The sequence below is a fragment of the Burkholderia sp. IDO3 genome (assembly GCF_003366075.1).
Classification (GTDB): domain Bacteria; phylum Pseudomonadota; class Gammaproteobacteria; order Burkholderiales; family Burkholderiaceae; genus Burkholderia; species Burkholderia anthina.
Window position 1 is genome coordinate 285,333 of sequence record NZ_CP028962.1, and the last position, 57,671, is coordinate 343,003.

Sequence of the window (57,671 nt, forward strand, 5' to 3'; positions counted from 1 at the left end):
GCGGCCGGCGTTGTGCGAGAACAGGCCGACGTTCGACTGGCCCGGGTTGGAGATGCGCAGGCGCTCGATCGTGTTGCCGAGGCCGTCGAATACGCCGTAGAACGATTGGTTGCCGCCGATGCTGCGGAAGCTCGTATTCGCGCCGTCGATCGTGTTGCCGATCACGTAGCGGCCGCCGCGGTTTGCATCGACGTTACGCAGGTCGGCCACGGTATGGAGAACCTTGTAGTCCTCGCCGTTCGAGCGGAACGATGCGTTGTCGCCGGACAGCGTCACGGCAGCGTTGTTGTTCAGCGTATGGCCGTTCTTCGAATTGAGTTCGAGGTGCGCGTTGCGGCCGGTGAGCTTGACTGCATCGTTGATGCGGATCTTGTCGGCGGCGTTGACGTTCAGGCTGGCATTCGCGCCGGTGGCCGACAGCGTTTGCTGCAGGTCGACGTTGCCTTTCTGCGACGTGAGCGTGAGCGCGCGATCGCTGTTCCACGCGACCGGGCCGCCGACCGTCAGGTTGCCTTGCGTGTTGGTCAGCGCTACGTCGGTGGTGCCGAGGTTGCGCGACAGCGTGTCGGCGCCGATCGAACGATCGCCGTTGACGCCAGCGTTGGCGGCTTCGATGGTCCAGGTGCCGGCGGTGTTGCCCGCGCGTGTGTCGACGCGGGTGTCGGCCGCGACGTCGACGCGCTCGCCGCGCGTGAGGACCGAACCGCCCGATGCGTCGGCGTCGGCCGCGCTCGCGTCGAGCGTGCCGGCGACCTTGACGGTGCCGCCATCGAGCGTGATCTTGCCGGCGTGGTTGGCGAGGCCCTTTGCCTCGATGGTGCCGGTGTTGTTGACGACGGCGTTCAGCAGGTTGCCCGCTGCGCGCGCGGTCATCAGCACTTCGCCGCCGTCGGCCTTGAGCAGGCCGCCGTTGCTGGCCTGTGCATCGACCGCGCCGCCTTCGACCTGCAGGCTCAGCAGGTCGTTGCCGTCGAAGTTGACCTTGAACGTATTGCCTGCGCCGAGCGCGATGCGGCCCATCTTCGCCTGGATCACGCCGTTGTTGGACACGCGCGCGCCGAGCAGCGCGACGCTGCCGCCGTCGGCGGCAGCGATGTGGCCGTCGTTGACGATAGACGCGGTGGAGTTGCCCGAGAAGCGGTAGTTCCCTGCGAGGAAGTCCGCGTCAGCGATGTTCTGGGTGGACGCGACGAGGCCGCCGACGTTGATCTGCGCGCCGGAGCCGAACAGCACGCCGTTCGGGTTGACGAGGAAGACTTTGCCGTTGGCGTCGAGCTGGCCATGAATCTGGCTGCCGTTGTTGCCGACCACGCGGTTCAGCGCGATCGACGTGGTGCCGGGCTGATGGAACGACACGCGCTCGTTGCCGGCGATGTTGAAGTCGTTCCAGTTGGTGATGAGCTTGTCGGTGTGCTGGTTGACGAGCATCGACTTGCCGTCGTTCTCGCGGATGATGTCGGCCTTGCCGGCGGAGATGTTCTCGCCGGTGGGCAGCGCGAAGGCGGGCAGCGAGGTGAGGCCGAGCAGCGAGAGGGTGGCGGCGATGCGCTTGGCGCTGCCGGGCTTGGCACGCCGGCGCGCGGTTTCCCCGACGGCGCTCCAGCATCCCTGGGTCTGGTTCCAGATCAATGCGTAGGTCTTGTTCATGAAGTTATGTTCCTCTGGAAAAATACAGGGTGGCTGCTTCGTATTGATACGTATACCTAACAAAGCGGAGAAATCGGAAAGGTGTACCAGGTACGCATCCCGATGATGCGGGCGGCTAAGTCTCCCGCGTTACTTGCGGCCCCACCCTGTATGGCGGGCCGCATGTCGAGCGCCGCTCAGAAATACTGGGCGGCCTGAAACCAGACGCTCGGCGAGCGCGTGGCCGACGCGACCGGATCGGCGTAACCGATCGGCAGCGCGGCGGTGACGCTGACCTGATGACGCGTGCCGAACCAGTTCGCCCCGATGCCGAGCGACGACAATTGCGCGGTGTTGCGCTCGCGCGACCATCGCTGCTTGCTGAGCTGGATGCGTCCCGTGTCGGCGAATGCGCTCAGTTGCCAGCCGGGCGCGACGAGATAGCGCAGTTCGGCCGTGGCCTGCCAACCCTGATCGCCGCTGCCGGCGCCGAGCGCGAATGCCCGCACGCCGTACGGGCCGCCGAGGCTGAATTTTTCCGACGAGTCGAGATTGCGCGACGACAGTTGTGCGCTGAACTGTGTGTAGAGCTGGAATCGCGAGCCGAGCGCTTGGAGTCGCAGCGCACTGACATTCAGTTTCGCGAACCGGCCTTGGGTATGGACGTAGTAGTCCATGTCGAGCGGATCGTTGCCGCTCAGATGGCCGATGCCGAGCGTGGCGGAGAACCCGTTCCTGCCGCCTCCGCCGAAGGTGTCCTGCTGGTTGCCGCTCACGCCGAACGACCACAGATCGACGGTCTTGTCGTTGACCACGTCGAACGCGCCGTACACGTCGCGCAGGTGCTTGTTTTCGTAGACGATCTGCGCGTCGAGGCTCGTGCGCCTGCTGCGCAGCAGCGGCTGCGTGACGAATGCGGAGCGAACGTCGGCACCGCCGTGGTAGCGCAGATCCTTGAGGCTGCCGCCGATCCGGTAGTCCATGTCGGAATACGCGACACCGACGCGGGTCGACGCGGGGCCGACGGGCAGTTGATACGACGCGCGGTAATAGCGCTGATTCGTGTTGCTCGTCAGTCCGCGCAGCGAGAAGCGGTCGCCGACGCGCAGCGGTGCATTGACGTCGACGCTGCCGGTCGCGCGGTAGCGGCCCGTCAGCGGATCGCCGAAGTTGTCGAGTTCGATCGAGCCGGTGGCGAAGCGGCTGCGTCCGGCATCGATCACGAGATCGGTCGTGCCGGGTTCGGCGCCGGGCCGCAACATGCCCTTCGCATCGACGCCGGGCACCTCGTTCAACAGCATGAGGCTGCGCTCGAGACGGTTGCCGTGCGCGATCTCGCCGGGCTGCAGCGACGCAAGCGGCTGCCGCAGCGCGCGGTCCAGCACGCGCGTGCGGTTGTGCAATTCGATCTGTCCGTAGCGGCCTTCGACGACGGCGATACGCACGACACCGTGTTCGATGTCCTGGCGGGGAAGATACGCACGGGCAAGAACGTAGCCGTGTTCGCGGTAGTACGTCGTGATCCGGCTGGCGGCCTGTTGCAGATCGCCGAAGCTCAGTTCGCGGCCGACCAGATCGCCGAGCAGCGGGGCGAGCCGCGCGGCGGGAATGGCAGCATTGTCTTCGATGGAGAATGCGTTGACCGTGACGCGCGGGCCGGCTTCATCGTTCGCGGCGGGTTCGGGTTCGGGTTCGGCGGGCGCGAGATCGATCTTCGGCTCGGTGGCGGCAGGCAGCGACGGTCGCACGGTCTCGATGTCGCGCATCGATTGTCCGGCGCCGGGTATGGGCTGGGCATGGACCAGGCCGGGAAAGAGCAGCGCCGCGGCGAAGCGCCAGGGACGCCACGTGTGGGCGCCGGCGTGCGGGTCGCGACGCGTGCGCGACATGGCGAGGTTTGCCGGCTGACGCACTGCCGGCAAACCGCAGAGGGCGGTCGACATGCCGACCGCCGCCGGCGCTTGAGTGCGACGGATGAATTGAATATCCCACCCCGGATCGGAAAATGTGGACCGATCTCAAGCATCTGTGCCGGTCCGTTGATATAGGCGGGGATATTACGAAACGGTTGCGGGTGTGGATATTGAACAAGTACGAGCACGCACCCAGGAAACCTCTGTCTTGGATGATTTTTGTCCCGATGTGCGTTCAGCGCGTGCGTCGGCGCATCGGACGGGGATGCGAAGGCAACGATTGTCGTCAGAATATGAAATTCCGACCGGGATTGCGCGCGGTTTCGGATGCCGGCCGATGTTCGAAGCAGCGTGGCCGGCGCGATCCGCACTGCGGGGCTGGCGGCCCGGCGGCGGTGCGTTCAGGTCGCCGCGCGCTCGCGCCGCGGCTGCTTGCGGTGCCCGTTCAACATCGCCAGTATCGGTTTTTCGATCATGACGTGGCATGCGTATCCCGCCGCGCATACGGCGGTCAGGATGGTGATCGCCGTCATGATGCCGAGCGGCGTTCCGGGATCGGTGCGCACGCCTGCGATGCGCGTCGCGATGCCGATCACGTACGGATGCAGCAGATAGATCGAATAGCTGGCCGCGCCGAGCGCCGCTGCGAGCGCGTTCGTGACGGAGCGGCCGTTCAGGTCGAGTGCGACCAGCGCGACGATCAGCACGCACGCCGGTACGCCCCATTCCGCGACGCGCACGAAGCCGGCCGGCGTGCCACCGAGGCACTGAAACAGCGCGATCGCCGCCGCGCTCGCGGCAACGAGCCCGATCCACGCGCGCGGCGCGATGCGGCCGGCGATGCCCGCCGCGAGCGCGCGATGGGCGAGCACGCCGAGACCGAATTCGAGCACGAACGGTTGCCCAAGATGATCGGCAATGGCACTGCGCGTACCGCAGGCCGCGACGTAGATGCAGAACAGTGCAAGCAGCAACGCCGTGAAGACGGTCGCACGGCGGCCGCGTATCAGCAGGAGCGCAAGCGCAACGACGACATAGAACAGCATTTCGTACTCGAGCGTCCAGCCGTTCAGGTTCAGCGGACCCCAATGACCGTTCTCCTTCACGTACGGAACGAACAGCAGTGACTTGACGAGATAGTCGAAGCGTGCGGTCGTCGAATTGAGCCACTGCGGTTGCCATGTCGCGATCGCGTACACGCCGAGCGTCGTCAGCCAGTAAAGCGGCACGATCCGGATCAGCCGCTTGCGGAGGAACGCGCGGCCTTCGCGTGGTGCGACCTCCGACATGATGAAGCCGCTGATCACGAAGAACACGTCGACGCCAGCCTGCCCGGACGGCAGCACGTTCATGTGATAGCCGACGACCGCGAGCGCCGCGCAGGCGCGCGCGCACTGGATATTCGGAAAGAAGGCGCCGGGTCGGCCGAGCAGGGTCATGGGCGGTAACGGGACAGGGAGGAGGGGCGGGGCAGGCCGGTGACGGGAGCCGGCTCGCCGCCTGGACGCAAGCGGCGCGGCAGGCGCGCGTCGAACTGCATCGCGCAGAACAGCGCGACGCTCGACAGGTGACGCGTATAGCTGCCGAGATCGGGCTCGAACAGCATGGATACGGCGACGTGGCCGACGACGAGGCCCGCGAGCAGATCGGCGGGAGCCAGTGCGTTGCCGCGCCCGTGTCGCCATGCGGCGGCCAGCGCGATCCATACGAACGCCTGCATCGCGAGCTCTTTCGGCCCGGGCATGAAGAGTACCGGCAGATTAAGGCGCAGCACGCCGTACGCATAGTTCGCGCAGAACGCCAGGAACGAATCCGGTGGCAACGGGTTGCGGAAACTCGTGCGCGCGCCGAACGGCGAGCCGTATGCGAGATAGTCGGCCGCCATGTCGCGCGGATGTTGCAGCAGGTAGTACGCATCGTTCGGCAGCAGGAACAGCGCGACCGGCACGGCAAGCGCCAGTGCTGTCCTGCCGCGCCACGATGCGCGCCGAAACAGCAGCACGGCGAGCGCGAGCGCGAGGACCAGTGCGAAATAGCCGCGGACGAGCAGCGCGTAGCCGCCGTACAGCGCGACGGCCACGGCGAGCGTTGCAATTGTCGAGCGGCGTCGCGCGACGCCGCTCAGCACGATCGCCATCAGGACGACGATCGTGTCCTTGCTCGCGACGAACAGGTTGAAGAACACGCAGGGCGCGAGCAGGACGATGCACGCCGCGAGCGAGCCTGCGCGCCTGCCGTGGCCGAGCATGCGCCAGATGCATAGCGCGCCGACGGCGGCCACGAACAGGTGCGTGCCCGTTGTGCCGAGCGCGGCGTAGAACTTGGCCACCGCGTCGAACGACGTGCCTTCGTAGGTGTTCGCGCCGCCGATCTGGCTCTGGATTTTCTCGGCGTCCCGGAACACGAATTCCGGCAGGAGCGCGCCGGCCTTGGCATAGATGATCCAGTACGCGAGCACGGCCAGCGCGGCGATCGTGCGGGTGATCCCGGTACTGAGCCGCGGGCCGGCGCGCAGCAGTTTATCCAGCATGTGATGCCCCTTCCATCGCCCGATCGGCGCGTCGTGCGCCGGTGCGGCGCACGACGATCAGCGCGAGCGCGGCGGCGATGGCGATGCTTGCCACGAGGTGCGCGAGCGCCGCGCCTTCGGCGCCCGACATGTCGATCAGATGCCGGGCGACCGGCACGTAAAGCAGCGCGAGCCCCGCCATCGCAGCGAGCACGATGCCGCCGGCACGCAGCGCGATCGCGGCACTCCACAGAACGTCGGTGGCCGCACGCAGCACGAACGAGACCAGCAGCACCGCGAGCAGTGCGACCTGGTCCGATCCGCCCGGCTCGTGCGCGAGGGCGAACAGTTCGCGATGTACGGCGACGATGCCGGTCGACACGAGCAGCGTCACCGCGGCGCTGGCCGCTACCGCGTGCAGGGTGCGGCGCAGGAACGCGTCGGGCGCGTCGGCGAGCGTGCGCACGAGGCGCGGGCCGGCCGTGACCGCCACCGTCGCGAAGGCGATCGTCTGCACGGCATTCGCGAGCGACCACGCGAATACGTACTGACCGAGCGCATCGGCACCGATGCGGCTGCCGGCGATGAAGCGCTCTGCGTATTGAAGCAAAGACAGGATCACGGCAGCTGCATGGAACGGCAGGCCGTGCCGCCAGATGCTCCACATGCGCCGCGGATGTTGCACGGGAGCCGGCAACCCGATGCCGCGCGTGCGTTGCGCGAACGCACCGATCTGTCGCCATGCGACCGCGACGACGATCGCGTTGGTCGCGATCCACAACGCGAACACGGCCTCGATCGACTGCAGTACGCCGGTGAGCAGGCCGGCGCATGCGAGGCCCGACCACGCGCCGGTGCGCACGAACAGCAGGACCGCGCCGATGCGCGGCCGGTGCAGCGAGAACAGCCAGCCGTTGACTTCGAACGCGGCATGCTCGGACAGTGCGACGAGGAGCACGCACCACGCGAGCGGCGTCGACAGCGCGAACCGGTCGAGCAGCGCGACGACCGCGGTGTTCATGGTCGCGACGGCGAACGCCGCGGCGATCAGCAGGTACAGCGCAGCGTAGCCGATACCCAGTGCGCGTGCGTTGCCGATCGCGTCCAGCGGGTCGGCCTCGCTCAACCTGCGGTTGAGTTCGGGGCCGAAGCCGAGCCCGAGCGCTTTCGACGCGATGACCGACGCGGCGACCGCGAGCCCGTAGGCCGCGACCGCGTCGAAGCCGGCGGTGCGCGCGATGACGATCGTGAGCGCGAACTTCAGGCCGAGTGCCGAGAACCGGAGCACGAGGCGCGTCAGCATCGGGCCGCCCGGCCGGTGCGAAGGGCGACGCGCAGTGCGTCGATCACGCGGGTGCGCGCCGTGCGGATCGGTGCGAGGCCGGCGCTCGCGGCGGACCAGAATGCCGTCGTCGCACCGGGCGCGAACAGCGTCGCGGTCACGCACGAGGGATCGAAATCCGCGCCGTTGACGACCCAGTCGTCGAGCCGCAGGTCCGCATACGCGCCGAACCCCTTGCGTTCGTAGCTGACGTGGAAGGCCGGCACGCCATGCAGGATCGATTCGAGCGCGCCGTGCAGCCGGACCGATATCGTTGCATCGGGCCGGTCGTGCTCGAGCAGTGTCTTGAACGGAACGAGGGTGTCCCGGATGCCGAGGCCCTGGTAGTAGGCGAGATCGTCGTTGCCGCGCCCGGTGCTCTGGACCGCGAAGCTGACCCGGCACGATTCGCGAACCTGCTCGACGAGCCGGGCGATCGCCGCGTCGTAACGGTTTCGCCGCGCCGTGCTCCACGCGGGCGCACGGCGCAACACGAACGCAACATGGCGTATCGGGCCGTCGGCGTGCGTGGCGCGCTGCACGATCGTATCGTGACGATGCGCGAAATCGAGCACCGCCAGGTCGGGCGCACGCCGCACGTTCGGATGCGCGGCAAGGCACGCCGCGGAACGATCGTCGCGAACGAACACCGTGTCGAAGGACGCGAGCAGCGCCTGCAGGTGCGCGTCGACAGGGCGTGCCGACATCACCGGGCCGATGCTCTGCGGCAGGTAGACGGCCGGCTTGCCGGACGCACGGGCGACGCGCATCTGCAGCAGATGGCCCGCTTCCAGCTTGAGCGCTTCGAGGGCGTTGCGTGCACGCAGGTAGCCGCCGCCGACGCCGACGATCAGGTCGACCTCGTCGAGGAGTTCGCCCAGCGGGCGCAGCCGGCCGTTGGCGCGCACGTGCAGCACGGCGCCGGCCGCGGCGGTCAGCCGGCGCCAGCCGCGATCCGCGAGGACGGGCGCTGCGCGCACGTCGTCATAGGCGGGGAACGATGCGGGGTCGGCGGCGACGATCGACACGCGAGCCGTGTCGCCGAAGGCCTCGCGCAGCAGTCCGACGGACAGGTCGACGAGCAGGCCGTCGCCCGAGTTGCGCGTGCTGTACGCATGCAGCAATGCGATATGAGGCGATGACGTCATGCGGTTTTTCCTTGCGCGACGAGTGCGCGATAGAGATCGAGCGTGCGCCGGACCATCGTCGCGGCCGAGAACGGAGCGAGCGCCGCCGCGCAGTTGGCACGCATGCGATCGCGTTGCGCCGTTTCGTCGGCGAGTGCCACGACGGTGCGCGCGAACGACGTCGTGTCGTCCTCGTTCGGCACGACGATGCCGATGCCGTACGCATCGATCAGCTCGGCCGCACCGGCAACGCGCGACGCGACGATCGGCACGCGTGCGGCCATCGCTTCGAGGCATACGTACGGAAAGCCTTCGTAGCGACTCGGCAGCGCGAACAGGTTGAATGCGGAGAAGTAGCGGCTCGCGCGCTCGACAGCGCCCGCGACGTGAAGGTTCGGCGGCAGATACTCGGCCTCGGGGCCGGCCGCTGCATTGAAATCGCCAGGGCCGATCGCGACGAACTGCACGCTGCGCCCGCACCGGCGATAGACGCCGCGTGCGATCCGCACGAGCCGGTCGGCGCCCTTCTGATGGTCGAAGCGACCGACGAAGCCGACGACGATCGCGTCGTCGGGCAGGCCGAGCGCCTGCCGCGCGTCGCGTCGCGGCATCGTGTCCGGCGGCTTGACGCCGTTGACGATCGTCGTCACGCGGTGAGCGGGGATGCCGAGCACGTCGTGAAGATGCCGTGCCTCGTCACGCGATACCGCGATGATCCGGTGCGTGCACAGCCGGCCGAGCAACCGCTCGATCGTGCCGTAGAAGCGGCGCTGCGTATCGGTCAGTGACGGATTGAGCGTGTAGACGGCATGCGGCGTATAGACCTGCCGCCATGGCCCGACGCACAGGCGCGCGATCGCACCGGCCTTCGAGCTGTGGCTGTGCACGATATCCGGCCGGATATGCAGCAGGCAGCGATAGACGCGCGCGACGGCCAGCGCATCGCGCCAGCCCACGGCCCGCTGCATCGGGATGCGATGCACGCTCGCGCAACGGGACAGCACGCGTTCGTCGAGGATGCGCTCGTCGAAGCGTGCGCCGTCGGGCACGATCAGGTGCAATTCGACGCCGTCGGTCGCACCCAGCCCGTCGATCAGGTCGGCGAGATGGACGGCCACGCCGCCGCCGGCGGCTTCCACGACGAACGCGATGCGCAGTCGCGGCGAGCGTTGGGCGCGTGTGTCGGCGATGTGTGGAACCGCAGCATGACGGGTTGCGCCGGCGGCGGCGCGTTCGAGGCGACGGATTTCGCTCATCGTGCGCCTCCGCGATGGAAGCGGGAGAGGCAGGCCCGCAGCGCGCGCCGGACCGACGAGCCGGCGCGGTCGCCCGGCGGCCCGTAGCGGTACTGCGCATAGCGATACGCGCCGTAACGCGAACCGTAGCGGCCCGTGCGCGGGTCGACGCCGTTGAGCACCGCACCGCTCGCCGCGACGCCGTTGTGCGCGAGGCGGCGGCCGGCTTCGCCGAGTTCGGCGATGCGGGTCGATGCCGCGCGCGCGACGAGCAGGATGGTGCCCGCATGCCGGCCGAGCGCGACTGCGTCGCTGACGGCGAGAATCGGCGCCGCGTCGATCACGACGCGGTCGTAACGCGACGACAGCGTAGCGAGCAGCGCCGCGATGCGATCGTCGACGAGCCATTGCGCCGGATGCCCGGGAAGCGTGCCGGTCGCGATGAAATCGAGATTCGGGAGCACGTTGCGGTGGATCGTGTCCGCCGGGGTCATGGCCCCGGCCAGCAGCTCGGCGAAACCCGATTCGCGCGGGATACCCAGCGATTCATGCAGATAGCCCTTGCGCAGGTCGCCGTCGACGAGCAGCACGCGTTCGCCGCCGGCGGCCAGCAGTGCAGCGAAATTCGCCGCGACGAACGATTTGCCCGCGCCCGGTACGGGTCCCGTCAGCATCAGGACGTTGTTGCGCGCGCCCTGCATCGCGAAGCGCAGCGCAGTGTGCAGGCTGCGCAGGCTTTCGACCGCGGGGTCGTGCGGATCGAGCGCGCTCAGCAGGTGCGGCGCGGGCAGGCGTTGCGCGATGCGTCGTGCGATGCGCCGCTGGCCGGCCGAATCGGGAATGGTCGCGTAGACGTCGATACCGAGATGCCGCTCGATCTCGTCGGCATCGCGTACCCCGCCGGACAGGTAGTCCCGAACGAACGCCAGCGCGACGCCGAGCACGAGGCCGACCAGCGCCGCCGCGACGATCACGACGGGCCGGTTCGGACGGACGGCGTCCTCCGGCACGACCGGCATGTCGACGATCCGCACGCTGCCGGTCTTGCCGGCCCTGACCAGTTCGAGCTGCTGCGCGTTGGCGAGCAGTGCCGTATAGAGATCGGTATCGACCTTCACGTCGAGCATCAGTCGCACCGCGTCCTGCTGCAGGTCGGGCAGGCTGCGCACACGGTGTTCGAGCGCCTGCCGTTCGCGCGCGAGCGTCGCGATCTGCGCATCGAGCGCGATCATGTCGGGATGGCCTGCCGCGAAGCGCGACGCCATCTCGTCGCGCTTTTGCTGCAATTCGAGCTGGCGCGTCGCCGTGTCGGCCGATTGCTGCAGGAGCAGCGTGGCTTCCGCGTCGAGATCGATCGTGCCGTTCGCGTTGCGCAGGTTGGTATAGCGCTGCTCGGCATCCTGAAGCTGCTTCTTGAGTACCGGCAACTGCGCATTGAGGAATACGAGCGATTGCGCGGCATCGGCGGACTTGCGCTCGATATGCTGGCGAATGTAGTGGTTCGCGATAGCCTGAAGCTGTGCCTGCACGCGCTGCGGATCGGTGCCGCGCAACGTCGCGACGATGACGCCCGACTGTTTGAGTTTCTCCTGAACATCGAGCCCGCGGCGCAGCATGTCGATCGTCTCGGCGCGCGATTCGCGCACCAGCGTGAAGCGGGTGCCCGGTAGCGCGTCGAAGCGCGCGACGTCGATCGCGACCGGACCGTCGGCAGTCTCGAATACCCACGGGCGGCCGATCGTGCCGGTGACGGGCGCGGGCAGCGCGGCGCCGGCGAGCCGGTAGCGACCGGCGTCGAGCATCGACAACTCGAAGCGTTCGCCTTCGAACGCCTTCGGCACGTCGAAGCGCGTGAGCTCGGCCGACTCGTGACCCCACGCGTAGCCGCCCAGCCCGAACACACCGGGGCGTGCAATGCCGGGGTGGAAGCGCGATACGAATTCGCCGACGGCAGGGAAGCGCTTCGGTTGCACGACGATGTAGCTGCGCAAGTCGTCGACCGCGCGCGTGACGACGAGCCGCGACGCGAGAATCTGCGCTTCCGCCGACGCGCTCGACTTGATGTCGAACAGCGACGACACGTCGCCGAGCATGCTCCTGGCGGCGGACGTGTCGCCGCTGTCCTCGACCTGCACCATGATGTCGGCCTGGTATTGGCGATGCGCAAGGAATGCGTACAGCGCACCTGCGCCGACGCAGGCCGCGGTAACGATGGCGATCAGCCAGCGCCGGGAAACGAGCACATCGATCGCGCCGGCAAGATCGAGTTCGGCGTCGCGATCGCGCTCGCGAGAGGGAGTGGAGGTCATCGGTTCGACTCGGAATGCGAAGAATGGGGGGAAGGCAGCGGCGCGATGCGCGCGCACCACGCGTCGACGCCGCGCTCGATGAGCCGCAGGCTGTGCTCGAACGACGCGCGCGGGCCGAGATACGGATCCGGAACGTCGAAGCCGGACGGCAGACCGGCCGCAGAATCGGGCAGGCCGAGCCTGAACACGCGGCCGCGCAGCGCCGGGACGCACTGCTCGAGCCAGCGTTTCTGCGGCAGGTCCATCGTCAGGATCAGATCGGCGCGCGTGCCGAGCGCCGGCGGCAGGCGGCGTGTGCGATGCGCGGCAATGTCGAAGCCGCGCGCGCGCATCAGGTGAACGGCATGCGGATCAGCAGGCTGGCCGTCGCGCGCGCCGATGCCGGCCGACTGCACGTCGATGCCGGGCAGGCGCGCACGAAAGAGCGCCTCGGCCATCGGGCTGCGGCACAGGTTGCCGATGCACACGACGAGCACGGTGGCGACGGGCATCATTTGACGGCGAGCGCGGCGGCCGCGCTGGTATTGACGCCCGGCAGCAGCAGGCTGAGCACGCGGCTGAAGCGCACGAGACCGTTGCCGTCGACATAGACGATGTCCTTCGGCTGCAGCTCGAATTCGTTGGCGAGCACCATCGACACCGGCGAGCGCGCGTCGAGATGGAACACCTGCGGTTGGTCCGTGCCCGAGCCCCGGATCACGAACATCTGCGCGGTGTCGGCCGTACCGGCGTTCACGCTGCCGGCCTGGGACAGCGCATCGGACAGCGTGAGACGCCCGTCGCGCAGCGGTACCGCGCGCGCCGGCTTGTTGACTTCGCCCATCACGTACACGCCGTAGTCGCTGCGGGCGGGTACGTGCAGGAGATCGCCGGCCGCAAGAACGACGTCGGCCGGGTTGGTGCCTTGCCGGAACATCCGGCTCAGGTCGAGCGAATAGGTCTCGCCGTCGCGCACGAGCGTCATGCGGCTCTGGTCGGCGCTCTGGCTCAGGCCGCCTGCGCGGCCGAGCGCTTCGTAGAGCGTCATCGGCACGTCGTTGATGGGCTGCGCGCCCGGCGTGCGAACCTCGCCGTCGATGTAGACCTGCTGCGAGCGAAACGATGCGACCCGCAGCGTGACCTGTGGATTGCGATAGACGCGTGCCAGCGCTGCGGCAATCCGGGCCTGGGCCGCGTCGGCGGTCAGGCCGGCCACCTGCACGTTGCCCGCGAACGGAAACGACAGGTTGCCGCGCGGATCGACGACGAAGCCGGCCACGGGGTCGGCCGCGCGTGGCGTTCCCTGCGGCGCGGCGCCCTGCGCGGCGGCCAGTTCGGGGTGGTCCCAGACCGTGACCTGCAGCACGTCGCCGGCACCGATGCGGTACGGGCCCGCCGGTGCGCCCAGCCGGTCGGACTGGATGTCCCACCGGTGCGCCGCCCGGGCGTCGAGCTCGCGGATCAGGCCGGCGTCGATCCGCGTCATGCGGAACGGCGGCGCGCCGTCAGCGGCAGTGTCGCCGGTTGGGTCGGGCGCGGTGCTCATGCGCATGCCCGGCGCGAATGCGCAGGCCGACAGCGCGATGCATAGCGTCACGGTCAGCAGCCCGCGCGCGACGAACGGAGGTGCGAAGTCGCTCCGCGCGTTCAGTGCGATTTTCATGTGCAATCCTTATCGTTGATCGGCGGCCGTGCAGGCAGGCGCCGCGTGCGTGTCAGTACGCGTTGCTGTGGGTCCAGCCGTTCAGCGCGGTGGCCACGACGATGCGCATGTCGAATGCGAACGACCAGTTGCGCAGGTAGTAGAGATCGGCTTCGACGCGGCGCTGCATCTTCTCGACACGATCGGTTTCGCCGCGCAGGCCGTTGATCTGCGCCCAGCCCGTGATGCCCGGCTTCACGCGATAGCGATGGATGTAGCCGTCGACGATCTTCCGGTACAGGTCGTCGTGTTCGAGCGCATGCGGACGGGGCCCGACGACGGACATCTCGCCGCGCAGCACGTTGATGAACTGGGGGAATTCGTCAAGGCTCGTGCGGCGCAGGAAAGCACCGATTCGCGTAATGCGCGGATCGTCGCGTGTGGCCTGCCTGACCGGGCCGCCGCCGTCGTGAAGCCGCATCGTGCGGAACTTGAGGATCGTGAACGCCTTGCCGTTGGCGCCCGTGCGCTGCTGCCGGAACAGCACGGGCCCCTTCGACGAGAGCCGGATCGCCAGCGAGATCGCGAGCAAAAGCGGTGCGGTGCAGGTCAGGACGGCAGCCGCGAACAGCCGGTCGAAGATGACCTTCTGCAGCAGCGCGCGAGACGACAGCGGCGACGCGACGAGATTGATCGCGGGTGCGCCGACCAGATCGGTCATTTCGCCGTCGAACATCGCGAGCTTGCTGACATCCGGTATGAGCCGGATGTTGACGAGATCGTCGCGGAACGCGTCGAGCACGGCCATCACGGTGCGGGCCTCATCGATCGGCAGCGCAAGCCAGATTTCCGGAATCGCATGGTCGCGGACATGCTGCGCGAACGTGTCGAGCGCGCGAAAAGACGGCACATCGACGTCGTGGCCACGCGTCACGACACCGAAGTCGAGCATCGCCGCCGCACGAAAGCCGGCTGCGGGCAATTGGCCGATGCGCTCGAGCAGCGCGTCGCGATGCGAGCCTGCGCCGACGATCGCGACGCGGCGATCACCGTCGTGGGGGCGTGCGATTCGGTCGAGCGTCGAATGGGCCACGAGCCGCGAGGCGATGAGTGCGATGCCGCTCATGGCGGTCCACAGCAGGTGCCAGTACGGCGAAACGCTTAGTGCGGGAGGAAGGGCCCGCATCACCAGTGCGGCGCCGGCCTGGGCGAGCAGCCATGCGAATACGGTGACGGCCGCGGCGCGGTACTTCGACTGGCCGGGCTGCGCGTGGTAAAGGCGGAATGCGGGGAACAGTATCAGTGTGAACGTCGCCGCGCAGGCCACGTTCGCGAGTTCAGCGGCTCCGCCGCTTTCCGGGGCCGGCAGAACCAGCGTTGCGGCCAGCGCGCAGGCCGAAATCAGTACGACGTCGGATGCCCGTGCAATTGATCCCCCGGCGTTCTGCGGCGCGCGGGCGGGTCGTACTTCGAAAGACGTATCCATATACCCAGTTGTTACCTTGTGTTTGATCTTGCGTCGGCTGTCGCCCGGATTCAGCGCGCAAGATCGTGCAAACGGCGAATGCCGGATGCAGCGGTTTCATTGCGCGGAATTGACAATCGATGGACGGTGACGCTGCTTGACCTGCCGTCGGGCGGATGCGTTGCGCCGACGTTTTGGGGTTCGCATTCGCATGGCGCGAATGTTTGCGAAACGTTGCGATCGAATTGACCGGGTCAATTTTCGGTAAGTGGGGTACCGATTTAAATAGAACGTCTACTAAATAGGGCTGCAGGATGTTCGTACACGTACGAATGATTTCGAATCAATCCGCATCGACGAATTTTTTCGACGAGAAAGTTCGAAGCGCTGCGAGCAGGCGCCGGGATTGGCGCGGGTGCTCGAACGTAGCGGAAGGGGCGCAGGCAGGGACGGGAAGGACGCGCGCAGGATGCGCCGAATCGCAAATGACCGCGGCCCGATGCGGACAATCGCCGCCCGGGCCGGCTTTACCTCACGGCGCGCACGAACGCGCGCCGGACCGACATCGACCGGACATCAGCCGTTGCGGAAGATCTCCGAATACGCGCTCAACGCGGGCACCCCGCCGAGATGCGCATAGAGCACCTTCGATCCCGGCTCGAATTCGCCGAGGCGCACCTTGTCGATCATTCCGTGCATCGATTTCCCTTCGTAGACGGGGTCGGTCAGCATGCCTTCCAGCCGCGCGCACAGACGAATCGCGTCCAGCGTGCCGTCGTTCGGCAGCCCGTATTCCGGCCCGGCATAGCGCGTGTCGAGCACCACATCCTTTTCGTCGATGTCGCGGCCGAGGCCCACTAGTTCGGCCGTATGCCGCGCGATGCGCGTGATCTGTTCGTGCGTGCGTTCGGGCGTCGCCGACGCGTCGATGCCGATCACGCGATCCGCGCGCCCGTCGGCCGCGAAGCCGACGACCATCCCCGCCTGCGTGCTGCCCGTGACCGAGCAGACCACGACGTAATCGAACTTGAACCCGAGTTGCGCTTCCTGCTCGCGCACTTCTTCCGCGAAGCCGACGAACCCGAGGCCGCCGAGCGGATGTTCGGAACACCCGGCCGGAATCGGATACGGCTTGCCGCCGGCCTGCCGCACGCCCTCCATCGCTTCTTCCCAGCTGCGGCGAATGCCGATGTCGAAGCCGTCCGACACGAGCCGCACGTCGGCGCCCATCATCCGCGACAACTGGATATTGCCGACGCGGTCGTACACCGGATCTTCGTAGTTGACCCAGTGCTCCTGCACGAGCACGCACTTCATCCCGAGATGCGCGGCGACGGCCGCGACCTGGCGGGTCTGGTTCGACTGCACGCCGCCGATCGACACGAGCGTGTCGGCGCCTTGCGCGAGCGCGTCGGGGACGAGGTATTCGAGCTTGCGCGTCTTGTTGCCGCCGAACGCGAGGCCGCTGTTGCAGTCCTCGCGCTTCGCATACAGCTCGACCTTGCCGCCGAGATGCGCGCTCAGGCGCTTGAGCGGCTGGATCGGCGTCGGGCCGAACGTGAGCGGATAACGGGGGAAACGTTGCAGATTCATCGACAAGCTCCGAAGGGCGGTGGGCGGGAAACCGGATCGGTCGGGCGCGGCGTGCGGCCCGTGTTCCGATGGAAAAATGATAGGCAGGACCGCGAGAAATGAGCTTGCGAAATAAATCGTGAAGACCTACGTTATCGATGAGGTATGAATGAATGGAATAATTTTGATTCGTGAAATCGACAGGAGACGCAATGAAATTAGATCGCGGTAACGCGGCGCCGGCCGACGCCGCGCCGGCGCTCGATCGCATCGACCGCGCGATCCTGCGGCAACTGCAGCAGGACGCGTCGATCTCGAATGTGAGCCTCGCCGCGAAGGTGAAGCTGAGTGCGCCGGCGTGCCTGCGCCGTGTCGAGCGATTGAAGGAAACGGGGCTGATCCGCGGCATCGTCGCGCTGCTCGATCCGAAGCCGCTCGGCGCCGGGATGCTGGTCGTGATCGGCTTCGTGCTCGATCGTTCGACGCCGGAGGCGTTCGCCGAATTCGAGAAGGCCGCGCAGAAAGTGTCGGGATGCGTCGAATGCCACGTGGTGACCGGCGAGTTCGACTACTTCATGCTGGTGCGCACGCGCGACAACGAGAGCTTCAACCGGCTGCACGCCGATCAGCTGCTGTACCTGCCCGGGGTGCGGCAGGTGCGCTCGTTCATGGTGCTCAAGGAGATTCTGTCGACGCATGCGCTGCCGTTGTAGCGCGTGGTGATGGAGCAGGGCTTGTCAGCCGTTGTGCACGGCGCGATGCGTGCCGCGCGTGTGATTTTTATTTGCCGCATGCGACTGCGGCATTGCTCCAACCTTCCGCATGCGCTGGAATACGGGCGTCGCTTTATCCGCTCATGCTCCGTGACTTGCCTTGCAAGATCGCTTCGACTTTCTGCCATACGGCGTCACGCGTGGCGTTCGAACTGTCCCGTCCCGTATCCACAAAAGACAGGATGCAAGCAGCGCCGGGCGCGCCGTCAACGTTGCCACGGCGCCGCCCCCGGTTGCTGCTGCACCGTCTTGCCGAGCCGCTCACGCGCTGCGCGCAGGAGGGCCGCATCGAGTTCGCCGTCGTCCGCGAGCGCCTTCAGCGCGGCGAGCACGATGCTCGCGCGATCCACTTCGAAGAACGCGCGCAGTGCATCGCGCGTGTCGCTGCGACCGAACCCGTCGGTGCCGAGCGTCACGTAGCGGCGCGGCACGCAGGCGCGGATCAGCTCGGGCACCGCACGCACGTAGTCGGTCGCCGCGATCACGGGGCCGTGCGTTGCGGCAAGCTGCTGCGTGACATAAGGTGCGACCGCCGCGTCGCCGAGCCGTGACAGCCGCTCGGCTTCCATCCCGTCGCGCTGCAGTTCGCTGAAGCTCGTGACGCTCCACACGGCCGCGTCGATCCCCCAGTCGTCCTTCAGCATCCGCTGCGCGGCGAGCACTTCACCGAGAATCGCGCCCGCGCCGAGCAACTGCACGCGCGCGGCTTCATTCGATGCGCACGGCAGCCGGTGCATGCCCTTCAGGATGCCGTCGCGCCGCGCGGCCGGATCGTCGTCGGGCATCGACGGCTGCGCGTAGTTCTCGTTCGTGACCGTCACGTAATAGAACACGTCGTGCTGCTGCTCGACCATCTCGCGCATGCCGGCATCGACGATGGTCGCGACTTCGTAGGCAAACGCCGGATCGTACGCGCGGCAGTTCGGAATCGTCGATGCGGCGAGGTGGCTGCTGCCGTCCTGGTGCTGCAGGCCCTCGCCGCCGAGCGTCGTGCGGCCCGATGTCGCGCCGACGAGAAAGCCGCGCGAGCGCTGGTCGGCGGCGGCCCAGATCAGGTCGCCGATGCGCTGGAAGCCGAACATCGAGTAGTAGATGTAGAACGGCAGCATCGGCAGGTCGTGCACGCTGTACGCGGTCGCGGCGGCGATCCACGACGACACCGCGCCCGCTTCCGAAATCCCTTCCTCGAGAATCTGCCCGCGCGTGTCCTCGCGGTAGTAGAGCATCGAGCCGAGATCCTCGGGTTCGTAGCGCTGTCCGACCGGCGAATAGATGCCGACCTGCCGGAACAGGTTCGCCATCCCGAAGGTGCGCGCTTCGTCCGCGACGATCGGCACGACGCGCGGGCCCAGCCCGGGATCCTTCAGCAGCGCGCCGAGCATGCGCACCAGCGCCATCGTCGTCGACATCTCGCGGCCCGCCGCGTCCAGCGCGAACGCACCCCAGGCCGGCGTCGGCGGGACGGTCAGCCCCTTCGACGCCGCCATCCGCCTTCTGGGCAGATAGCCGCCCAGGGCAGCCCGGCGAGCATGCAGGTAACGCATCTCCGGACTGTCTTCGGCTGGTTTGTAGAACTTGAGCTGCTCGACGTCGAGATCCGACAGCGGCAACCGGAAGCGGTCGCGGAACGCCTTCAGGTCGTCGACGTCGAGCTTCTTCTGCTGGTGGGTCGTCATCCGCCCCTGGCCGGCCGCGCCCATCCCGTAACCCTTCATCGTCTTCGCGAGGATCACGGTCGGCTGGCCGCGATGCGCGAGCGCGCGCGCATACGCGGCGTGCAGCTTGCGTGCGTCGTGGCCGCCGCGGCGCAGGCGGTCGATCTGAGCGTCGGTGAGCTGCGCGGCGAGCGCTTCGAGCGCCGGGTCGCGGCTGAAAAAGCGCGCGCGGTTGTAGGCGCCGTCGTTCGCGGAGAAGGTCTGGAACTGGCCGTCGACGGTGTCGGCGAACGCGCGCGCGAGCGCGCCGGCGTGGTCGCGCGCGAACAGCGGATCCCAGTCGGCGCCCCACAGCACCTTGATCGTGTTCCAGCCGGCGCCGGCGAACAGCGCCTCGAGCTCGTCGATCACGCGGCCGTTGCCACGCACGGGGCCGTCGAGCCGCTGCAGGTTGCAGTTGATCACGAACACGAGGTTGTCGAGCCCTTCGCGCGCGGCGAGCGACAGCGCGCCGAGCGACTCGGGTTCGTCCATTTCGCCGTCGCCGAAGAAGCCCCATACGGTGCGGCCGCCGGTGTTCGCGAGCCCGCGATGCTGCAGGTAATGCATGAAGCGCGCCTGATAGATCGCGTTGATCGGGCCGATGCCCATCGAACCCGTCGGGAACTGCCAGAAGTCCGGCATCAGCCACGGATGCGGATACGAACACAGCCCGGGGCCGGCGATTTCGCGGCGGTAGTGCGTGAGATGCGCTTCGCCGAGAAAACCTTCGAGGTACGCACGCGCATAGACGCCCGGCGACGAATGCGGCTGGAAGTAGACGAGATCGCCGCCGGCGCCGCTGCCGTCACCGGCGTCGCCGCTGCCGGCCGGCGCCGCGCGGAAGAAATGGTTGAAGCCGGTTTCGAACAGGTCGGACGCCGACGCGTAGCTCGCGATGTGGCCGCCGAGCTCGCCATACGCGCGGTTCGCGCGCACGACCATCGCGAGCGCATTCCAGCGCAGCGCGGCGGACAGCCGCTCTTCGAGCTCGACGTCGCCCGGATAGGGCGGCTGTTCGTGTGCGGCGATCGTGTTCACGTACGGCGTGACGGGGCCGCGCGGCGCCGCGAGCCCGCGGCCGTGCGCATGCGCGGCGAGCCGGTCGAGCAGGTATTGCGCGCGTTCCTTGCCCGCGTGCGCGACGACGGCATCGAGCGACTCCAGCCATTCGGCGGTTTCTTCCGGGTCGGCGTCGGCGTCGGCGTGGGCGAGGCCCGCGCGCCGCGTGGCATCGATACCGTTGGACAGGTCCGTCATCGCAGGTCTCCCGCACACCGCTTCGGGGCGGCGCGCAATCAGTGGCAATCGGTCGAATCATGCTACCCGCCGATCTGCAAAATATGCGTCTGATTTCATTGAGATTTCGTGCGCGGATAGTGTAAATATTCCGGTTGTGGCCACTCTTCCGGAATATTTCGACCATGAGCAGCAACTCCAGGCGGCTCGACCGCATCGACATCGGCATCCTGAACCAGCTTCAGCAGAACGCACGGATCACGAACGCGGAACTCGCGCGCGCGGTGAACCTGTCGGCCACGCCGTGCTTCAACCGCGTGCGCGCGCTGGAGAAGCTCGGGCTGTTCCGCCAGCAGGTCACGTTGCTCGATCCCGAGCCGCTCGGGCTGCGGATCAACGTGTTCATCCAGGTCAGCCTCGAGAAGCAGGTCGAGGACGCGCTGCAGCGGTTCGAGGAAGCGATCTCGCAGCGCCCCGAGGTGATGGAGTGCTACCTGATGTCGGGCGACGCCGACTATCTGCTGCGCGTCGTGATGCCCGACATGCGCACGCTCGAGCGCTTCATCATCGAGCGGCTGACGACGATTCCCGGCGTGTCGAACATCCGGTCGAGCTTCGCGCTGAAACAGGTGCGCTACAAGACCGCCCTGCCGCTGCCGGCGACGGGGCTCACGCTGGTCGACCCGGACGAGTCGGCGTCCGACTGGAGCTGAACGGCGGCCCGGGTTTCGGATTTCGGACGAAGCGCCGACGAAATGATGACGAGCAGGCGACGATTGCCCGACGGTGCCGAAAGGAATGAGCGGTCGCGCGGCGGGCCGCCGCCGCATGGCGGTCACGATGTCTGCGTCGTCGCGACACCGCTCGGGACGATCGCGTATGCTCGTCCCGTCAGCGGCGACGGTGGCTGCCGTGGCCGGATCAATCGTGTGACGACGCATCAACGAGCGAGGGCATCATGGCAAGACAGACGATGGCGGAATACCTGGCGAAGACGCTGGCGGCAGCGGGCATCGAGCGCATCTGGGGCGTGACGGGCGACAGCCTGAACGGCCTGTCGTTCAGCCTGAGCCAGCTCGGCACGATCCGCTGGATGCATACGCGGCACGAGGAAAGCGCCGCGTTCGCGGCCGGCGCGGATGCCGCATCGACCGGGCGGCTCGCCGTATGCGCGGGCAGCTGCGGCCCCGGCAACCTGCACCTGATCAACGGGCTGTACGACTGTCACCGCAATCACCAGCCGGTGCTCGCGATCGCCGCGCACATCCCGTCGACCGAGATCGGCCTCGGCTATTTCCAGGAAACCCATCCGCAAGAACTGTTCCGCGAATGCAGCCATTTCGCGGAGCTCGTGACCAACGCGTCGCAGTTTCCGCGCGTGCTCGCGCGCGCGATGCGCACGGCGATCCAGGCGCGCGGCGTCGCGGTGATCGTGCTGCCGGGCGACATTGCGCTCGGCGACGGCCCGGAAGAAACGCCCGCGTGGAGCGAATCGGCGCCGCCGTCGATCCTGCCGGCGGATGCCGACCTCGACCGGCTCGCGGCGCTGCTCAACGGCTCGGACGCGGTCACGCTGCTGTGCGGCAGCGGCACGCAGGGCGCGCACGACGAAGTGGTCGCGCTGGCCGATACGCTCGGCGCGCCGGTCGTGCACGCGCTGCGCGGCAAGCCGTTCGTCGAATGGGACAACCCGTTCGACGTCGGGATGACCGGGCTGATCGGCTTCAGTTCGGGCTATCACGCGATGGAGTCGTGCGACACGCTGCTGATGCTCGGCACGGACTTCCCGTACCGGCCGTTCTATCCGGCCAATGCGAAGGTCGCGCAGATCGACTGGAAGGGGTCGCAGCTCGGCCATCGCGCGCCGCTCGCGCTCGGGCTCGTCGGCACCGTGAAGGAAACGATCGCGGCGCTGCTGCCGCGCCTCACGCGCAAGACGCAGCGGCGCTTCCTCGAGAACGCGCTGAAGCACTATGCGGCCGCGCGCAAGGGGCTCGACGATCTCGCGGTGGCCGAGCCGCCGGGCCGCGCGATTCATCCGCAGTACCTGACGAAGATCGTCGACGAAGTCGCGGCGGAGGATGCGATCTTCACGGCGGACGTCGGCACGCCGACGCTATGGGCCGCGCGCTACCTGACGATGAACGGCAAGCGCCAGCTGCACGGCTCGTTCAATCACGGCTCGATGGCGAACGCGATGCCGCAGGCGCTCGGTGCGCAAGGCGCGCACCCGGGGCGCCAGGTGGTGTCGCTGTCGGGCGACGGCGGGCTGTCGATGCTGCTCGGCGATCTGCTGAGCGCACGCCAGCTCAACCTGCCGATCAAGATCGTCGTCTACAACAACAGCCTGCTCGGCTTCGTGTCGATGGAGCTGAAGGCGGCCGGCTATCTCGACACGAACGTCGACCTGAGCCCGACCGATTTCGCGGCAATCGCGAAGGGCGCGGGGATTTTCAGCGTGCGCGTCGAGCATTCGGAGAATGTGGAGCACGCATTGCGTACCGCATTCGCGCATGACGGGCCGGCGGTGGTCGACGTCGTCACGTCGAAGTACGAACTCGCGATGCCGCCGAAGATCGAGATCGCGCACGCGAAGGGCTTCAGCCTGTTCATGCTGCGCGCGATCCTGAGCGGGCGCGGCGACGAGATCGTCGAGCTGGCGCGGACCAATCTGCGGTGAGGCCGCGAGGCCGCGAGGCGGCGCGGGTGTCGGGCCCGCGGCCGCATCGGCCGGCACGCGCGGGATGCGGCCCGGCCGGTTTCGAAGGTCGGGCCCGTTTGGAAGCCGTTTGGCGGAAGGCAGCAGGCGTCGAACCTGCCCGGCGCGCTGTTTTCGGATTGGGAGGGCGGGCTGGGCAGGCAACTGACGGCGCTTGCACAGGGCCCGGCCGTCTGTCGCCGTTCCTGGCCCCGCTCGCGAACCGTCGGTCGTGCAACGCGTCGCCTGCGCCGGCCGCTCATTCGCGCACGGCTTTCACGAACAGCCGCAGCGCGGTCGGCGGCCCGGCGCCTCGGACAATCTTCACGTCATCTTAAGTTCGCGTTTCCTAGAATCGTTTCATCGCCGCGCTTCCTGCGGCGGAACGATTCGTCGGGAGGATGCGCATGAAGAAGACCCGGATGGCCGTTGCGTGGCGCGGCGAAGTCGTCGGCACGTCGACGCCGGACGCGCGACAGGGCACGGAGGTTCGATGACCTGGCCGAACGCGTTGCGTGTCTCGGCACTGTTCGTGCGCGAGTGGGTTGGCCGTCCGGCCTCGGTGGGCGCGTTGTGTCCCAGTTCGCGGCATCTGGCGCGCGAGATGGCCGATGCCGTGCCGGATGGCGACGGGCTCGTCGTCGAGCTCGGCGGCGGAACCGGCGCGGTGACGGCGGCGTTGCTCGAACGCGGCATCGCGCCGCGGCGCCTGGTCGTGGTCGAGCGGTCGCCCGCGTTCGTGCGGCATCTGCGCACGCGCTTTCCGGGCATCACGATCGTGTCGGGCGATGCGCGGCAGCTCGAGCGGCTGCTGCCGCCGGCCGCGCGGGTCGACGCGATCGTATCGTGCCTGCCGCTGCGCACGCTGCCGCGCGATGCCGTGACGGCGATCGTCGAGCAGTGCCGGCGCGTGCTGCCGGACGACGGCGCGATGATCCAGTTCACCTACGACTTGCGGGCGCCCGATCGCCACCCGCTGGGCAACTCGGGATGGGTCGCCGCCGAGAGCCGCATCGTGTGGGCCAACATTCCGCCCGCGCGAATCGTGACCATGCGCCGGGCCGACGTCGGGCAGGCAGCGTGACGGCGGTGCGGCGGGGCGCTTTCTTTCCTTTCATCGAGCCTGCGGACGCGCGCGGCTGACGGTCATGCCGCGGCGTCCGGCATGCGCGCCGACGGCCGTGACGCGGCCCGTCTGATGAAGCGGTCGAGCGGCGTTGCGTAGCCGCGCGCGATGGCCGCGCTCAATGCGGCAGACACCATCAGATACGCGACGAGCAACACGAGCTTGCCGTCGCCGTGCATGAGCGACGGCGGCCACGCCGTGCGGAGCGCGCCGAGCACGATCAGGTGGAACAGGTACAGCTCGTAGCTGAGCCGGCCGCTCCAGCGCAGCGGCGCCAGCGCGCGGCCCGGCGTGTTCGTGCCGTTGGCGTGCGCACCGATCAGCAGCACCGCGGTGCCGAGCGCCATCGCGGACACGCCGACGACATGGCTTTCCGAGATCGGCCATGCGAGATAGAGCACGCTCATCGCAATCGCCGTCAGCCCTTGCACGGGCGCCGCGGCGAGCACCTGCCAGCGGGCGCGTGCTGCGAGCAGCGCGGTGCAGCAGCCGATCGCGACGCCGTCGAAGCATGCGAAGTACGCGTAGAGAAATCCGCCTTCGTCGCCCGCATGCGTGAAGCGGTACACGGGACCGATCGCGACGACCGCCGCCCAGAACGCGAACAGCCGCGCTTCGCGGCGCAGTGCGAGGCACAGCAGCGGAAACGACAGGTAAAACACTTCCTCCACCGACAGCGACCACAGCACGCCGAGCGCGTAATTCACCCATCCGGCCGCGCCGATCAGCACGTTCATCCAGAACGTGAGCGACGCGAGATTCACGCGCCAGAACGACACGGCGACGCCTTGCGGCGCGTGATTTTCGAAGATCGGCACGCCGGCCGCGGCCAGCCCGTTGACGAGCGCGAGCAGCAGGAGCAGGCACGGGACGATGCGCGCGATGCGCGACACGTAGAACGCGCGCACGTCGAGCGCGTCGAGGCTGCCCCAGCGGCGGCGCGCATTCGACGTGATCAGGTAGCCGGAGATCACGAAGAACATCGTCACGCCGTAGTTGCCGTTGCGGACCACCGCATGCACGGCCTCCCAGCCGACCACGCGCGCGACGGACGTGTCGCGCAGCGAATACGGGATGTTGAAGTGATGCAGCAGGACCAGCAGGATCGACACGCCGCGCAGTACGTCGATCCGCGCGTTGCGCGGCCCGGTACTCATTGCGGGCGGCCTGGTTGAGCGAACGCGGGCAGCGCCGGGAGAAATGCGTCGCGCGAGCGCAGGCCGGCTTCCGGTTGCCAGTCGAGCAGCGTGATGCGCGCGTGATTCAGGCTCAAGCGAAACTCCATCGGATCGGGGCGGGGCGGGGGTGGGCCGCCCGGAAGCGGCCGATCGTCTGCGCCATGAAAGCCAAGTCCGGCAGCGTGGCCGCCGGAGGTCGAGATGGCCCACAGTGTATCGGCGAAGCACGGGCGGTTGTCCTGTCATCGTTGACGGGGCGCGCACGGCCCGGCGGCCCACTCGTCCGAGCGCGCGCCGAAACAAAAAAACCGCCGGCAGGCATGCGCCTGCGAGCGGGCAAAGACACCGCGGCAGACCGCGCGGGGTGTCGCGTGAAGACGGCGAAACCGCGTCAGAACTTGTGACGCAGCGCGAGACGCACGGCCACCTGATTCGACGTCGACGACGGCGCATCGGTGCCGGGGATGAAGGCCTGGTCGAGGATCGAACCCGTCTTGTCGCCGGCGATGTGCTGGTATGCGGCCTGCACGTACACGTCGGTACGCTTCGACAGGTTGTAGTCGGCCATCAGCCCGACCGAGTGGATCTTCGGCTTCGCGTCGCCGGTCGACGCGTCGTATTTCTCGAGCGACAGCACGTACTGCGCGCCGACCATGAACGCCGGCGTGATCTGGTATGCGCCGTTTACTTCGAAGTTCTGGTACTTGATCGCGCTGACCGTCGCCCCCGGCGCGATGATCGCGCCCGGCGTGCCGAGATAGCCGTTGCCGGTCGGGTTCTTGTAGTTCGAGTTCGTGTACGCGAAGCCGACCGTCGCGGGCCCGAACGTGTAGTTGATGCCCGCGCCGAACACGCGCATGCGCTCGGCGATGTAGCTCGCGTCATTCGACGTGATCGCGCCGGCGGAGCCGTCTCCCGGGTGGTTCGCCTGCAGGTACGCGGCGGCAATCAGCAGCCCGTTGTTCTGGTATTGCGCGCCGAAGCTGTACGCGCGGTTGTCCGAGAAACCCGTGCTGTTGCTGAAGCTGTACGCGCCGCCGAACTGGAAGCCCGCGAAGTTCGGGCTCGCATACTTCACGGCGTTGTCGAGCCGGAACGAGTTGTCGGTGTTGTCGTTGTCGAACGGGTGCGCGAGCAGGTAGCCGCCCCAGTTGCCGTTGGCGGTGGTCGGCGCGAGATAGTCGACGACGGAGTCGTACTGGCGGCCGAAGGTCAGCGTGCCGTACTGCGTCTGGCTCAGGCCGACGTACGCCTGGCGGCCGAACATGCGCCCGCCCTGGCCGAGCCGGCCGCTGTTCACGTCGAAGCCGTTTTCGAGCTGGAAGACCGCTTTCAGGCCGCCGCCGAGATCCTCGTTGCCCTTCAGGCCCCAGCGGCTGCCCTGCGCGTAGCCGCTCGCCATTTCGTAGACGTGGCCGGTGCCGACGTTGTTCGTGTAGTTCAGGCCTTCGTCGATCACGCCGTACAGCGTGACGCTGCTCTGCGCGAATGCGGGCGACGCGAAGGCGGCGGTCACGGCGAGCGCGGTCAGTGTCTTGTTCATTCAGATCTCCGGGTGTCCAGCTTGTATCGGTTGTCGTGAGCGCGTCCGGTGCGGCGCGTCCCGTCATCCTGGGCGAAGCGGCGCGGCGCGCGCGGCGCCGGCCCGCGGGTGCGGCGGCGTGGCGGCGGGCGGCGTCCGGTCCGGTCTCCTCCGATGACACCGCGCATTGTTCCCAAGCCGAAACGGAATCGAAAGCGAGTAATTTCGATGGATGGAATCGGGTTCGCCGATGGGGCGCGCGACGGGCCGCCTCGGCCGCCGGAGCCCGGATCGGGAAAGATTGGCGAACCCGATCGAAATGATCGGAATTACTCGTTTCCCTAAACAAATTGGCGGTTGAAACATGCAGGCTGACCGGACGTGGACGCGGGACATGCACACGTTTTTCGGCCGCCGCGCGCATGCCGCGACGCACAAACAACAGATCAGATTGGAGACGACCCATCATGCAGATTCGACGACTGAAGACAGTCCTTCTCGCCGCCGCGGCGATCCTGTCGGCGCCCGTGGCTCATGCGGCCGCCGGCGCGTGCGCGGACGGCAAGACGGTCCATTTCGCCGGCGTCACGTGGGAAAGCGGATCGTTCTCGACCGAAGTGCTGCGGCAGATCATGGAGAAGGGCTACGGCTGCAAGACCGATGTCGTGCCCGGCAGCACGGCCGCGACGGAAACGGCGCTCGCGCGTAACGATCTGCAGGTGTGGTCCGAGCAGTGGACGGGCCGCAGCGAAATTGTCGCGAAGGCGGTTGCGGCCGGCACCGTCAAGCTCGTCGGCGATACGTTGCCGGGCGGCACGAAGGAGGGCTGGTACGTACCCGAGTACGTGGTGAAGGGCGACCCGGCCCGCAACCTCAAGCCGGTGGCGGCGGGCCTCGCGTCGGTCGAGGATCTGCCGAAGTTCAGGCAGGTGTTCGCGGATGAGGAGGAGCCCGACAAGGGCCGCTTCCTGAACTGCCCGACCGGCTGGGATTGCGAGCGCGTGAATACGCGCCTGCTGCGCGTGCTGAAGCTCGATGCGTCGTACACGAATTTCCATCCGGGCACGGGCGCGGCGCTCGATGCGGCGATCGCATCCGCGTACCAGCGCGGCGCGCCGATCCTGTTCTACTACTGGGGGCCGGCCGCGCTGATGGCGAAATACCGGTTCGTCGCGCTGAAGATGCCCGCGTACAACGAAGCGTGCTGGAAGACGCTGCGCGAAGAGCGTGCGACGAACCCGTGCGCGTCGGCGTACATGGTGTCGCACCTGAAGATCGGGGTGTCGAAGCCGTTTTACGACGCGAATCCCGCGCTCGTGGCGGTGTTCGAGAAGGTCGGCTTCCCGATGGATTTCCTGAACCAGACGATCCTCGACATGACGACGAAGAAGATCGACGGCGCGGCCATGGCGACGCAGTTCCTGAAAACGCGTCCGGACATGTGGAAGCAGTGGGTGCCGGCCGATGTCGCGCAGAAGATCGCGGCCGGCCTGAAGGGCGCGTAACGCGGGCGGCGGCATCATGCGCGCCGTCGCGGCGCGCCGGAGAACGAACATGAACGGCTTCTTCCTGCACCTGTCGATCGCCGACTGGGTGAACGGCGCGGTCGAAACCTTCGTCGCGCGATACGGCGACAGCTTTCACCACGTCAGCGCGCTGCTGCTGCGCTATCTGCTGGTGCCGCTCGAGGGCGTGCTGCGCGTGGCGCCGCCGTGGCTCGTGCTGCTCGTGGTCGGCGCGATCGCGTGGAATGCGACGCGCCGTGCGGGCCTCGGCGCGGTGTTCATGCTGCTGCTTTACGCGATCGGCTGCTTCGGCCTGTGGGACAAGCTGATGCAGACGCTCGCGCTGATGCTCGTCGCGACGGTGCTGTCGGTCGCGATCGGCGTGCCGCTCGGCATTCTCGCGTCGCGCAGCGCGTGGCTGCGCCGGCTGCTGCTGCCGGTGCTCGACGTGATGCAGACGCTGCCGAGCTTCGTCTACCTGATTCCGGTGCTGATGCTGTTTGGCCTCGGCAAGGTGCCGGCGATCCTCGCGACCATCATCTATGCGCTGCCGCCGCTGATCCGGCTGACCGACCTCGGCATCCGCCAGGTCGATCCGGACGTGACCGAGGCCGCGCGCGCGTTCGGCACGACGCGCTGGCAGTTGCTCGTCAACGTGCAGTTGCCGCTCGCGCGGCCGAGCATCATGGCCGGTATCAATCAGACGACGATGATGGCGCTGTCGATGGTCGTGATCGCGTCGATGATCGGCTCGCGCGGGCTCGGCGAGGACGTGCTCGCGGGCATCCAGACGCTCGACGTCGGCAAGGGCACGCAGGCCGGCATCGCGATCGTGATCCTGGCGATCGTCATCGACCGCATCAGCCAGGGCTTCGGCCAGGAGCGGCGCGCGCGGCGGCGGCTTGCGCAGCAGCGCCGGCAGAAGGGCGCGTCGCGCGTGCCGTACCGCCTGCCGCGCAAGGCGGCGCCGTCCGGCACCGATTCGAACCCGCCGGCGCAATCGTCGCGCGCATAGCCACGGAGGCACACATGGCAACCATCGACGTCAGGCACGTGTACAAGCTGTTCGGGCCGGAGGCCGCGCATCCGCGCGTGCTCGACCTGTTGCGGGCGGGCAAGCGCAAGGCCGACGTGCTGTCGGAAACGGGCTGCAACGTCGGACTCAACGACGTGAGCCTCGGTATCGCGTCGGGCGAGATCTTCGTGATCATGGGGCTGTCGGGCTCGGGGAAATCGACGCTCGTGCGCCACTTCAACCGGCTGATCGAACCGACGGCCGGCGAGATCGTGATCGACGGCAACGACGTGATCGGGCTCGATGCGAACGGATTGCGGGAATTGCGCCGCTACAAGGTCAGCATGGTGTTCCAGAATTTCGGGCTGCTGCCGCACCAGACCGTGCTCGACAATGCCGCGTACGCGCTGCGCACGCGCGGCGAGAACCGGCACGACGCGCTCGATGCCGCGCGCAACTGGCTGACGAAGGTGGGGCTCGACGGGTATGGCGAGCATTACCCGGACGAGCTGTCGGGCGGGATGCGGCAGCGTGTCGGGCTCGCGCGGGCGCTGGCGGCCGACACCGACGTGCTGCTGATGGACGAGGCGTTTTCCGCGCTCGATCCGCTGATTCGCACCGAGATGCAGGATCAATTGCTCGAGTTGCAGGCGACGCTTTCGAAAACGATCGTGTTCATCACGCATGATCTCGACGAGGCCTTGCGCATCGGCGACCGGATCGCGATCCTGCGCGATGGCACGCTCGTGCAGGTCGGCACGCCGGACGATATCCTGTCGCGGCCGGCCGACGAGTATGTGCGGCGGTTCGTGGAGAAGCGGACCGGCGTGAACTGACCGGTCGGGTCGGCTCGCGCATGAAACGCGGCGCATCGCGACGAGCGGTGCGCCGGTTTTTTACCGGGCTCCGGCGATACGAACCCGCGCGGCGTGCCGGCGTTTCGCCGTCAGCCCTGACGCGGCGAGTTCGCGTCCACGTACACCCACGCCGATGCGCCCGACGCGAGCACGACGAGATCGCGGCGGTATGCATCGACCTCGTAGTCGTCCGCGTGCTTCAGTTCCTCGGGCGTGATCGCGAACACGGTGCCGCTGACCTTGTCGCCGGGATGGCCGGTATAGGTCACGACCGGGTGATGCGTCTTCCCGCTGGTCGCGACGACCTCGGGATCCTTGATTTCCAGCATCGCGAGCGAATAGCCGGGCATGTGATCGGCATGACCGCCCAGCAATCGGCCGAACGTTGCAAGCTGCACCTGTTCGAGCTGAAGCGTGCCGTACGAGAAAAGGTTTTCTGAAAGCGTGGAATCGACGTTCGACATGACGGGTACACGTGGAAGCGGAGTGGTCGATTCTATAACCTCGTACGGATGCCTGCAGGGAAGCCGGGCTGCGGTGTGCGATTCGTACCGACGCGCCCGGCCGCCGAATCAATGTGCGACGGTTTCCCGCGCGCCGGCCGGCACGCCGCCCGCCTCGCCGCGCAACGCATCGGCCAGGATCAGATCCGCGCCTTTTTCCGCGACCATCATCGTCGGCGCATTGATGTTCCCCGACGTGATGTTCGGGAACACCGACGCATCGACGATGCGCAACGCCTTCAGCCCGTGCACGCGCAGCGATGCGTCGACGACCGACGTCGCCGCATCCGGCCCCATCGCGCATGATCCGCACAGGTGGTAGATCGAACCCGACTGCTCGCGGAAGTACTGCCGCATCGCTTCGTCGGAATCGACCTGCGGCCCCGGCGAAATTTCCTCGACCGTCATCGCCTTCAGCGCCGGCGCCTGCATCAGCGCGCGGATCACCTTGCTGCCCTGCACGGCTTCGTCGAGATCCTTTTGCGTGGTGAGCGCATTGATGCGGATTTTCGCGGCATCTTCCGCGCGGTTCGATGCGATCTCGATCGTGCCGCGGCTCGTGGGCCGGCACGGGTTGAACGCGATCAGAAAACCGGAGTAGGGCTCGGGCTTGATGCTTGCGCGATCGCTCTTCGGGATCCGGTACGACAGCGGGTTGAAGTAAAGCTGCAGGTTCGGCTCGTGCGTGTCCGCCGTGCCGCGGAAGAACCCGCCGGCCTGGTTCACGCTCATCGCGAGCGGGCCGCGCTTCGTCAGCAGATAGCGCAATCCGATCTTCACCTTGCCGAGCAGCGTCCCCATCTCGTCGTTGAGCGTCGGCCGGTTCGCCTTGAAATAGAAGCTCACGCACAGGTGGTCCTGCAGGTTGCGGCCGACGGCCGGCAACGCATGCACGAGCGGCACGCGATGACGCGCGAGCAGCGCCGGATCGCCGACGCCCGACAGTTGCAGCAGCTTCGGCGTATCGACCGCGCCGGCCGCGAGAATGACTTCGCGCGCGGCGCTCAGCGTTTCGTCGCCGTGTTCGCCCGCGACGATCACGCCGGCCGCACGCGTACCGTCGAACGTCACGCGGCGCACGAGCACGCCGGCGCGCAGCGTGAGATTCGGCCGGCCGAGCGCGGGTCGCAAATAGGCGAAACTGCTCGAACAGCGTTCGCCGTGCTTCGTGTTCAGGTCGTAGATGCCCGCGCCTTCGAACCGCGCGCCGTTGAAATCGTCGGTGCGCGGCAGGTTCAACTGCGCGCAACCCTTCAGGAATTCATGGACGATCGGATGCACGTCGGCCTTCATCGACGTGATGTGGATCGGCCCCGACGTGCCGTGATGCTGCGGATCGGTTGCGCCGGCCGCGTGCGTTTCGAGCTTGCGGAAGTACGGCAGCACGTCGTCGTAGGCCCAGCCGGCATTCCCGGCCGCGGCCCAGTCGTCGTAGTCGCTGCGCTGGCCGCGCACGTAGACCATCGCGTTGATCGAGCCCGAGCCGCCGACCACCTTGCCGCGCGGGCAGTACAGGCTGCGGCCGCCGAGCTGCGCTTCCGGTTCGCTGTAGTACATCCAGTTGTAGCGGCGGTTGTAGTAGGTCTTCGTGAAGCCGACCGGCACCTTGAACCAGAACGACGCGTCCTGTTCGCCCGCTTCGAGGAGCAGCACCGAGTGCCGGCCCGATTCGCTCAGGCGGTTCGCGAGAATGCAGCCGGCCGATCCCGCGCCGACGATGATGTAGTCGTAGGTCATGTCTCGTCCTTCGTGCTCAGCCCTTCGCGGGCGCGAGATCCTTCACGTCGACGGGTTTCCCGCCCATCTGCAGATGCAGCCGCTCGCCGGTGTACGGCGTGTGCCGGCGCACGACGTCCATGTCGAGCTCGATGCCGAGGCCCGGCTCGTTCGACGGGACGATGTAGCCGTCTTCCCAGCGGATCGGGGTCTTCACGACCTCCGCATGGAAGCCGCCCCAGGTCATGATGCTTTCCTGGATCAGGAAGTTCGGCGTGCAGGTCGCGAGCTGGATGCTCGCGGCCGCGCCCACCGGTCCGTTGTACAGGTGCGGCGCGATCTGCGCGTAGTGCACTTCGGCGAGGGTCGCGATCTTCTTCGCTTCGAGCAGGCCCCCGACGCGGGCGACGTTCAATTGCAGGATCGACGCGCCGCCCGCCTGCAGCAGCTTGTGGAATTCGTATTTGGTCGTCAGGCGCTCGCCGGTCGCGATCGGAATCGACGTGTGCTTCGCGACGTCGGCGATCGCTTCTTCCTGACCCGGCGGCACGGGCTCCTCGAACCACAGCGGGTCGTACTTCTCGAGCCGCTTCGCGAGCCGGATCGCCGACGACGGCACCATCTGGCCGTGCGTGCCGAACAGCAGGTCGGCCTTGCTGCCGACTGCTTCGCGCACGCGGCGACAGAACAGCTCGCAGCGATCGAGCACTTCCAGCGACAGCTGGTGGCCCGAATAGGCCGTGTACGGGCCGGCCGGATCGAACTTGACCGCCGTGAAGCCGCGCTTCACGTTTTCGGCCGCGCATTCGGCGGCGAGATCGGGATCGTCGTAGTCGTATTCGCCGTTCGCGTTCTTCGGGTACAGGTACGTGTACGAGCGCAGCCGTTCGTGGATCCGGCCGCCGAGCAGCTCGTACACGGGCTTGCCGGCGGCCTTGCCGACGATGTCCCAGCACGCCATCTCGAGCCCGCTGACGACCCCCATCATCGTCAGGTCGGGCCGTTGCGTGAAGCCGCTCGAGTAGGTCTCGCGGAACAGCCGCTCGACGTGGTGCGGATCGTGGTTCAGCAGGTAGCGGTCGAACACGTCGTCGATGATCGGGCCCATCGCCTTCGGGTGGAACGTCGCCGAGTAGATCTCGCCGACGCCTTCGATGCCGCAGTCGGTCTTCAGCTTCACGAAGATCCAGTACATCCCGCCAATATGCGGCGGCGGGACGGCGACGATGTGGGTTTCGAGCGAAACGATCTTCATGCGGACTCCTTGAGGCGGTTGACGCGATTGATGCGGTTGAGACGATGTTTGAGGCATGCCGCGGCGCCCGCGCCACACAGAGCGATGGCCGCGATATAGCCGAAATAGAGCTGATAGCCGTGTGCGCCGGGCCAGGTCTGCGTCACGTAGCCGTTGATCAGCGGCACGAACACGTCGGGCGAATAGCCGAGCACCGAGATCAGGCCGATGGCGAGACCCGCGCAGTGCGTGGGCACGCGGCAGTCGTCGAGCAGCGACCAGTAGAGGCCGCGTATCGCATAGGTGAGGATGCCGATGAACAGCACGAGCACGACGAGCATCGCTTGCGGGCTGTGCGGCGGCGCGGCGATCAGCCCGACGAGCGACAGCGCCGCGAGCACGAGTGCCCAGAACAGCACGGACACCTTCGACACGCGGTCGCCGAGGAAGCCGCCGCCGATCCCGCCGACGGGGCGCATCCACAGCTTGAGGGTCGTGATGAAGCCGGCCGCGGTCGCGCTCAGCCCGAAATTGCCTTCGTGCAGGTAGGCCGAGAAGCTGTAGGTTGCCCAGAACACCTGATAGCCGCAGAACACGATCGCCGCGACGAGCCACAGCTCGGGAATCGCCGCGAGCGTCTTCAGATCGGTCAGCACATTGGTGCGGCGGTCGTTACCGCGGCGGTGCTGCGCTGCCTGGCGCCCGTCGGCGCGCGGTCGATCCTTCACCAGCGCAAGCAGCACACCGAGCGTGATGCAGAAGCACGCGTACAGATGCACGACGAGCGTGAAGCCGGCCGCGTCGGTGCCGCCTCGCGCCTGCGTCACGTACGCGAACAGCGTGATCGCGATCGTCGCGAGCAGTGCCTCGACGAGCCCGCGCCCGCCGTCGAGCAGCCCGAAGAAGCGGCCCTGTTCGTCGGGGCCGGCGATCATGTTCACGCGCTTGATCACGGCCGCCCAGAACGTGAGGCCCGTCGTCAGCCCCCAGCCGCCGAAGATCAGTACGAGCGCGTTGAACGACGGTCCGGTCGCGTAGACGAGGCCGAGCGCGCCGGTCGCGAGCAGCGAGAAGCAGATCAGCCAGCGCGGCGACAGACGGTCGGCGAGCCAGCCGCTCGGCAGGTAGCTGAGAAGGAAAATCGTGCCGAGCGACGAGTACAGGTAGCCGAGTTGCACGTCGTCGATCCGGAAGAACTGCAGCATCGTCGGCTGGTACACCTGCCGCAGGTACAGCATCGGGTAGATCGCGCCGGCGGCGATCACGAGCAGCAGCAGCTGCAGGTAGCGCTGCGCGCGCGACTCGTGCGCGGCGCCGGGCAAGGCGAGCGACGCGGCGGGCGTCGACGGCTGGGTAGGCATGATGTCTTCCTCCATCAGGCGCCCTGGAAGCGGGCGTCTGCAGATTTGTTATGTGCAGGTCGATCGTGGGAGCGGCGCGTGCGACGGGGGCCGTTGCCAGACGCGCCGGAAAATGGCACCGGGAAATGGCGCCGGGGCGTGCGTCAGTGTCAGTACTTCATGACGACGAGGCGCGTCTGCGTGAATTCGAGCATGCCGTGCTTGCCGTCGTCGCCGCCGAGCCCCGAGCGTTTCCAGCCCGCGTGAAAGCCCTGGTACGGATCGGCCGGCGTGCGATTGACGTACAGCTCGCCGGCTTCGATCGCGTTCGCCACCTTCATCGCGGTGCGGTAGTTCTCGGTGTAGAGCACCGACGACAGCCCGAACTGGTGATCGTTCGCGAGCGCGATGGCCTCGTCGATCGTCGTGTAGCGCAGCACCGGCATGATCGGGCCGAAGGTTTCCTCCTGCACGATTTCCATGTCCTGCCGGCAGCCGGTGAGCAGCGTGGCCGGGTAGAAGAAGCCGGGGCCGTCGGGAATCGCGCCGCCCGTTTCGAGCGTCGCGCCGGCCGCGACCGCGCGTTCGACCATTGCATGGATGTGCGCACGCGCCGATGCGCTGACGAGCGGGCCCATGTTCGACGGATCGGCTGCGCGATCGCCGCTGCGCACCGCGGCCATCTTCGCCTTCAGCAACGCGACGAAGCGGTCGTATACGCCGTCATGCACGTACACGCGTTCGATGGCGGTGCAGAGCTGCCCGCAGTGCGTGGTCTTCGACGCGACGAGCGCCGCGGCCGCGCGTTCCAGATCGGCATCGGGCTCGATGATCGCGGGTGTCTTGCCGCCGAGTTCGAGCGACGGCTTCGCGATGTTCGCCTTGCAGTAGTCGAGCACCTTGCGGCCCGCGTTCACGCTGCCCGTGAGCGTGATCATCCCGACCGCCGGATGCGTGCACAGCGCTTCGGCCGTCGCATGATCCATCGTCAGGATGTTGACGACGCCCGGCGGGAAACCCGCGTCGTCGACGGCTTTCGCGATCTCGAATGCCGACACTGGCGTGTGGTTGCTCGGCCGCACGACCACCGTGTTGCCGGCGATCAGCGCCGGCGCGATCTTGCGCAGCAGCGTGTAGACCGGATAGTTGAACGGGATCAGGCACGCGACGACGCCGATCGGCTCGCGTTGCAGGAACAGGTTCTCGTCGGGCGTGTCGCTCGGAATGATTTCGCCTTCGATCCGGCGCGCCCATTCGGCGTGATAGCGCGTGATCTGGCCCGCGTAGACGGCTTCGTTCGACGCGTCCTCGACGCTCTTGCCGGATTCCCGAGCCAGCGCCGCGCCGATCTGCGGTGCGCGTGCGGCGAGCGCATCGGCGAAACGATGCAGGTACGCCGCGCGCTCGGCGCTCGGCAGCGTGCGCCAGCCTTTTTGCGCGGCGGCGGCCGCGTCGGCCGCGGCGAGCGCGTGGGCCGGCGTCGCGGCGGGCACGCGCGCGAACGGCGCTTCGGTGGCGGGATCGTGGACGACGATGAACGCGTCGCTTTCCGGGACGACGAAACGGCCGTTCACGTAGTTGCGTTCGGTTCGCATGAAGAGGCTCCTCCAAGGGGTGCGGGCGGATCGCTTCGGATGGCGAAACGCGCGACAACAGGACAGGAGCCATTCTGTTCATGCGTTTATTGCACGGCAAACGACTTATTTTTGCGCCGATCATGAGAAAAACGCACGTTACTCGGCCGGGCAACCGGAATCGCCCGTCATACAAGGCCACCGCGGTGATCGGGACGGCGGGCGGTGGCGGCACCGGCGGGGGTATTCCCCAACTGATTCGCGTGTGCCGGGGCGCGGGAGCCGGCAGGGCGGCGCCCGTCAGCCAGGCGACGCGTCGTTCGTCGTTGCAATGGCTACGGCTATTGCGCCTCCTCGCTCCTTGCCTGCGCCCGGAGGAAGTCCCCCTGAGGGACGGGCGGAAAGGCACGTTCGCAAGCCCGTTATTAGCGTGAACAGGCCCTAGCGCAGCGGCACCTGCGGCAGCGGCGATGAAGGTTCGAGGTGGCGTTTCGCGAGCCATACTTCCTGTTGCAGCCAGTCGCGGAACTGCACGATGTGCGGCAGGTTCGTCTGTTCGGGGCGCGTGACGAACCAGTACGACTGATGGCCGTCGACGTGTACGTTGAGCACCTGCATCAATTGCCCGGTCGCGAGCTCGCGCGCGACCATGTGGCGGTCGGCGATCGTGATCCCGAGGCCGTCGATCGCCGCGCGGATCGCGTGGTCGAGCAGGTCGAACTCGTAGCCGCCGCGCGTATCGACATCGGCGATGCCGGCGGCTTTCAGCCAGTGCTGCCAGGTCAGGTAGCGCTGGTCGTCGGTCGCGAGCACGTGCAGCAGCGTGAAGCGGTTCAGGTCGATCGGCGCGCCGTCTTGCCGCAGCCGTGCGTAGAGCGCGGGGGCGCAGACGGCGATATGCTGCTCCTGCATCAGCAGTGCGTTGTCGAAGCCGTCCCATTCACCGTCGCCGAAGCGGATCGCGCAGTCGAGCACGCGCGATTCGCCGAGGCTGTCGTGGATCCGGGTCGTGAGGCTCAGCTCGAATTCGGGATGCGCGTCGCGCAGCCGGCCGAGGCGCGGCATCAGCCAGCGCGCGGCGAAGGTCGGCGGTACGTTGGCGCGCAGGCGGTTCAGATGGGTTTTCTCCTGCAGGCTGCGCACGGTCAGCTCGATCTTGTCGAACGACTGCTGCAGCGCGCGCAGCAGCACGCGCCCGGCCGCCGTCAGTTCGAGCTGGTGATGGCGGCGCTCGAGCAGCGTTTCGCCGAGCTGGCCTTCGAGCTGGCGCACCTGCCGGCTCACCGCGCTCTGCGTCACGTTGAGCAGTTCGGCCGCGCGTGTAAAGCTGCCGGTGCGGCCGGCCATCTCGAAGGCTTTCAGCGCATTCAGCGCCGGCATCTTGCGTCTCACGGGGCGGTGTCGTGTTTGGTGCGGGATGCTTATTGTAGGCGGGTGGGCGGCGCGGCGGGAACGACGAATGACGTGGCCGGCCGATGGGCCGCGCGCAACGGATATCGGGGTTTTCACGACCTGCCGGGCGGCGTGCTTTTCTGCGATAAAGCTGCGCGCAAGATTGCCGGCGGCCTGACCGGCAGCCAGACGAAAGACGGAGAGGAAACACATATCATGCGACGCCTGCCATCGTTGATCGCGTTGCGATTTTTCGAAGAAACCGCGCGTCATCTGAGCTTCAACCGCGCGGCGGTTTCGCTGTGCGTGACGCAAGGCGCGGTGAGCCGGCAGATCCGCTTGCTCGAGGAGGCGCTCGGCGCGCGGCTGTTCGAGCGCGATCACAAGGGCGTGCGTCTGACGGATGCCGGCGAGCGGCTGCTGCCGTTCGTCGGGCAAGCGTTCGACACGATCGAGCGCGGCGTCGGCGAGATCGCCGCCGCACGGCCCGGCGCGAAGCGGCGCCTTACGGTGTCGCTGCCGCCGACGTTCGCGACGCAGTGGTTTTCGCCGCGGCTCGGCACGCTCGCGGAGGTGCTGCCGGATGTCGAGCTGTCGATCCGCACCGAGCCGGCCGACGATTGCCATTGCCACATCCGCTTCGGGCGCGTGGCGCGGCCGGGCATGCAGTCGGAGCTGCTGATGATGGAGCGCCATGCGCTGGTCGGCGCGCCGCGCTACCGCGGCGACGCGCTCGATGCGCTGCTCGGCCGGCTGCCGTCGCTGCACGTGCTGCACGAGGGCAAGCGCCTGACGTTGTGGGCCGACTGGTGCGAGCAGGCAGGGATCGCGGTCGAGCGGATCGGCGACGGCATCGAGTTCTCGACCCTCGAACAGGCGATCCGCGCGGCACGCAAGGGCGCCGGGCTTGCCGTGGTCGACCTCACGATGATCGAGGAGGAGATCGCCGAGGGCAGCCTCGTGCGGCTGTCGCCGGTGCTGCCGATCGGGCCGTTCGGCTATTGGCTCGACATCGCGCCGGAGAACGTCGCGATCGAGCCGGTGCGCGCGTTCGCCGCGTGGCTGCGGGAGCAGGCGGCGAGGAAGGGGTAGGGGCGACGATGCGACGCGGCTGATCGGGACGTTGAAGCAATCGATTCGGTCCCGGTGTGTCCCGCCTTGTTCCCGGCACCGGTATTTGTCAACGATCGTTACCGGCACCGGAGGTCGACACGATCGTCGTCGACCCGGGCCATGCGCTTTCTTTCCGCTGTTCCGGTCACGAGTCGGGATCCTGACCGAAGTGCATCAGTGTTTCCCGGCGGGCCATGGCTTCCGCTTCGGCGTCCGTGATGATGGGCAACTGACACTTCGAGAGATCGATACGCCCCACGTTGAACGGCGCGCGTAGCGGCCGGGGAATGGCGGCCGCGCGTGCGTCGTGCTCGAGGGCGGATTTGCGCATGATTCGTGCGAGGCTGTGATGGAGTTCGCGTGTGATGATCGCGTCAAGGCATCGGAGGTTTTCCGAGAGACGAACGGGGCGATGACCGTTCATCGGGCGGCGACGCTTCGACATGGGTCGCATGATTCGGAAGCCGGCGATCGGCGTGTGCTTTGCGTTCATTCGTAGATTCCCTTTTCGATGAGGTATTTCTGCAACGTCTGCACGGACTTGCCATGCGGCGTGACGTCGAATGTCATCCAGCGATGTGATCCGGCTACGCGCCAGAAATCTCGCCCGAATCGCGTCGCATAGAGCGCATGAAGCGACCGAATCGAACCGTCGGCCAGACCGGCCGGGTAGCTCGGGAAATACTGGAACAGGGCAGCTTCGTCGCCATGTCTGTCGGGAATGGGTGCGTCGAAGCCGAGTCGTGGCCAGGCGTAGTAGCCGAACAGCCGGCGGCCGCCGGGCTTCGGTGCGGCCTTGCGGCCGCCCGCTGCAAGTGCGCTGATCCGGGCGATTCCCAACGTATCGCATGCACGTACGATTCGCCACAACATGGCCGCCCCGAGTCCGGCGATCGCGTGATCGACGAGATCGATCGTGCGGAGTTCGAGTGCGGACGCGTCCGATCTTCGAAAGACGGATACGCGATTTTCGGAGCGGATCAGCGCCGGGTGGGTAACGCTGAAGGTCAGCCTGTTCGTGCTGTCGATGTAAGCTTGAATCGCCGATCCGGCGGGCGCTCCACACAACGAAACCAGCAGTTCGTCGGAGACGTCGCCATCCACGCCAAGCAATGCGGAGATGTCGAGATCGTTACGATCGATCGCGAGCCGATCGTCGAAGTACGTCGTTTCGTACGGCAGGACATGGCGGAGATTCACATATCGGGCGGACATGGTCGCGGGCAGAGAACGGAAAGCCCCAGCATATCGCCGCGAATCCGGCGGCCCCAGTCTGCCGAACAGCCAGCTCGAACGTGCCGCAGCGGGGCGTCCCGTCGGGCTTCCGCCCGGTTCGTACCGATACACACGATGTCGCGTCGCGCCTGCCGGCATGCCCGGCCCTTCCGGCAAGCGCACCGCGCATCGGTCCTTCAATGCCCGGCCGCCTCCTCCAGCGTCAGGTGCTTCGTCTCCGGTGCCCACGCGATCGATACGATCATCCCGACCAGCAACACGCCGGCCAGTGCGAACATCGTCGCGTGAAAACCGAGCGTCGCGATGCCGACCGGCAGCAGGAACGTGCCGATCGCCGATCCGAGCCGGCTGCACGCGATCGCGAGGCCGACGCCGCTTGCGCGTACTTCGGTCGGGAAGCACTCGGGCGGAAACACGCCGACAAGATTGCTGAATGCCGACATCGTCAGCGTGAACACGGCAAACGCAACGATCATCGCGATGGCCGCCGACGACGGCAGCAGCGCCAGCGCGACGAGCGACGCGCACGTTACCGCGAACGACCCGATCAGGAAGCCGCGCCGCGACAGCCGGATCGTGAGCCAGATCCCGATCAGCGCGCCGAGCACGAGGAAGCCGTTCAGCATCAGGTCGGCGCCGAAGCCTTCGGCGAGGCCGATCGTCTTCAGGATCGTCGGCAGGAACGTGTAGATCGCGAAGTACGGAATCACCAGGCACACGAAGAACGCGCAGTTGAAGATCGTGCGGCGAATCAGGTCGCGCTGGAACAGTCGGGCAAAGCCGCCGTGCGCGTGCGGTTCGGTGGCGCCGTCGAGCATCACGTGTGGCCCGAAGTGCTTTGCGACGATCGCGCGCGCTTCGCGCTCGCGGCCCTTGCCGAGCAGCCAGCGCGGCGATTCGGGCGTGCCGATCCGCAACACGAGCACGACGAACGCCGGCAGCGCGGCCGACGCCAGCAGCCAGCGCCATGCGTCGGGCGCGACGTCGCTGTAGGCGAGGCCGAGCACGTTCGCGGCGACATAGCCGATCGTCCAGATCACGCTGAACGAACCGAGCAGCGCGCCGCGATGCTTGCGCGGCGAGAATTCGGCGAGGATCGCGTGGCCGACCGTGAAGTCGCCGCCCATCCCGAAGCCGATCAGCACGCGCAGCAGGCACAGTTCGAGCGGCGACGACACGAAGAACTGCGCGAACGCGGCTGCGGTGATGATCACGAAGCTCGTCAGGAAGATCTTCTGGCGGCCCATCCGGTCGGACAGCCAGCCGAACACGAGGCTGCCGAAGAAGATGCCGACCAGTGCCGAGCTGCCGATCATCCCCATCCAGAACGCATCGAGCGGCATCTGCTTGCCGAGCGCGGCCAGCGCGTAGCCGATCGTGCCGAGCGTATAGCCTTCGGTGAAATGCGCGCCGAACGTCAGCCCCGCGATCTTCACGTGGAAGCGGTTGAGCGGCACGTCGTCGAGCGCGACGGGGTGGTGCGGCACATCGGCGCCGCGCGACGGCGGCAATGCGCGCGCCGTGCCGGATTGAAGGTTGGCCTGATTCAAGCTGTCTCCTGGATTGTTGTGCGTCCGGCATGCGACGTGCGGGCATCGATCGACGCCGGGAAGCCGTGCCGGGCGCCGCGCGGCCGGATGGCGCGCGGCGCATGTCGAGCGTCGGGACCGCCGGGCGCGGTCAGCGGCCGAGACCGGCCATCAGCGTGTACTTGAGCTCCACGTACTCGTCGAGGCCGTACTTCGAGCCTTCGCGGCCGAGCCCCGATTGCTTGACGCCGCCGAACGGTGCGACTTCCGTCGAGATGATCCCGTCGTTGACGCCGACCATCCCGCTTTCGAGCGCGCCGGACACGCGCCATGCGCGGCCGAGGTCGCGCGTGTAGAAGTACGCCGACAGACCGAACGGCGTGTCGTTGGCCGCGGCGACGGCTTCTTCCTCGGTCGCGAAGCGGAAGCAGCCGGCGACGGGGCCGAAGGTTTCCTCTTCGGCGATCAGCATGTCGGGTGTCATGCCGGTCAGCACGGTCGGTTCGTAGAAGGTGCCGCCGAGCGCGTGGCGCTTGCCGCCGGTGAGCACGCGCGCGCCTTTCTCGGTCGCGTCGGCCACATGCCGCTCGACCTTGTCGAGCGCCGCTTCGTTGATCAGCGGCCCCTGGTCGACTTCGCCCGCGAGCGCGTTGCCGACGCGCAGTGCGCGCGCCGCATCGGCGAGCTTGCGCGTGAAGGCGTCGTATACGCCGTCCTGCACGAGGAAGCGGTTCACGCACACGCAGGTCTGCCCCGTGTTGCGGAACTTCGAGGCGATCGCACCCTGCACGGCCGCGTCGAGATCGGCGTCGTCGAACACGATGAACGGCGCGTTGCCGCCGAGTTCGAGCGACAGCTTTTTCAGCGTGTCGGCCGACTGCTTCGCGAGCAGCTTGCCGACGCGTGTCGAGCCCGTGAACGACAGCTTGCGCACGACGGGCGAATGCGTGAGCGCCTCGCCGATGGCGACCGCGTCGCCCGACACGACGTTGAACACGCCGGCCGGCACGCCCGCCCGCTCGGCGAGCACCGCGAGCGCGAACGCCGACAGCGGTGTTTCCTCGGACGGCTTCAGCACCATCGTGCAGCCCGCCGCGAGCGCGGGGCCGGCCTTGCGCGTGATCATCGCGAGCGGGAAATTCCACGGCGTGATCGCCGCGACGACACCGACCGGTTCGCGCGTGACGACGATCTGCGCGTCAGGCTTCGGGCTCGGGATCACGTCGCCGTACATCCGCTTCGCCTCTTCCGCGAACCATTCGAGAAAGCTCGCCGCGTACGCGACTTCGCCGCGGGCTTCCGCGAGCGGCTTGCCCTGTTCGCGCGTCAGCAGCTCGGCGAGCGCGTCGCGATGTTCGAGCATCAGTTCGCCCCAGCGCTTGACCCGGGCGCCGCGCGCCTTCGCGGTCAGCGCGCGCCAGCCAGGCAACGCGCGCGCCGCGGCGTCGATCGCGCGCTGGGCGTCGTCCGCGCCGCCTTTCGCGACTTTCGCGATGGTCTCGCCGGTCGCGGGGTTCAGCACCGCATAGGTCGCGTCGCTCGCGCCATGCGGTTCGTGCCATTCGCCACCGATGTAGTGGCCGGTTCTGAGAAATTCGGTCATCGTGTGTGGTCCCTTCAATCCGTGAAGCTGCCCTGCGCCGGGCGCGACGCGCGCGCGATGCGCCGGCCGGCCGTGTAGTCGTTGATCAGGTCGCACGGCGTGTAGTTGCGTTCGAGCTCGTGCAGTTCGTCTTCGCCGAGCCGGGTTTCGAGCGCGCCGAGCGCGCTGTCGAACTGCGCGACGGAATCGGCGCCGACCAGCATGCTGGCAATGCCGGGACGGCTCAGCACCCAGGCCTGCGCGATTTGCGCGGGCGGCACGCCGCGCCGCTTCGCGACCTTCGCGACCGATTCGGCGATCGCGAGCGATGCCTCGTCGCCGTACATCTGCGCGGTGAAGAAGTCGGTCTGGTTGCGCGTCGATTGCGGTTCGCAGGTCAGCAGGCCGCGTGCGAGCGGGCTGAATACCGACACGCCGACGCCCTGGTCGATACAGTACGGCACCATTTCGCGCTCTTCCTCGCGATACGCGAGGTTCAGCTGCAACTGCATGTTGATCGGCTTGTCCCAGCCGTTGCGCTCGCACGCCTGCATGATCTTCGCGAATTGCCACGTATACATCGTCGACACGCCGATATAGCGGGCCTTTCCTGCGCGCACGATGTCGTGCATCGCGCTCATCGTTTCCTCGACGGGGGTGTTCACGTCGAAGAAGTGCAGCATGAAGATGTCGACGTAGTCCATTCCGAGACGCTTCAGCGACCCGTCGATGCCGTCCAGCACGTGCTTGCGCGAATGGCCGCCGGCGTTCGGATAGCTGCCCATGTCGTAGCCGACCTTCGTCGTGACGACGAGCTCCTCGCGGCGCGCGTTGCGCTTCAGGATGCGGCCGACCACTTCCTCGCCGACGCCTGTCGAATAGAAATCCGCGAGATCGATGAAGTTGACGCCGGCATCGAGCGCGCGGCGCACGATCGGTTCGCTCTGCGCTTCGTCGAAGATCCACGGCTTCCATTCGGGCGTGCCCATGTTCATCGTGCCGAGGCACAGCCGGGACACCTTCAGGCCGGACTGGCCGAGGCGGACGTATTCCATGCTTCCTCCTGATTCGGCCTTGCCGGCCGTTCGTTGTCGGTCAGTGCTGGTTCGGCGTGTAGAACGGGTTCGATACGTCGCGCGCGGCGGCGAACACCGCGTCGCGATGCGGCAGCCCCTCCATCGCGGCGACGATCGCGTTGCGGCACGCACGGTAGTTGTTCTCGAACACGGCGTCGAGATCGTCGGTCTTCGGGTTCACCCAGTTCGCCGACACGACGACCCAGTCGTTCTCCGCTTCGGGCGGCAGCGTGCCGTTTTCGAGCGCTTCGGCGACCGCCTTCGCGATGCCGGCCTGCGAGGCGCCCCACGTCGCGTTGCCGTGGAAGTCGCCGTCGATCTGCGCCTTGTTCACGTACAGCGTGAGCGGCTTGGTCGGTATGCCCGGCTGCGCGATCACGACGAACGGCGCATGGCCGGCCGACGGCGTCGCGAGTGCGGTCGCGAACGCCTGCCCGGCGGGACCGTTGCGCGGGCCGATCAGCACGTTGATGTGCGCGAGGTTGACGCCGGGGCCTTCGAAGCCTTCGCCGATGAAAAGCTGTCTGGGTTGCAGTGCGGTCATTGCTGTGTCTCGTCGATGAGGTGGGTGTGAGGCGATTGTCGGGGGCCGCGGCGCGGCCGGTGAATCGATGTTTTCTGATCGAGGTATGAGTTTTCGTCGTCTCCGGGAAAGCCCTGAACGCCGCGCGCGGACGCCCGCCGGCCGGGCGGCCGGTGCTTCGGGACGGTGTCGCGGAACGGGCGGTGCGGGCGAACGGCTGCCTGCCGGCTCCGGGTTTGTCATACCCGGGCAGGGGTTGGAGGGCCGTGCGGGTCTGGACAACAATCGGCATCGCCGGTCCTATCTTTCGTCGCCCCGTCCTTTTTCGAAAGCGAGTAATTCCGATGGCAGCCATTCAGAAGCCCGATTGGTCGAAGCTGAGTTCGCTCGACCCGGAGCTGATCCGCGCATTCGTTGCCGTCGTCGAGAGCGGCGGCTTTACCGCGGCGGCCCGGCAGCTGCATCGCACGCAGTCGACCATCAGCCTGCGGATCCGGACGCTCGAGGAGCGGCTCGACACGCACTTGTTCATGCGCAACAGCCGGCGGCTCGAACTGTCGCGGGACGGCGAGAACTTCCTGATTCACGCGCGGCGGATCATCCAGGTGCAGAACGACGCGATCATCGCGCTGAAGCAGACGAGCAGCGACCGCGGCGTCGTGCGTTTCGGGTTGCCCGAGGATTACGCGGAGTTGTGGCTGCCCGACCTGCTGAAGTCGTTTTACGCGCTGCGGCCGGGTGCGCGCCTGCACGTGCATTGCCGGATGTCGCTCGAACTGGTCGAGCGGCTGCAGGCAGGCGAGCTCGATGTCGCGCTGGTGGTGCGGCATGGGCCGAATGCGGGCGGGCGGCTGCTCGGCCGCCACGACGTCGTGTGGGCCGCGCATCGTGACTTTGCGCTCGACCCGCTCGCCTCGGTGCCGCTCGCGCTGTTTCCTGAAACCTGCTGCTACCGGCAGCGCGGGCTGCAGGCGCTCGCGACCGCCGAGCGGCCGTATCACGTCGTCTATACGAGCCAGAGCCCGACCGGCATCAAGATCGCGGTGAACCATGGCGCGGCCGTCACGATGATCGACCGCTGCACGCTCCCCGGGAACTGGCGCGTGCTGGACGACGCAGACGGTTTGCCGCCGTTGCCGCCGGCCGATCTCGAGTTGCATCGCTCGCCCGGCATCTGCGATCCGCTGACCGACGATCTGGTCTCGCTGATCGAGGCGATGGTCGACGAACGGCGGCGGGCGTCGCTCGAGGCGTTCGCGTAGTCGAGCGCCCGGCGCGTGGATGCCGGGGCGGCAGGCCGGCATTCCGTCGAGCCGGGAGTCCCGGAATCGGGAAGGCCGGTGGGCGGCGGCCTGCCGGCGGCGCGGGTGCTGCCGCAAGCCGTTTTTTGCACTGCAATGCCGTTTTTTTGCACGGCGTTTATATCTCTTCTTCTAAGCTCGGGATGTGTTGAACAGCCGCGACGGCCTCCGTCCGTTCCATGACCTTCATCCATCCCGTCCCCGCTTTCGACGTCGCCGGCCGCCAGTTGCGCACCGGCGAGCGCCGCAGCGTCATGCCGTTTCCTTTGCCGCGCCCGCGCCTGCAACTGCCCGTCACGCTGACGGCCGGTTCCGCCGCGCTCGCACACGCCCGGCTCGCGGCGCTCCTGCATTCCCCGCTCGGCGTCTATGTCGTCGGCGCGCGCACCGTGCGCGACGTGATCCACGTGCAATTCGACATCGCGCCGGAGGATCTGGACTTCACGCTGCACATGCTGATCGCGCTGCAGGCCGACGCCGTGATCGGCCCCGTCGCCCGCCGGTTGCATGTCGGATCGCAGTACCGCCAGCCCGGGGCGCGCTGATTGCTTGTTCGGTCCGCCACCTTTTCTCCGGTTGCCGTGTTGTCAGTGAACCGGCCGCGGCGAACGTTCGTGCGCCGCGTCGTACGTGGCGCTGACCCTCGACAGGGAGGATTCATGTATCTCACGGAAGAAGTGCGCACCGCGCGGCCGGCAGGCCGGCGCGTGCGGGGCGCGACGCTGCCGTCGGGCGGGCAGCTCGCCCGGCAGTTGATGGTGACGGTTCGCGCGGCGGACGTGCTGCTGCGCCAGGCGATCCGGATGCCGGATCGGCATCAGTGGTCGGTCGACATCGAGCGGGTCGACGCGGCCGGCGGCCCGTTGGCCGCATGGGATTCGCACGCGATGTTCCGCATCGCCAGGACGTTCGAGCCGGGTATCGAGGCGAACGCGCGGGCCGGCGATCCCGACCGGATCGCCGTCGAAATCCGGCTGTTTCTTCCCGAGCAGGCCTATCTGGGCGAACAGTGCGTCGGCATCTTCGGCCGGCGGCACGGCAACCGGTTCGGCGCGACGCTGTCGGTGACGGCCGGGTCGCAGCGGGGCGGCCGGCGCGACGAATGCATTCCGCCGGCCGGGCGGCACGTGCGCGGCGACACGCTCGAAGCGCTCGTCGACACGGTTGCGGGCATCGTCAACGCGGCGCTGCCGGCCGCGGGCCATCCGCGAGCGGGCGATTCGTGACGCCGCACGCAGCGGCGCCTGATCGCGTTCAGGCGTCGCCGGTCTGGCCGGTTTGCCGCTGCAGATCTTCCATCAGTTGTTCCGCGAGAAAGTCGCACGGCGGGCGCTTCGATTTCGTGCTGCGCGCGAGGATCAGCTCGAGCGGCGGCAGATCGGGCAGCCCGTGCGAGCGGCCGAGCATCGACAGTTGCGCGGGAATCGCGCAGCGCGCGAGCGGCGCGACCGCGAGGCCGGCTTCGACCATGCTCAGCAGTCCGAGCAGACTCGGGCTTTCGTAAGAGGTCCGGAACGGTAGCTTCGCGCGTTCGAGGCTGCGGATCGCGTTCTCGCGCGCGACGCTGCCCGGCATGAACACCGCGATCGGCAGCGGCCGTTCCTCCCAGACGCGCGGCCCGTTCGTCATCGCGGCCCATGCCATCGGCTCGTGGCGGATGAAGTCGCCCGACAGCCCCTTGATGCGCGTGCCGCACACGAGATCGACGGTGCCGTCCTTCAGCAGCGGCGCGAGCGCGCTGCTCGGCAGCCCGATCACCTGGATCTCGACCTTCGGATAGGTCGCCGAGAATTTCTTCAGCACCGACGGCAGCAGCGACGACGCATAGTCGTCCGGCACGCCGATCACCACCTTGCCGGTCACTTCCGGGCGCACCACGGCCGCCCACGCCTCGTCGCGCAGCGCCAGCATTCGTCTGGCGAATCCCAGCAAGACCTCGCCTTCGCGCGTGAGCACGATGCTGCGCGGCTTGCGCACGAACAGCGGCCGTCCGATTGCGTCCTCGAGGCTCTTGATCTGCATGCTCACGGCCGACTGCGAGCGGTTCACGGCTTCGGCCGCACGGGTCATGTTGCCGGTTTCCGCGACGGCGACGACGGTGGCCAGCACGTCGTGATCGAGCATCTTCATCGGTATCAGGAAAACTGAATGTAACGATCAACATTATGCGTTTTTATTGTCGCAATGTGTCTGCCATAGTGGAATCACACCGGCTGCATCGTCCGATGCAGCGCGGCAATTGCGCCGGCGTGGCCGGCATGCAGCGTTGAACAGGGAAAGTGGTGTACCGATGATCGATCATCCGTTGCGCGCCGCACTGGCCGCGGAATTGCATGCCCGGCCGTTCCTGCGGCTCGCCGAAGCCGTGTCGCTCACGCACTATGCGATTTACGCGGACGGCCAGCCCGATCTTCACGAAACGCTGCTGCATGCGCTGTGCCGCGACACCGGCATCGATGCGCCGCACGAAGGCGCGACGCACTACGCGGTGCAGTCGCCGTCCGGCTGGCATCTGAAGTGGGAGCGCCACACCGAATTCTCGACCTTCACGTTCGTCGCGCCGCGCCGCGACACCGGCTATTTCGACGATCTTGCGATCGAGGGCATCCCGGCCGCATGGTTCGCGCGGCTCGCCGGGATCCGTTTCGTCGCGGTGCGCATGGAGTTGCTGTCGGGCGACGCCGCACGGCTCGTGTGCGGCGACCTGCGCCGCTGGATCGACGGGCCCGCGCTCGTCGGCAGCAACGTGCTCGGCGGCGGCAAGGTGTTCTGCGACTGGCATGTGCGTGCCGACGGCTTCATGCGCTTTCTCGTCGTCGACGAGGATTTCCGCGAGGAGCAGGGCGGCCGTTTGCTGCAGCGCCTCTACGAGATCGAGACGTACCGGATGATGGCGCTGCTCGCGTTGCCGGTTGCGCGGCAGATGAGCCGCGAGCTCGACGAGATTCATGCGGCGCTGCATGCGCTGATGCAGCGGATGGACGCGAGCGGCGCGGCCGGCGACGACGCGGCGCTGCTCGTGAAGCTCACGCATCTCGCGGTGCGCGTCGAGGCGCTGTCGGGGTCCGGCGGGCGTTTCAGCGCATCGCGCGCGTACGAGAAGCTCGTGCTGGCGCGCATCCAGGAACTGCGCGAGGAGCGCATCGAAGGCATGCCGACGATCGCCGAGTTCATGGAGCGGCGCTTCGCGCCGGCGATGGAAACCTGCCGCAGCGTGTGGGCGCGTCACGAGCAGATCGCCGCGCGGATCGCGCGTGCCGTCGATCTGCTGCGCACGCGCGTGAACCTCGCGCAGGAAAAAGATGTGACGCGACTGCTGGCGGGCATGGAGCGCACCGCGCGCAACCAGCTTCATCTGCAGCATGCGGTGGAAGGGCTGTCGGTGGCAGCCATTTCGTACTACGTGCTGTCGCTTGCGGCCGCGGCGTTCAAGGCGCTGCACGTGATGAACCTGCCGGTCGATCCCGAACTGGCGGAGGGCCTGCTGATCGCGCCCGTCGTGTTCGCGGTGATTCACATCACGCGGCGCACGCGCGCGCAGCTGGCGCGCTCGGAGGCCGCGCATGACGATGCACTCGTGCATGCGGCGGCATTGAAGCAGGCAAGCTAGAAGATCAACGACATATCAAAGGAATGGAGATGAATCCTGTGCAAACACAACCCGGATTTTTCAGCAGCCTCGACGCGTTCGACGAGCCGGTTTGGGACGAAACGGGGGCGCCGAAAGAGGCACACGTGACGTCGTATCAGGCCGCGATGCTGGAGCCGACGACGTCGCTCGTCGGCGGCACGTTCGATCGGCCGGATGTCGCGGCGGTGGCGATTCTCGGGTACAACTGACGCGGTGTCGAACGTGGTGTGCGCCCGGTCGCGTGTGCGCCGGGCGGGTTCGTATTTTCTGCTGGTGCGGCCGGATGTGACTTACGGTGACGCTCAGTCGCCCGACAGGTCGCCGATCGACGCACCGTGCGGAATCTGACCGGACGTGACCTGCCGCACGTATTCGTCCTGCGCGTCTTTGATGTTCCGGGAGATGTTGCCGAGGACTTTCTTCATGTAGTCCTTGGCGGCATCAGTTTGGCGAGCGACCCAGCCTTTCTCCTCGATTTCGCGAAGCTGCATGAATACGCCGTCGCCGAGCGACACGTTGTTGAGCCGCGTAATCGTGTTGTGCACGAAGTTGTCGAAGAACGCGATCACTTCCGGTGACAACTTCGGCGGATGTACCCATGCGGTAGCCAATGCACGCACCGTCTTGTCCGAGATGTCGTCGACCGTGCGGCGTTCGCCGAAGGTGAATTGCGGCACCCCGGAACTCGGATCCTGGCTCTTGTAGTACCAGTCGCGGCCTTCGTAGTTCGGCAACCCACCGCCGTGCGGGAAGACGGCGTTGTAGACGTCAGCGTCCACCGTGTTGATGAACAGGTTATTTCCGGTGCTTTCATGCGCGGTGCGGTCGTGGACGTAACGTGCCCACGACACGAACAGCTTCTGGTGTTCGAGGAAGTGCGTTTCGAGTGGTCCGCTCGATTTCGGCAGCATGGCCGTGTAGGCCGCGAAGAGGTCGTTGACCGTCAGGTTCTTGCCGTTGACGTTGACCGTCTTTTGAAAATCGAATTCTCTGGCATACGTCGGATTGACCTGGCGAAGTTTGTCTAGCGGTTGAAGTGGCACACCTGCAGCCCATGCTCTATCGAGCATGTTCCGTGCGGATACGCGTGCCAATTCGGCCGACTTTTGGTCTTCGCCCTCTCGAAAGCCGCCACCGACATCCGACTGGCTACCCGGATAGACAATTTCGACCAAGTTTGCGTGATCGGACGATTTCCTCGGAGAATCCAGGTTCTTGTAAAACCGCAACTCCGTCGCGGCAACGTGGTGAACAATTGACTTGAATTCTTTCTGGATATCGAATTCACCAAGTGATTGCTTGGAGAGACTGAGAAACAGGCTCAGCCCCTTGATGCCAACGCTGACACCTTTTCCTGCGGCTGGCACTACGCCAAGAACGGGTGCGACAGCCTTGGTGAAAATCGAATCGGCAAAGGATGTTGAAACGCAATCGAAGAGTCCCATGAAGTCAAATTCGACCGGGATCCCTTGGTATGTCACTTTTCCATCCTTCTGTTTGCATACCTTGCCAATCAAATCGTTTGCGAATTTTCGGGCCATGGCACCACCGCGGTCATATCCGAAAACTGCTACTCGGATACGTTTGATTTCTCGCGAGTCACCGTCGTATGCACGTCGGAAGTTGGCTTCGAAGTCGGCGAGGGCCTGCCGTACACGGATATCGAAACCCGTTCCCATATAGGCAGCAGAGAATTCGGTGTCGCGTATGGACGGAACTGAGTCGGCGACGATCGTTATACCCTGCCCGAGGAGGTCGAATCCTACTTTCTTTACCGTCAAATTCTCTTTTAGCGTGTTTTTGACAGTGGACGGGGCGTTGCTGACGGCATTGTAGATCGCGGACTTGCCGTGAGCGACGATCGTCTGTTCCCCACGACTGGCGAGGATGTTCTTGCCTGCCTCGTTGACGATTTTCTTGCCGGGATCCTTGACAAATTTGTCCTGCGCTTCCTTGGCCAATGCGGATGCGGTATCGGTCGCTACCTTCTTGAGGGTACCGGTCGTTTGAGTTGCCAAGTCTCTCCCCATACCCTCGTAGTACGTCGCGTAGATACCGAGCGCATCGCTGCTTTTTGCGTGGGCGTTATACAGGCGACCGATATTCGAAAGATGATCGAGGTCGTTGAGGCTTTGTCCGAATCCATCAAAAAAGAAGCTTAAGTAGATTTCTTGGACACAACGAAAACATGGTGTCGGCGGTTCAGACGGAAGTTGATTGCTGACACTCGTGGCTCGGGCGACACGTGAGGAGCCGGATGCCGAATCAGGCTGACCGGGAGCGGCGTTTTGCGCACCAGAAGTTTCGTTCGACATGCTTCCCTCGCGATCCTAGTTCGTGTTCGGAATATGCGGCTTCGTTGGCAGCTCGACCCACTGGGCGTCGATCTTTCTATCCGGCAAGAAGTGAAATTCGATGTATCCGTCGTGCTTATTGGGTAACGAGGGGACAGGGATCTCAGTTTCGTATACATCGTTTGGCAAATTTTTTTTGTACTGCTCCTGAGTCAGCTCGTAGACGATCTTGATATGCCATGTCTTTCTGTTTCGCGGCACGCTCATGCAACATACCGTTCCTCCACCTCCGCCGGATTCATGTGCGTTGGAACCTCCGGCTCCAAAGCCATCGATCGTAAAAAGCGCAATGCTTCGATCGGTGTAGTTGTAGCCGGTCACGCGATAAGGACCGTAGCTCGCTGTCTGCGCGTGTACCCACCAGGCCCCGCCAAGCAGTATCGCAGCGACGACGATCGGGTTGCGAATGAGACGGCGAAGGAAATTCAGCATGTCGTTGTTCCTGTCATTCAGTTCGTCGTGGACGACGCGTTGTTCGTTGTCTTCATGTTGCGCGGACCGGTCGGATAGTCTACCCATTGGGCTTCGATTTTTCGGCCGGGTAGAAAATGAAACTCGATATAGCCGTCGTGCTTGTCGGGAAGCGGCGGAATGGCGATGACCGTTTCGAAAACGTCGTTAGGCAGGTTGTTCCTGTACTGCTCGGGCGTCAATTCGTACCGAAGCTTGATGTGCCAGGTTTTCTTGTCGCGCGGCACTTCCATGCAGCACACGGTTCCACCGCCACCACCGGGTTTGTGTGCGCGAACGTTACCTGCGCCAAATCCGTCAATGTTGACGCTGTAGATACTGCGATCGGCAAAGTTGTATCCGATGACGCGATACGGTCCGTAGTTCGTCGCGTATGCCTGAGCGCACCACAAGCTGCCAGCGACCGCAATTCCTGCCGCAACCGCACGCCGCATTCCACTCACCATCCCCATCTCCCCGTCATTCAACCGACATCAGGCCGCGTACCCACCGCCGCCATCGTCGCCGGTTGCCGTTCGGCTGCATAGCCGGCCAGCGGATGCCCATCCAGCAGTTCCGCCCACACCTGCGCATCGACGTCGCCGAGCGTCTCCGACAACGACGGCCCATCCTCCCCGCGCGCCGCGATCTTCCCGGCAATCGCCGGATGCGCGTCGAACGCCGGATGCACATTCATCCCGACCAGCACGAAATACGCGAGATCGTTCTCGTTCACGAGCCCATGCCGGCTCCGCGCCCGCGCGACCAGGTCCTTCACATAGCGAATGCCCCAGCGGTCCGGCACCGCGGACATCGGCGGCAGCAATTCGTCGTGCAACTGGAAATAGAGCGTCTCCGCGAACCCTTCGCGGGCGAGCGCATCGTATTGCGCGTCCGTGAACACGATCGGCGTCGCGGCGGGGGCGGGCAGCGGCCCCCGTTCGTCGCCCGCCACCGCCTCCCACGGATCGAACCGGTAACGCAGTTCGACGAACGCGGCCAGCAGTTCGCGGCGCTGCGCGGACGTCAGGATCGGCAGGAGGTTCTGGAGGACCGACGGATCGTAGTAGCGCAGCAAGGCCTGCCGCGTATCGGGCAGCGTCGCCTCGGCAAGCGGATGCAGATAGGCCGCGAGTGCGGACACCGAGTGACCCGTCACGAGCCACACGACGAGATCCGATTCACCGCCGGCATTCAGCAGATCCCGCATCATCGCGTGCGATGCGGCATCGTCTGCGCTCAGGTCGAGCAGGAACGGACCGATTTCAGGCCGCGACGCTTCGAGCATCGTGTCGGGATACAGCGATTGCCATGCAATGCCCCGCGCACGCGCGGCGTCGAGCATGGTGTCGTCCAGCGCGCCGTCGACGAGCGCGATCAGACGCAGCGGGCGCGTGTGCGCGGCCTGCCGCGCGCGATGCCAGTCGCGCAGGTCGTCGTGCCGTTGCGCGGCGCTCGTGCGCGGCCATTGCGCCGGCAGCGGCAGCGCGCGCGTCAGATCGCGAAACGGCTTCATGGAGGCTGCGTCGTTCATGTGCGGGGCGTCAGTGCGGACTTCGTTTTCGCGGCGCTGCGACGGCATTCCGAACATACGCCTTCGGGCAGGCGCGGCAGCGGATAGTCGATGCTGGCCGGGCCCGAGAAGCTGTGGTCGCTTCCCTTGAAATCGACCTTGCCGGGCGCGTGGATCTCGATGTTGCCGTTACCGATGCGAATGTACGCACCACCGGACGTCAACAGGATCGGCTGCTTCGACGCGATGTCGATTTGTGCGGTAGCGGCGACGACCTTCACGGTCTTTTGCGCGGTGAGCTGGACGTCGTCGTCATGCGCGCGGATCTCGACCTTGCCGTTGCCGGCAAACAGCTTGATTCCCGAGTTCTGCGCGAACAGGCTCACCGACGAGATTACGCTCGCGATCAGCGATTTTCCGGCCGCGATATGCATGTTCTGGCCGCTGACGACATTGACATGCTTGTCCGCGACCATTTGCAGCGACTGCTGGCTGACCATCCCGATGCCGGCCGGACTGCCGAACAGCATCACGGGCTGCGCAAATGCGTTCGCGTTGCCGGTGCCGCCGCCCGCCGTACGTCCGCCCGATGCCGCGCCGGACACGCTCTGCTGCGTTGCGTCGGTGAACGCCTTCAGCGCATCGCGACCGGGCTGCAGCGTGTCGGCCTGATGCGCCTCGCTCACGCCGGACAACGATTCGAGCAGGCCTTCTCCGCCGACGAGCTGTTGTTGCGCCTCGCGTACGTCGAGCGGCTGGCTCGACACGGTCTTCGGATGCGTCGTGACGTACAGGCCCTGGCTCGCGCGCACGGCGCCGTAGGCATCGGACCGCAGGTCGAAGCCGCTGCCGACGTAAGCGCCGCGCGTATTGCCGGACTGCTCGATCAGATAGCCGAGGTGCAGCGCGCTGTTCGCCGTGCTGCTGTAGAGCTGCGCGCGGTTCTGCCCGGTCGCGTCGTCCATCACGAGCTGGTTGTAGCCGCTGCCCGCGTATTCCTTCGAACGGAAGCCGGACAGCAGGCCGTCGGTATGCCACTGCGGCTTGGTCGCACCGTTGTAGACCCGGGCCGTGACGATCGGCCGGTCGCAGTCGCCGGACATCCAGTCGACCACGACCTCCTCGCCGATGCGCGGCACGTGCACGCTGCCGTACCCGCCGCCGGTATCGGACGACGCGACGCGCAGCCAGCACGATGCACGCTCGTCGCCTTCGTTCAGGCGATCCCAGTGGAATCGCACCTTGATCCGGTTCAGCGCGTCGGTATGCACCTCTTCGCCCTTGGGCCCCGCGACGGTCGCGGTCTGCAGGTGCATCTCGGGTTTCGGATGCTCGAACGGGCTGTGGAACGGCACCGTCTGGCGCTGCGCCTCGACCTCGACGAGATAGAAGCCCTCGCTGCCGTCGGCGTGGCGCACGGCCATCGCGCCGGCCGCATCGCCGAGCAGTGCCTTCATTGCGTCGAACTGCGCGGCCAGCCCGTGCGGAAACTGCGACGGCGTGGCGGGAATGTTGTTCCTGATCCACCAGGCCGTCTCGATGACGGCGAACCGGTTGCCGTCCTGTTCGGCAGGCGGATGTGCAGGATGGTCGGTCAGCTCGAACACCCGGCCCGCGTCGATGCCGCGCATGCCGCCGATCCCGTGGAACCGCTTCGCGCGCGATTCCCATTCTTCCATCCGGATGGTCGACTGACGGTTGCCGTCACCCTGAGCGCCGTACGTATACGCGCCGGTGTACGTGTAGACCTCGGCCTGGTCCGGCAGATCGCCCTGGTCGGGCCGGGCCGGAACGTCGGTGCTCTTCGGATTGAGCGCGGTGCCGGGCGACTTGTAGTCGAACGTGCGCGTCGCGTAACGGCTGCTTTGCAGCGTGCGGGTGCCCGACCACTGGATGAGCGCCTGGGTCTCGTCGCCCGCGGCGGCGCGCTGGAACGGCACGCGGGCCGGCGTGGCGGCCGGCAGCGCGTGCAGCGAATCGGTGATCACCAGCGTATGGTGCGAGCCGTCCGGCGCCTGCTCGAAATAGCCGAACAGGCCTTCGTCCTCGAGCAGACGATGGACGAAATGCCAGTCGTCCTCGAATTGCATGCAGAACGAACGGTTTCTCAGCGGTGCGGAGAGCGCGAAACGGAACATGCCGCCGGCTTGCGGATGCTGGTTGAATACGTCGGTAATGATGTCGTCGGCGGTGCGGTCCTGCCAGATGCGCTGGTCGCGGCGGTATCGGAGAAACCCGAGCCACGACATGAAGCGAATCTGGTACGCGGTGAGGCCGCCGTCGAAGCCGAGCCGGCGCGCGGTCTGCACATAGCCGTGCCACGGCAGGTAGGTGTCGCCTTGCTGTTCGATCCACAGCGTGACGGGCTGCGCGATCAGCTTCTTCAGCTCGATGTTGTCGCGGGTCGAGATGGCGTCGATGGTCAACGTGAACTCGCGGCCGAGCCGCGACGTGCCGTGGACGGTCTGCGGCAGCAAGACGCTCTGGCCCAGCGGGGTATCGAGCTTGAGCAGGCGACCTTGCTGAAACAGGCCGCCGCCGATGGCGCGAACGAGTTCTTGTGAATTCATCGTCGTGGCCCTCTTGAATCGAGAACGATGAGCGGGCGACGCTCTCGCCGGATTTATCGTAGGAATGCTCTCGGTTCGCGATTTTACCGGATAAATCCCGCCACTTCGGCATCCGGCCGCAGGCTTGCATCCGGGGTCGGACTCGGTATGAATGACCGACGGCGCGTGCGTCGACGGCCTCGCGCAGGGCCGCCGCCCGCGGCACCGGTCATCGCGCGCGTTTGCCCGCGCCGGCGTGCTGCGCGAGCGCCAGCTCGACGAACGCGCGCGCCGCGGCGCTGCGATACGCGCCCTTGCGCTGCAGCAATACGGCGGTGCGCCGCAGCACGACCGGATCGAGCGCCACCGCGACGAGATCCTCGTGCTCGATGGCGATCGTGGCGGGCAGCAGCGTGGCGAGGTGGGTGCGGCGCACGATCTCGATCACAGCGCCGATCGAGTTGGCCTCCATCAGCACGCGCGGCTGCACGTCGTGCTCGCGGAAATAGCGGTCGATCTGGCCGCGCGTCGCGAATTCGGCCGTGAGCAGCACGAGCGTCGCGTCGCGCAGCGCGCGCTGGCCGGCGGTGCGCTTTTTCGCGAACGCGTGCCGGCGGTTCACGACGAGCGCGAGCGTCTCGACCAGCAGCGTCTGCACTTCGATATCCGCGCTTTGCACATCCTCGAACGCGATGCCGACGTCGAGCTCGTCGTCGACGAGCAGCGCCTCGATCCGCTCCTGCGACATCT

General features: G+C 66.9%; 47 protein-coding genes (2 of these 47 cut by a window edge). 13 read left to right on the forward strand and 34 right to left on the reverse strand.

Annotated features, from left to right (window positions below; all coding sequences use genetic code 11):
- From DCN14_RS01335 to DCN14_RS01390, 12 genes are all read right to left on the reverse strand, one after another.
- Positions 1-1,647, reverse strand: partial view of a GLUG motif-containing protein gene (locus DCN14_RS01335; RefSeq protein WP_096500655.1) — the start only. It extends 1,683 nt beyond the left edge of the window; the window shows 1,647 of its 3,330 coding nt (coding positions 1-1,647); its start codon is at positions 1,645-1,647; the stop codon falls past the left edge of the window.
- Between the two features lie 176 nt (positions 1,648-1,823).
- Positions 1,824-3,392 carry a ShlB/FhaC/HecB family hemolysin secretion/activation protein gene (locus DCN14_RS01340; RefSeq protein ID WP_096501022.1) on the reverse strand — a complete coding sequence of 523 codons (1,569 nt, stop codon included), beginning with the start codon at positions 3,390-3,392 and terminating at the stop codon, positions 1,824-1,826.
- A gap of 548 nt (positions 3,393-3,940) precedes the next feature.
- On the reverse strand, positions 3,941-4,978 hold the full coding sequence (locus DCN14_RS01345; RefSeq protein ID WP_096500653.1) for an acyltransferase: 1,038 nt from the start codon (positions 4,976-4,978) through the stop codon (positions 3,941-3,943).
- The gene (locus DCN14_RS01350) at positions 4,975-6,069 is read right to left on the reverse strand and encodes a hypothetical protein (RefSeq protein WP_240327232.1); all 1,095 of its coding nucleotides are present in this window, start codon (positions 6,067-6,069) and stop codon (positions 4,975-4,977) included. The genes DCN14_RS01345 and DCN14_RS01350 overlap by 4 nt, the downstream gene beginning before the upstream one ends.
- On the reverse strand, positions 6,059-7,351 hold the full coding sequence (locus DCN14_RS01355) for an oligosaccharide flippase family protein (protein ID WP_096500651.1): 1,293 nt from the start codon (positions 7,349-7,351) through the stop codon (positions 6,059-6,061). Before DCN14_RS01355 ends, DCN14_RS01350 begins: the two co-directional genes overlap by 11 nt.
- Positions 7,345-8,517, reverse strand: a complete 1,173-nt coding sequence (locus tag DCN14_RS01360; RefSeq protein ID WP_096500649.1) for a polysaccharide pyruvyl transferase family protein — start codon at positions 8,515-8,517, stop codon at positions 7,345-7,347. The genes DCN14_RS01355 and DCN14_RS01360 overlap by 7 nt, the downstream gene beginning before the upstream one ends.
- A complete protein-coding gene (locus DCN14_RS01365) occupies positions 8,514-9,752 on the reverse strand; it encodes a glycosyltransferase (protein ID WP_096500647.1) in 1,239 nt (412 codons plus the stop codon). The genes DCN14_RS01360 and DCN14_RS01365 overlap by 4 nt, the downstream gene beginning before the upstream one ends.
- The gene (locus tag DCN14_RS01370) at positions 9,749-12,040 is read right to left on the reverse strand and encodes a polysaccharide biosynthesis tyrosine autokinase (RefSeq protein WP_096500645.1); all 2,292 of its coding nucleotides are present in this window, start codon (positions 12,038-12,040) and stop codon (positions 9,749-9,751) included. Before DCN14_RS01370 ends, DCN14_RS01365 begins: the two co-directional genes overlap by 4 nt.
- Positions 12,037-12,534: a low molecular weight protein-tyrosine-phosphatase gene (locus tag DCN14_RS01375; RefSeq protein ID WP_096500643.1), complete on the reverse strand. Its 498-nt coding sequence runs from the start codon at positions 12,532-12,534 to the stop codon at positions 12,037-12,039. Before DCN14_RS01375 ends, DCN14_RS01370 begins: the two co-directional genes overlap by 4 nt.
- Entirely contained in the window at positions 12,531-13,682 is a 1,152-nt protein-coding gene (locus DCN14_RS01380; RefSeq protein WP_096500641.1) for a polysaccharide biosynthesis/export family protein, read from the reverse strand. The genes DCN14_RS01375 and DCN14_RS01380 overlap by 4 nt, the downstream gene beginning before the upstream one ends.
- 52 nt (positions 13,683-13,734) lie before the next feature.
- Entirely contained in the window at positions 13,735-15,147 is a 1,413-nt protein-coding gene (locus tag DCN14_RS01385; protein WP_096500639.1) for an undecaprenyl-phosphate glucose phosphotransferase, read from the reverse strand.
- Between the two features lie 555 nt (positions 15,148-15,702).
- Positions 15,703-16,719, reverse strand: a complete 1,017-nt coding sequence (locus DCN14_RS01390; RefSeq protein ID WP_096500637.1) for a 1-aminocyclopropane-1-carboxylate deaminase — start codon at positions 16,717-16,719, stop codon at positions 15,703-15,705.
- A gap of 191 nt (positions 16,720-16,910) precedes the next feature.
- Between DCN14_RS01390 and DCN14_RS01395 the strand changes: the two genes are divergently transcribed.
- Entirely contained in the window at positions 16,911-17,411 is a 501-nt protein-coding gene (locus tag DCN14_RS01395; RefSeq protein WP_096500635.1) for an Lrp/AsnC ligand binding domain-containing protein, read from the forward strand.
- Positions 17,412-17,677: 266 nt separating this feature from the next.
- Here the strand turns inward: DCN14_RS01395 and mdeB are convergent, their stop codons facing one another.
- The gene (mdeB, locus tag DCN14_RS01400; RefSeq protein WP_096500633.1) at positions 17,678-20,425 is read right to left on the reverse strand and encodes an alpha-ketoglutarate dehydrogenase; all 2,748 of its coding nucleotides are present in this window, start codon (positions 20,423-20,425) and stop codon (positions 17,678-17,680) included.
- Positions 20,426-20,589: 164 nt separating this feature from the next.
- On the opposite strand from mdeB, the gene DCN14_RS01405 reads away from it, so the two are divergent.
- The 3 genes from DCN14_RS01405 to DCN14_RS01415 all read left to right on the forward strand — a co-directional run bounded on the left by DCN14_RS01405 (position 20,590) and on the right by DCN14_RS01415 (position 24,186).
- Complete coding sequence (locus DCN14_RS01405) at positions 20,590-21,117, forward strand: Lrp/AsnC family transcriptional regulator (protein ID WP_096500631.1); 528 nt, start codon at positions 20,590-20,592, stop codon at positions 21,115-21,117.
- Positions 21,118-21,362: 245 nt separating this feature from the next.
- The gene (gene poxB / locus DCN14_RS01410) at positions 21,363-23,084 is read left to right on the forward strand and encodes a ubiquinone-dependent pyruvate dehydrogenase (RefSeq protein WP_096500629.1); all 1,722 of its coding nucleotides are present in this window, start codon (positions 21,363-21,365) and stop codon (positions 23,082-23,084) included.
- Positions 23,085-23,595: 511 nt separating this feature from the next.
- Complete coding sequence (locus DCN14_RS01415) at positions 23,596-24,186, forward strand: methyltransferase domain-containing protein (protein WP_096500627.1); 591 nt, start codon at positions 23,596-23,598, stop codon at positions 24,184-24,186.
- A gap of 62 nt (positions 24,187-24,248) precedes the next feature.
- Here the strand turns inward: DCN14_RS01415 and DCN14_RS01420 are convergent, their stop codons facing one another.
- Entirely contained in the window at positions 24,249-25,385 is a 1,137-nt protein-coding gene (locus DCN14_RS01420) for an acyltransferase (protein WP_096500625.1), read from the reverse strand.
- Positions 25,386-25,797: 412 nt separating this feature from the next.
- On the reverse strand, positions 25,798-26,949 hold the full coding sequence (locus DCN14_RS01425; protein ID WP_096500623.1) for a porin: 1,152 nt from the start codon (positions 26,947-26,949) through the stop codon (positions 25,798-25,800).
- Between the two features lie 446 nt (positions 26,950-27,395).
- On the opposite strand from DCN14_RS01425, the gene DCN14_RS01430 reads away from it, so the two are divergent.
- From DCN14_RS01430 to DCN14_RS01440, 3 genes are read left to right on the forward strand one after another with little or no spacing between them, the layout of a single operon-like run.
- Complete coding sequence (locus tag DCN14_RS01430; protein WP_096500621.1) at positions 27,396-28,433, forward strand: ABC transporter substrate-binding protein; 1,038 nt, start codon at positions 27,396-27,398, stop codon at positions 28,431-28,433.
- A gap of 49 nt (positions 28,434-28,482) precedes the next feature.
- The gene (locus DCN14_RS01435; protein WP_096501020.1) at positions 28,483-29,448 is read left to right on the forward strand and encodes a proline/glycine betaine ABC transporter permease; all 966 of its coding nucleotides are present in this window, start codon (positions 28,483-28,485) and stop codon (positions 29,446-29,448) included.
- Positions 29,449-29,462: 14 nt separating this feature from the next.
- Positions 29,463-30,284: a betaine/proline/choline family ABC transporter ATP-binding protein gene (locus DCN14_RS01440; RefSeq protein WP_096500619.1), complete on the forward strand. Its 822-nt coding sequence runs from the start codon at positions 29,463-29,465 to the stop codon at positions 30,282-30,284.
- Positions 30,285-30,394: 110 nt separating this feature from the next.
- Here the strand turns inward: DCN14_RS01440 and DCN14_RS01445 are convergent, their stop codons facing one another.
- The 6 genes from DCN14_RS01445 to DCN14_RS01470 form a co-directional block, all read right to left on the reverse strand.
- Positions 30,395-30,769 (reverse strand): gamma-glutamylcyclotransferase family protein, encoded by a 375-nt coding sequence (locus DCN14_RS01445; protein ID WP_096500617.1) that lies wholly within the window; start codon positions 30,767-30,769, stop codon positions 30,395-30,397.
- Between the two features lie 108 nt (positions 30,770-30,877).
- Positions 30,878-32,545, reverse strand: coding sequence for a GMC family oxidoreductase N-terminal domain-containing protein (locus DCN14_RS01450; protein ID WP_096500616.1), 1,668 nt, complete (start codon positions 32,543-32,545; stop codon positions 30,878-30,880).
- A gap of 16 nt (positions 32,546-32,561) precedes the next feature.
- Positions 32,562-33,779: a mandelate racemase/muconate lactonizing enzyme family protein gene (locus DCN14_RS01455; RefSeq protein ID WP_096500614.1), complete on the reverse strand. Its 1,218-nt coding sequence runs from the start codon at positions 33,777-33,779 to the stop codon at positions 32,562-32,564.
- Positions 33,776-35,119 carry an MFS transporter gene (locus tag DCN14_RS01460; protein ID WP_172441873.1) on the reverse strand — a complete coding sequence of 448 codons (1,344 nt, stop codon included), beginning with the start codon at positions 35,117-35,119 and terminating at the stop codon, positions 33,776-33,778. The genes DCN14_RS01455 and DCN14_RS01460 overlap by 4 nt, the downstream gene beginning before the upstream one ends.
- A 149-nt stretch (positions 35,120-35,268) precedes the next feature.
- Positions 35,269-36,693, reverse strand: a complete 1,425-nt coding sequence (gene aldA, locus DCN14_RS01465) for an aldehyde dehydrogenase (protein ID WP_096500610.1) — start codon at positions 36,691-36,693, stop codon at positions 35,269-35,271.
- Between the two features lie 420 nt (positions 36,694-37,113).
- Positions 37,114-38,052 carry a LysR substrate-binding domain-containing protein gene (locus DCN14_RS01470; RefSeq protein ID WP_096500608.1) on the reverse strand — a complete coding sequence of 313 codons (939 nt, stop codon included), beginning with the start codon at positions 38,050-38,052 and terminating at the stop codon, positions 37,114-37,116.
- A 228-nt stretch (positions 38,053-38,280) separates the two neighbouring features.
- Between DCN14_RS01470 and DCN14_RS01475 the strand changes: the two genes are divergently transcribed.
- Complete coding sequence (locus tag DCN14_RS01475) at positions 38,281-39,156, forward strand: LysR substrate-binding domain-containing protein (protein ID WP_096501018.1); 876 nt, start codon at positions 38,281-38,283, stop codon at positions 39,154-39,156.
- Between the two features lie 166 nt (positions 39,157-39,322).
- On the opposite strand, the gene DCN14_RS01480 is transcribed toward DCN14_RS01475, so the two are convergent.
- From DCN14_RS01480 to fae, 6 genes are all read right to left on the reverse strand, one after another.
- Positions 39,323-39,670, reverse strand: coding sequence for a hypothetical protein (locus DCN14_RS01480; protein ID WP_096500606.1), 348 nt, complete (start codon positions 39,668-39,670; stop codon positions 39,323-39,325).
- The gene (locus tag DCN14_RS01485; protein WP_096500604.1) at positions 39,667-40,392 is read right to left on the reverse strand and encodes a hypothetical protein; all 726 of its coding nucleotides are present in this window, start codon (positions 40,390-40,392) and stop codon (positions 39,667-39,669) included. Before DCN14_RS01485 ends, DCN14_RS01480 begins: the two co-directional genes overlap by 4 nt.
- A 197-nt stretch (positions 40,393-40,589) precedes the next feature.
- On the reverse strand, positions 40,590-41,924 hold the full coding sequence (locus DCN14_RS01490) for an MFS transporter (RefSeq protein WP_226278860.1): 1,335 nt from the start codon (positions 41,922-41,924) through the stop codon (positions 40,590-40,592).
- 169 nt (positions 41,925-42,093) lie between these two features.
- Complete coding sequence (locus DCN14_RS01495; protein WP_096500600.1) at positions 42,094-43,545, reverse strand: NAD-dependent succinate-semialdehyde dehydrogenase; 1,452 nt, start codon at positions 43,543-43,545, stop codon at positions 42,094-42,096.
- Between the two features lie 14 nt (positions 43,546-43,559).
- Positions 43,560-44,579: an aldo/keto reductase gene (locus DCN14_RS01500; RefSeq protein ID WP_096500598.1), complete on the reverse strand. Its 1,020-nt coding sequence runs from the start codon at positions 44,577-44,579 to the stop codon at positions 43,560-43,562.
- A 40-nt stretch (positions 44,580-44,619) separates the two neighbouring features.
- A complete protein-coding gene (gene fae, locus DCN14_RS01505; protein ID WP_096500596.1) occupies positions 44,620-45,144 on the reverse strand; it encodes a formaldehyde-activating enzyme in 525 nt (174 codons plus the stop codon).
- Between the two features lie 323 nt (positions 45,145-45,467).
- Here fae and DCN14_RS01510 point away from each other — a divergent pair, with 323 nt between their 5' ends.
- The 3 genes from DCN14_RS01510 (at position 45,468) to DCN14_RS01520 (ending at position 47,650) form a co-directional block, all read left to right on the forward strand.
- The gene (locus DCN14_RS01510) at positions 45,468-46,385 is read left to right on the forward strand and encodes a LysR family transcriptional regulator (RefSeq protein WP_096500594.1); all 918 of its coding nucleotides are present in this window, start codon (positions 45,468-45,470) and stop codon (positions 46,383-46,385) included.
- A gap of 218 nt (positions 46,386-46,603) precedes the next feature.
- Entirely contained in the window at positions 46,604-46,969 is a 366-nt protein-coding gene (locus DCN14_RS01515; RefSeq protein ID WP_096500592.1) for a hypothetical protein, read from the forward strand.
- A gap of 114 nt (positions 46,970-47,083) precedes the next feature.
- On the forward strand, positions 47,084-47,650 hold the full coding sequence (locus DCN14_RS01520; protein ID WP_096500590.1) for a hypothetical protein: 567 nt from the start codon (positions 47,084-47,086) through the stop codon (positions 47,648-47,650).
- A gap of 28 nt (positions 47,651-47,678) precedes the next feature.
- Here DCN14_RS01520 and DCN14_RS01525 read toward each other — a convergent pair whose 3' ends face one another.
- Positions 47,679-48,554, reverse strand: coding sequence for a LysR family transcriptional regulator (locus tag DCN14_RS01525; protein ID WP_044848057.1), 876 nt, complete (start codon positions 48,552-48,554; stop codon positions 47,679-47,681).
- A gap of 160 nt (positions 48,555-48,714) precedes the next feature.
- Between DCN14_RS01525 and DCN14_RS01530 the strand changes: the two genes are divergently transcribed.
- On the forward strand, positions 48,715-50,034 hold the full coding sequence (locus DCN14_RS01530) for a DUF3422 domain-containing protein (protein WP_096500588.1): 1,320 nt from the start codon (positions 48,715-48,717) through the stop codon (positions 50,032-50,034).
- A gap of 29 nt (positions 50,035-50,063) precedes the next feature.
- Positions 50,064-50,264, forward strand: coding sequence for a hypothetical protein (locus DCN14_RS01535; protein WP_096500586.1), 201 nt, complete (start codon positions 50,064-50,066; stop codon positions 50,262-50,264).
- Positions 50,265-50,357: 93 nt separating this feature from the next.
- Here the strand turns inward: DCN14_RS01535 and DCN14_RS01540 are convergent, their stop codons facing one another.
- From DCN14_RS01540 to cynR, 6 genes are all read right to left on the reverse strand, one after another.
- Entirely contained in the window at positions 50,358-52,370 is a 2,013-nt protein-coding gene (locus DCN14_RS01540) for a DUF2235 domain-containing protein (protein ID WP_096500584.1), read from the reverse strand.
- Between the two features lie 15 nt (positions 52,371-52,385).
- Entirely contained in the window at positions 52,386-52,841 is a 456-nt protein-coding gene (locus DCN14_RS01545) for a DUF3304 domain-containing protein (protein WP_096500582.1), read from the reverse strand.
- Between the two features lie 17 nt (positions 52,842-52,858).
- The gene (locus DCN14_RS01550) at positions 52,859-53,332 is read right to left on the reverse strand and encodes a DUF3304 domain-containing protein (protein ID WP_096500580.1); all 474 of its coding nucleotides are present in this window, start codon (positions 53,330-53,332) and stop codon (positions 52,859-52,861) included.
- Between the two features lie 11 nt (positions 53,333-53,343).
- A complete protein-coding gene (locus DCN14_RS01555) occupies positions 53,344-54,375 on the reverse strand; it encodes a DUF4123 domain-containing protein (protein WP_240327233.1) in 1,032 nt (343 codons plus the stop codon).
- A gap of 14 nt (positions 54,376-54,389) precedes the next feature.
- Positions 54,390-56,942 (reverse strand): type VI secretion system Vgr family protein, encoded by a 2,553-nt coding sequence (locus DCN14_RS01560; protein ID WP_096500576.1) that lies wholly within the window; start codon positions 56,940-56,942, stop codon positions 54,390-54,392.
- A gap of 208 nt (positions 56,943-57,150) precedes the next feature.
- Positions 57,151-57,671 carry the 3' portion of a transcriptional regulator CynR gene (gene cynR / locus DCN14_RS01565; protein ID WP_096500574.1) on the reverse strand. It continues 376 nt past the right edge of the window, so 521 of the gene's 897 nt are visible here — the last part of the coding sequence; the start codon falls outside the window, past its right edge; its stop codon occupies positions 57,151-57,153.

Excerpts from the sequence above, each read along its gene's own strand:
- poxB (WP_096500629.1), top strand. The coding sequence starts at position 21,363 with ATGGCAAGACAGACGATGGCGGAATACCTGGCGAAGACGCTGGCGGCA.
- DCN14_RS01430 (WP_096500621.1), top strand. The coding sequence starts at position 27,396 with ATGCAGATTCGACGACTGAAGACAGTCCTTCTCGCCGCCGCGGCGATC.
- DCN14_RS01420 (WP_096500625.1), bottom strand. The coding sequence starts at position 25,385 with ATGAGTACCGGGCCGCGCAACGCGCGGATCGACGTACTGCGCGGCGTG.
- DCN14_RS01485 (WP_096500604.1), bottom strand. The coding sequence starts at position 40,392 with ATGTCCGCCCGATATGTGAATCTCCGCCATGTCCTGCCGTACGAAACG.
- DCN14_RS01555 (WP_240327233.1), bottom strand. The coding sequence starts at position 54,375 with ATGAAGCCGTTTCGCGATCTGACGCGCGCGCTGCCGCTGCCGGCGCAA.
- DCN14_RS01360 (WP_096500649.1), bottom strand. The coding sequence starts at position 8,517 with ATGACGTCATCGCCTCATATCGCATTGCTGCATGCGTACAGCACGCGC.
- DCN14_RS01435 (WP_096501020.1), top strand. The coding sequence starts at position 28,483 with ATGAACGGCTTCTTCCTGCACCTGTCGATCGCCGACTGGGTGAACGGC.
- DCN14_RS01415 (WP_096500627.1), top strand. The coding sequence starts at position 23,596 with ATGACCTGGCCGAACGCGTTGCGTGTCTCGGCACTGTTCGTGCGCGAG.
- DCN14_RS01475 (WP_096501018.1), top strand. The coding sequence starts at position 38,281 with ATGCGACGCCTGCCATCGTTGATCGCGTTGCGATTTTTCGAAGAAACC.
- DCN14_RS01540 (WP_096500584.1), bottom strand. The coding sequence starts at position 52,370 with ATGTCGAACGAAACTTCTGGTGCGCAAAACGCCGCTCCCGGTCAGCCT.
- DCN14_RS01390 (WP_096500637.1), bottom strand. The coding sequence starts at position 16,719 with ATGAATCTGCAACGTTTCCCCCGTTATCCGCTCACGTTCGGCCCGACG.
- fae (WP_096500596.1), bottom strand. The coding sequence starts at position 45,144 with ATGACCGCACTGCAACCCAGACAGCTTTTCATCGGCGAAGGCTTCGAA.
- DCN14_RS01525 (WP_044848057.1), bottom strand. The coding sequence starts at position 48,554 with ATGAAGATGCTCGATCACGACGTGCTGGCCACCGTCGTCGCCGTCGCG.
- DCN14_RS01455 (WP_096500614.1), bottom strand. The coding sequence starts at position 33,779 with ATGAAGATCGTTTCGCTCGAAACCCACATCGTCGCCGTCCCGCCGCCG.
- DCN14_RS01560 (WP_096500576.1), bottom strand. The coding sequence starts at position 56,942 with ATGAATTCACAAGAACTCGTTCGCGCCATCGGCGGCGGCCTGTTTCAG.
- DCN14_RS01515 (WP_096500592.1), top strand. The coding sequence starts at position 46,604 with ATGACCTTCATCCATCCCGTCCCCGCTTTCGACGTCGCCGGCCGCCAG.
- DCN14_RS01440 (WP_096500619.1), top strand. The coding sequence starts at position 29,463 with ATGGCAACCATCGACGTCAGGCACGTGTACAAGCTGTTCGGGCCGGAG.
- DCN14_RS01545 (WP_096500582.1), bottom strand. The coding sequence starts at position 52,841 with ATGCTGAATTTCCTTCGCCGTCTCATTCGCAACCCGATCGTCGTCGCT.
- DCN14_RS01480 (WP_096500606.1), bottom strand. The coding sequence starts at position 39,670 with ATGAACGCAAAGCACACGCCGATCGCCGGCTTCCGAATCATGCGACCC.
- DCN14_RS01530 (WP_096500588.1), top strand. The coding sequence starts at position 48,715 with ATGATCGATCATCCGTTGCGCGCCGCACTGGCCGCGGAATTGCATGCC.
- DCN14_RS01450 (WP_096500616.1), bottom strand. The coding sequence starts at position 32,545 with ATGACCTACGACTACATCATCGTCGGCGCGGGATCGGCCGGCTGCATT.
- DCN14_RS01365 (WP_096500647.1), bottom strand. The coding sequence starts at position 9,752 with ATGAGCGAAATCCGTCGCCTCGAACGCGCCGCCGCCGGCGCAACCCGT.
- DCN14_RS01375 (WP_096500643.1), bottom strand. The coding sequence starts at position 12,534 with ATGATGCCCGTCGCCACCGTGCTCGTCGTGTGCATCGGCAACCTGTGC.
- DCN14_RS01460 (WP_172441873.1), bottom strand. The coding sequence starts at position 35,119 with ATGCCTACCCAGCCGTCGACGCCCGCCGCGTCGCTCGCCTTGCCCGGC.
- mdeB (WP_096500633.1), bottom strand. The coding sequence starts at position 20,425 with ATGACGGACCTGTCCAACGGTATCGATGCCACGCGGCGCGCGGGCCTC.
- DCN14_RS01510 (WP_096500594.1), top strand. The coding sequence starts at position 45,468 with ATGGCAGCCATTCAGAAGCCCGATTGGTCGAAGCTGAGTTCGCTCGAC.
- DCN14_RS01445 (WP_096500617.1), bottom strand. The coding sequence starts at position 30,769 with ATGTCGAACGTCGATTCCACGCTTTCAGAAAACCTTTTCTCGTACGGC.
- DCN14_RS01495 (WP_096500600.1), bottom strand. The coding sequence starts at position 43,545 with ATGACCGAATTTCTCAGAACCGGCCACTACATCGGTGGCGAATGGCAC.
- DCN14_RS01550 (WP_096500580.1), bottom strand. The coding sequence starts at position 53,332 with ATGGGGATGGTGAGTGGAATGCGGCGTGCGGTTGCGGCAGGAATTGCG.
- DCN14_RS01395 (WP_096500635.1), top strand. The coding sequence starts at position 16,911 with ATGAAATTAGATCGCGGTAACGCGGCGCCGGCCGACGCCGCGCCGGCG.
- DCN14_RS01345 (WP_096500653.1), bottom strand. The coding sequence starts at position 4,978 with ATGACCCTGCTCGGCCGACCCGGCGCCTTCTTTCCGAATATCCAGTGC.
- DCN14_RS01380 (WP_096500641.1), bottom strand. The coding sequence starts at position 13,682 with ATGAAAATCGCACTGAACGCGCGGAGCGACTTCGCACCTCCGTTCGTC.
- DCN14_RS01535 (WP_096500586.1), top strand. The coding sequence starts at position 50,064 with ATGAATCCTGTGCAAACACAACCCGGATTTTTCAGCAGCCTCGACGCG.
- aldA (WP_096500610.1), bottom strand. The coding sequence starts at position 36,693 with ATGCGAACCGAACGCAACTACGTGAACGGCCGTTTCGTCGTCCCGGAA.
- DCN14_RS01355 (WP_096500651.1), bottom strand. The coding sequence starts at position 7,351 with ATGCTGACGCGCCTCGTGCTCCGGTTCTCGGCACTCGGCCTGAAGTTC.
- DCN14_RS01520 (WP_096500590.1), top strand. The coding sequence starts at position 47,084 with ATGTATCTCACGGAAGAAGTGCGCACCGCGCGGCCGGCAGGCCGGCGC.
- DCN14_RS01405 (WP_096500631.1), top strand. The coding sequence starts at position 20,590 with ATGAGCAGCAACTCCAGGCGGCTCGACCGCATCGACATCGGCATCCTG.
- DCN14_RS01370 (WP_096500645.1), bottom strand. The coding sequence starts at position 12,040 with ATGACCTCCACTCCCTCTCGCGAGCGCGATCGCGACGCCGAACTCGAT.
- DCN14_RS01385 (WP_096500639.1), bottom strand. The coding sequence starts at position 15,147 with ATGGATACGTCTTTCGAAGTACGACCCGCCCGCGCGCCGCAGAACGCC.
- DCN14_RS01340 (WP_096501022.1), bottom strand. The coding sequence starts at position 3,392 with ATGCGCGACATCGAGACCGTGCGACCGTCGCTGCCTGCCGCCACCGAG.
- DCN14_RS01500 (WP_096500598.1), bottom strand. The coding sequence starts at position 44,579 with ATGGAATACGTCCGCCTCGGCCAGTCCGGCCTGAAGGTGTCCCGGCTG.
- DCN14_RS01470 (WP_096500608.1), bottom strand. The coding sequence starts at position 38,052 with ATGCCGGCGCTGAATGCGCTGAAAGCCTTCGAGATGGCCGGCCGCACC.
- DCN14_RS01425 (WP_096500623.1), bottom strand. The coding sequence starts at position 26,949 with ATGAACAAGACACTGACCGCGCTCGCCGTGACCGCCGCCTTCGCGTCG.
- DCN14_RS01350 (WP_240327232.1), bottom strand. The coding sequence starts at position 6,069 with ATGCTGGATAAACTGCTGCGCGCCGGCCCGCGGCTCAGTACCGGGATC.